Raw genomic sequence first — 57,671 nt, 5'->3', positions numbered from 1 at the left:
GCACCCTGGCCATTAATCATAAAACTGATTTCTTTATAGCCGCCAAGGCCTGTTGGGCTGGCATCAATCAAGTCTGTTTTCCAGCCCTGTGCTTCCGCATATCGGCTGTACATCCGATAAAGTGTTCCTGCAAACAATGCCGCCTCTTCTCCGCCAGCTGCACCGCGGATTTCAAAGATAACGTTTTTATCATCGTTTGGATCCTTTGGAACAAGGAGAATCTTCATTTTGGCTTCAAGCTCTTCAATTTGGGCCTCAAGCTCATGAACTTCTTCCTTCACCATTTCACGCATTTCAGCATCAAGCTTCTCTTCAAGCATAGCCTTTGCATCCTGAAGCTGCTCACGAGCCTCTTTATATTGGCGATAGGTTTGTACAGTTTCTTGTATATCACTTTGTTCTTTTGAATATTCGCGAAGTTTCTTTGAGTCATTAATAATTTCTGGGTCGCTTAAAAGTTCGTTCAACTTTTCGTAGCGATCTTCCACGGATTGAAGACGATCAAACACAGTTCATTCACCTCGAGTTTTAGTCCATAACATTCTAATTATAGTATAGGTGAAAACCCCCGTCAAAACCAAATTGAGGGAGAAATATTTTATTTGAGACCAAGCCCGTTTTTTCGAAACAAAAAACATGCCCTAAAATCAGAGCATGTTACCTGCGGTCCTCCTGGACGCGGACTTCAATATTATAACGCGGGAGTGCTTTTACCAGTTGCCGGTGAAGGCGCGCTTCCGCTTTATTTCTTGCTTGATCAGACAGCATCCCTTTTTTATAAACGGTTACCCACATCCGGTCGCCGTTTATCCAGACAGAATCCGTTCTAAATTCATTCGTATGGGCTATGACTTGTTTTGCTTTGTTAATATCATTGCCGTGATTGGTCGCACCTGCTTCTCCGCCGCTGCCTGTCCGTTTTAAATCAAGAAAGTTCGGGTTTTGGTTGGTGATATCATCTTCGACCATATGCTGCTTGTTCTTACGGCGATCACTGATACTATCAGGTCCACCATTGTTTCGCATAGACATGTTATTGTGTTGTGGAGTATTGTTGCGAAGGTCATTGGCTGAACGATCATTTTGTCCTTGACAGCCGCTGACGATTAGCAAAAACATGATCCCCACGAGAGACATCCACTTTTTCAACATTACTACACCTCCCATTACTATCATGCCCTGACCTGAGTCGTAATGAGCGAGTGAAATCTTTCCAAGACTTGTCTAAGGGGAGTGATAGTGATGAATATATGTAATGCCGTGGATTTCTAGTTTATTTCAGCGTATTTTATCGATATTTCCGCGTAAAAGGACCAAAATTCCGTACAAAAGCCCGTTAATCCTGTGAACTATTCCATTTTTCCCGCCAACTCCTCAAAATTAAAACATCCTCTAAACAAACCCACAAAAAAAACTGCCTGAGAACCAACTCCCAGACAGTGTTAACGGTGACAGGCACCATTTATTATATTTGTACATTGCTAACCACGTTTTCGGTGACAAGCACCATCATCTGGCACCATCCTCATCACCCCCTACACGTTCAACTTAGCGGGAGGTGACAGTTGTTGTTTTTGGGACTTCGTGGTGGTGACGGCAGCGCGGTTCGTATGCTTCCGAAGCACCGACTAGTATAACCGGGTCATGATAAGAGGCTGGACGGCCGTCAATCAGCCGCTGCGTTCTGCTGGATGGTGAACCGCACACAGTACAAACAGCCTGCAGCTTTGTCACTGACTCCGCTACCGCCATTAATGCCGGCATTTGGCCGAATGGCTCGCCGCGGAAATCCATATCAAGTCCAGCACAGATCACACGGTGCCCGCTGTCCGCCAGCTGCTGAACAACCCGAACAATCCCTTCATCAAAAAACTGAACTTCATCTATTGCAATAATATCGATATCCGCTTCTACATGATGCAAAATCTCGATAGAATGGGAAATTGGCGTCGCATGAAAAGAAGAGCCATTATGGGATACGACTGACTGTTCACTGTAGCGATTGTCAATTTTCGGCTTAAACACAGCTATATTTTGTTTTGCAAACTGAGCCCGCCGAACCCGACGAATCAATTCCTCTGATTTCCCGGAAAACATACTGCCACAGATAACCTCAACCCATCCGCTTTGTTTCATTAAATACATAAACGGCGTCTCCTTCCTATAACGAACCCTATAACAATCTTTATTATATTTTAAGCTGAATTCTCAACTATATTTAAGTATTTTTCCTGCTTATCTATGTCAATCCACTAAATTTTTTCAATAAAAAACAGGCAAGTCAGAATTTCTCTTGCCTGTTCTTGAGCAATCATTATTGTTGCTTAAGGCCGTATTTTTTGTTGAAACGGTCAACACGTCCGCCAGCTTCAGCGAATTTTTGACGACCAGTATAGAATGGATGACATTCTGAACAAGTTTCAACACGGATCTCATTTTTAACAGAACCTGTTTCAAACGTATTACCGCATGCACAAGTCACCGTTACCATTTTATAATTAGGATGAATTCCTGCTTTCATTTCTTTTCAGCTCCTTCCGCCCTGAATCATTCGAAACAGAGTTATATAAATGCCTGCCTTTACAAACAAGCATCAATTACATAAAAGACACTGCACCCATTATAACAAGGGTATCCTATTTTTGCAAGCTGGGATTTGTTGGTTTCTTTTTAAAAAAGGAACGAAAATTGCACCCTCAACAAATCCAGTCCAAAGCACAATCTTCTACTACCGTCTAGCCTTCAACTCTTCCCCTAATTGGGCGAAAAATTCTTCGTTCGACTTCGTTTGGCGGAGTTTTTTCAAGAAGCGCTCAGCAAAGTCTGGTGAATCTGACATCGATTTGCGAATTGCCCATAGCTTATCCAAATGGTCCTTCGGAATAAGTAATTCTTCTTTACGAGTACCGGAACGGCGGATGTCAAGCGCAGGGAAAATACGGCGCTCTGCCAATTGACGGTCAAGATGCAGCTCCATATTACCTGTCCCTTTAAATTCCTCATAAATAACATCATCCATACGTGAACCCGTATCAACAAGGGCCGTAGCGAGGATGGTTAAGCTGCCGCCCTCTTCAATATTCCGGGCCGCACCAAAGAATCGCTTTGGACGATGGAACGCTGCCGGGTCAATACCACCCGAAAGTGTCCGGCCGCTTGGCGGGATGACTAAGTTATAGGCACGCGCTAAACGGGTAATACTGTCCATCAAAATCACGACATCCCGCTTGTGTTCAACCAAACGCATTGCCCGGTCAAGAACAAGCTCAGCTACTTTAATATGGTTCTCAGGAACCTCATCGAACGTCGAACTGACCACATCTCCGGCAACAGAACGTTCAATATCGGTTACCTCTTCCGGACGTTCATCGATTAACAACACGATTAACTCGACATCTGGATGGTTGGTCGTAATGCTGTTGGCAATTTCTTTTATCAGCATCGTTTTTCCAGCCTTTGGAGGGGCTACGATCAGACCACGCTGACCAAAACCGACCGGTGCCACAACATCCATAATCCTCGTCGACACATGCTTCGGCGTCGTCTCTAGCTTCATTTGTCTGTTTGGATACAGTGGAGTTAACGCTGGGAAGTAGACACGTTCCTTTGCAGATTCCGGATCTTCTCCGTTAACTGCTTCTACGTGAAGCAAGCCATAATAGCGTTCATTTTCTTTTGGAGGCCGAACCTTACCGGACACCTTGTCCCCATTGCGAAGATCAAAACGGCGGATTTGCGATGCGGAAATATAAATATCCTCTGAGCTTGGCGAATAATTGATTGGCCGTAAAAATCCAAAACCCTCTGATTGAATAATCTCGAGAACACCTTCCATGAAGAAAAAGCCCTGTTGTTCGGCACGAGATTTTAAGATTGCAAAAATTAGTTCTTTTTTCGTTAATTTGCTGTAGTAGGTTACTTTATATTCGCGAGCAAGCTCATAAAGTTCCTTCAGCTTCATATTCTCTAAACTTGAAATTGTTAAGTCCATTTGTACACCACTCTTTAAAATTTTTCCAGCAAATCCGCTAGTTAAAAGCGGGAGATTGTCCAGTTAGATAATAATTAGAAATTAGAGGAATTGAAATAGAAGTAGAGAAAAGAAATGAATAGGATTGCAGAATATATGCATAATAAAAACAATTACTATTTTACCCTCTGTACAAAAAATTAATCAACTAAAAAATAATAATTCCATTATTGGTAATTATTCCTTATCCTTGTGAATTAAATGAAGAGACTAGATGCATGAATCTAGCCTCTTCTGTATGGTGCCTGACACCTTTTGTACTGTCTACGTCTACTTTATTTAATTACTAGAATTCTCGGCAAAGATCGCGCCGTCTGTTATGTGTTCTTAAGATGTTCGAGCTCGTCCTTTGTTAGTGCTTCCCGCCAAATAGTGGCACCGAGTCCGTTTAGTTTTTCAACTAAATTACTATAACCACGGTCAATATGCTCAAGACCGGTCACTTCTGTAATTCCTTCAGCTAGCAGCCCTGCAACCACAAGGGCTGCTCCGGCACGCAGATCGCTTGCCTTCACCTTTGCACCTTGGAGCTGGATCGGACCGTTAATAATGGCCGATCGGCCTTCCACCTTAATATTTGCATTCATTCTTCTAAGTTCATCAATATGTTTAAAACGGGCACCATAAATGGTATCGGTCACCACGGCTGATCCTGATGCTTTTGTTAAGAGCGTCGTAAATGGCTGCTGCAGGTCAGTTGGAAACCCTGGATATACGAGCGTTTTGATATCAACCGCTTTCATGTTGACAGAACCATCAACAAATACTTGGTCATCACTCGTCTCAATCCGCACACCCATCTCACGAAGTTTAGCAATCAATGATTCCAAATGCTGAGGGATCACGTTATCGACTAAAATTCCTTCACCGACAGCGGCTCCTATAATCATATAGGTTCCTGCTTCAATCCGGTCTGGAATAATCGTATGCCGGCAGCCGTGAAGAGTATCGACACCATCAATCCGAATCACGTCGGTTCCCGCTCCTTTTATTTTCGCGCCCATATTGGTTAACAATGTGGCAACATCAATAATTTCTGGCTCTTTCGCAGCGTTCTCAATGATCGTCCGGCCTTTAGCGCGTACGGCAGCCAGCATAATATTAATGGTTGCTCCGACACTGACTACATCCAAGTAAATTCGGGCACCGCGCAATTCGTCAGCACGTAAATAAATCGCACCTTGTTCGTTGGTAATTTGGGCACCCAATGCTTCAAAACCTTTAATATGCTGGTCAATTGGTCTTGGGCCGAGATGGCAGCCGCCAGGCAAACCAATTACAGCCTTCTTAAACCGCCCTAGCATCGCCCCCATTAAATAATAAGAGGCACGCAGCTTTTTTACCTTACCGTTTGGCAGCGGCATTGAAATCATCGTTGAAGGGTCAACCGTCATTTCCTCATCCGTCATGGCGACTTTCCCGCCAATCTCTTCGAGCAAATCCTTTAAGATTTCCACATCAGAGATATTCGGCAATCCCTCGATCGTTACGGGTGATTCTGCTAAAATAGTTGCTGGTATGAGGGCTACAGCACTATTTTTAGCTCCACTGATGCGAACTGTTCCTTTTAACGGATAACCGCCCGCAATTTTTAGCTTTTCCATTAATTGACTCCCTTCTAAGCCCACGAAAGGTTACGAATGATTGTCAGCACGAGACTTTTGTTTTATGCACAAGCACCATTAAGAGTGTTTCTGCTCTATTTAAAAAGACCACTGGTACCAAGCGAGGCTATAGGTATATTTTTCCAACACAAAAAGTCAAATTCCGACAGCTTGTCTATCATTAGTTTACACGAAAATTCCAATTTCATGTATTCATAATAAAAAAATTTATCCCAATTTGTAAAGCAGTCGTGAGTGTTTGTTTTCGTTGTGAAAAATGGAGGGGGTTTCCCAATGAAAAATAGGCGTTTCTGCGGTTGTTCCGGACTTATAAGGAGCCTTTAATCCTATCAGTTTCGACTAAATTTTCAGACTCTTAATTACAGACATAAACCGCCCTTAAAAAAGGACGGTTTTCAGTTTTTATAAAGGTTCCGGTTATTTCTGAAACCAAAAGATGTTATTAAGCTCTGCCTGCAGAACCGAATTCGCGAATTTTGCCGATTACAGTTTCTTTGATCGCGTCACGAGCTGGGCCTAAGTATTTACGTGGATCGTATTCTTCTGGCTTTGCAGCTAATACTTCACGAACCGTTCTTGCAGAAGCAATTTGGTTTTCAGTGTTTACGTTGATTTTTGCAGTTCCAAGGGAAACAGAACGCTGGATGTCCTTTGTTGGGATACCAGTACCACCGTGTAATACTAATGGCATTCCAGTAAGGTTGCCGATTTCTTCCATTTCTTTGAAACCAAGATTTGGTTCACCTTTGTAAGGGCCGTGTACAGATCCTAATGCAGGAGCTAAACAGTCGATACCTGTGCGTTTTACAAGCTCAACACATTCTTGAGCGTCAGCATAGATAATGCTTCCAGAAACGTCATCTTCTTGTCCGCCAACTGTTCCTAACTCAGCTTCTACAGAAACACCTTTTGAATGAGCGTAGTCTACTACTTTTTTAGTAATTTCAATATTCTCTTCAAATGGGTGATGTGAAGCGTCAATCATAACAGATGTAAAGCCTGCATCGATGGCTTCTTTACATTTTTCAAAGCTTGAACCGTGGTCAAGGTGAATTGCCACTGGTACAGTAATTTTATAATCTTCCATTAAGCCTTCTACCATTTTTACAACGGTTTTGAAGCCTGCCATATAACGAGCAGCACCTTCGGATACACCAAGGATAACTGGTGAATTCTCTTCTTGTGCAGCTAGAAGGATTGCTTGTGTAAATTCTAAATTATTTAAATTGAATTGACCTACAGCGTAGCCTTCCGCTTTCGCTTTGTTAAGCATGTCTTTCATTGATACTAAAGGCATTTTCTCTTCCTCCTTAAGTTAGCTTGGTACCATTTTAAACAGGGTCTTCCATAAAAGGATTTCCCTCTGATTTGTCGATTATGTATAAATCAAATGATATCCAGCCTGTTAAAAGTTCATATGTATCATATCAAAAGAAATGAGGAAATGCCATTATTCGAGTGCTTTTTTTGAAACTGTCACAATGAAAGCGTACCCATTGAAAGTTGTCTATTTTGGGGCTTTACTTTTTAAATAAATACCATTATTTAGTTTGTTTTTTGCGGAATATGTTTGCGGACAGCCGCACGGATATCATCAATATCGAATGGCTTTGCAAAATGGGTTAGAGCACCAAGGTCTTTGGCTTCTTGAATCATATCCAATTCGCCATAGGCGGTCATGATGATGACGCGAATCTCTGGATCGATAACTTTCATTCGTTTTAAGATTTCAATACCGTCCATACCGGGAATTTTCATGTCCAAGAGAACAAGATCCGGATGATGATTTGTCACGATCTCAAGTGCCTGGACTCCATTTGCAGCTTGAAATGTTTGGTATCCTTCTTTTTGAAACACTTCATTTAGCAAGATGCGAATGCCAAATTGATCGTCGACAATTAAAATTTTCTCTTTCATAAACGCCACCTCTTTCTTAGCTTTCTCTTTTACTTGTTATATTTCTACCTTGAGAAATAAATATCCTGCTTAAAGTTTTGTTATTTTACAATTGTTTTTGGGTTACGCCCAAAAAAAGTTTATAATGGATGGCGTAAAAGGAGGGTTAACATGTTAAAAATGTTTACTACCCAATTAACGGGTGTTTTTAAAAAATTAGCAGAAAAAGAGGAATTTTCATTTGAGGATGGCGCCCGCCTGCTCGCCCAGGCCCCTGCAGGTGACGGTTCCATCTATCTCTATGGCACGAAGGAAATGAAGGCAGTGGAATTTGAAGCAGTAGAAGGAGCCGAGCCGTTACAGGCGGCCAAGGTGTTAACCGAAACTGAGATGGACGGGCTAAGTGACGCTGACCGTGTCCTGCTGTTTTCCAGGTTTTCTACTGATGAGCAGGCACTTGAACTCGCCCAGCTGCTCCGCAAAAAGATGATCCCTTTTGTGGCAGTTTCTACAGTGATTGAGCCCTCTGATCAGGATTTATCCCAATTAGCCGATGTCCATATCGATTTGCGATTAACAAAAGGACTGCTTCCCGATGAGATCGGAAATCGTTTTGGTTATCCATCCGCAATGGCGGCATTGTTTATCTATCACGGCTTAAAATTTACGATTGATGAGATTTTAGCAGAATATGAGGAGTAAAATAGGGCCTTGGCGGGCCCTATTTTTTTGATTGGCTGAGATTTGGGGATGAATGGCTCACTTTTAGAGGTGATTGGCCATTTTTTCAGCAGCATTGGCTGGCTTAAGCGAACCATTAGTTCTTTTTTCAGCAATATTGGCTGTTTTTCCTTTTTATAGAAAAATAAAGACCAGTCCGCAAACACGGAACTGGCCAGTAAAACAAATTATTTTTGAATAGAAGCCTTAATAAAGTCACGGAATAACGGCTGTGGACGAGTAGGTCTTGATACGAATTCCGGATGGAATTGTGATGCGACAAACCATGGGTGGTCTTTCAACTCGATGATCTCCACTAAACGGCCGTCAGGGCTAGTCCCTGAGAACACAAATCCTTTTGCTTCCATCTCTTGACGATAGAAATTGTTAAACTCATAACGGTGACGATGACGCTCATATACCACTTCATCCTCATATGCTTCAAACGCCTTTGTACCTTCCGCAAGACGGCATGGATATAGACCTAAACGCAATGTGCCGCCTAAATCCTCTACATCCTTCTGCTCAGGAAGAAGGTCGATAATTGGATGCTTTGTTTCCGGCACAAATTCTGCAGAATGTGCATCACCATAACCCAATACATTGCGGGCAAATTCAATCGTAGCCAGCTGCATACCTAAGCAAATACCAAGGAATGGCTTTTTCTGCTCACGGGCATAACGGGTCGCTTCAATCTTCCCTTCAATGCCCCGGTCGCCAAATCCGCCAGGCACAAGCACGCCATCGACATCTTTAAGGAGTTCAGCAACATTTTCACGGGTAACATCTTCGGAATTAATCCACTTGATTTCTACATCTGTATCAAATGCATAACCGGCATGTTTCATCGCTTCGACAACTGAAATGTAGGCATCCTGAAGTTCTACATACTTACCAACAAGACCAATACGGACTTTACCGGATAGGTTTAGAACACGGTCAACAAGTGCAGTCCACTCGGTCATTTCTGCTGGCTGCGTACCTAATTCTAAGTGATCACAAACGATTTGATCCATGTTTTGCTCTTGCAGGGCAAGCGGAATGGAATAAAGGGTATCCGCATCACGGCACTCGATCACCGCTTTGGCATCAATATCACAGAACAAGGCCAGTTTATCCTTCATATCTTGAGAAACTGGATATTCTGTTCTGACGACAATAATATTTGGCTGTATTCCTAGGCTGCGCAGTTCCTTTACGCTATGCTGGGTGGGTTTCGTCTTCATTTCACCAGCCGCTTTTATGTAAGGAATCAGCGTACAGTGAATGTACATTACATTTTTGCTGCCAATATCACTTTTAATTTGGCGAATCGCTTCAAGGAATGGCAGTGATTCGATATCTCCAACAGTACCGCCAATTTCGGTAATAACAACATCAGCATTTGTTTCTTTTCCTGCCCGGAAGCAGCGCTCTTTGATTTCATTCGTGATGTGAGGAATAACCTGTACGGTTGCCCCTAAGTAGTCCCCGCGGCGCTCTTTTCTTAAAACCGTTGAATAGATTTTTCCTGTTGTTACGTTTGAGTACTTGTTTAGATTAATGTCAATAAAACGCTCATAGTGGCCAAGGTCCAAATCGGTTTCCGCACCATCATCGGTAACGAATACTTCACCATGCTGGTAAGGACTCATGGTCCCTGGGTCCACGTTAATGTACGGATCGAATTTCTGGATTGTTACATTTAAACCTCGATTTTTCAATAAACGCCCTAGCGAAGCAGCGGTAATCCCTTTTCCAAGTGATGATACTACACCACCCGTAACAAAAATATACTTTGTCATAAATAGTCCTCCTCTATTACAGTTTGTACATTATTCAGGTTGTTTAAGGATATTTTTTTAAAATTATTTCCCTATTGCTCCAAAAACGAAAAAACCCCTAATCTGGGAGTTTTTTTAGAAAAGCAAAGGTGCCATGGCACTCTCCAGCTTCGCTTAAAAATAAAAAGCGCTCCACTCGCAGCATTGCGAGGGGAGCGCATATTCGTTATATTCATTCGTCCTTTTAAAAGGAGCCCAAAAAAGATAATACAGGGGCTAGAATAAAAAGTCAAGCTGTTTCATTCATTCCCAATAAGAGATAAACGGCAGAATTCAATGTCAAACTTACAGGTCTTCGTCTTCTTCCACTTCGTCAAACTCTTCATCTTCTTCATCAAGTTCTTCATCGAGAACTTCGTCTTCATCAAGCTCAAATTCATCTTCATCATCTTCATCAAGGACATCGTCGTCATCATCAAATTCATCGACGTCATCCAGATCATCATCCAAATCGTCGTCATCATCAAGAAGATCGTCATCATCATCGGCAAAGTCATCCAGATCATCATAATCTTCTTCATCAATTTCATCGAAGTCCTCAAGCTCTTCTTCGTCGACAACCTTCTTCGCCTTTTTCTTCTTCGGTTTAACGGCTGTGATTACCTCTTCTTCAGCCGTATCGACTGGATACCAGAAGCGTAATCCCCAGCGGTTTTCTCCTAAGGAGAGGAAACGGCCGTCGATGTTGATGTCCGTATAAAATTGTGCCAGGCGTGTCCGAATTTCTTCGTCCGATATTCCAGCTGCGGCTTTAATCTCGCTCACTAAATCGTGAAAAGAGATGGGCTGCTTGCTATTTTTTAAATATTCATAAGCCATTTCCATGAGGGAAAACTCTTGCAATTCCTCTTTTGAGTATTGTGCTAAACTCACTATTGGCACTTCCTTTCTCTATTTAACACTCATAACTTTCCGAGTGGTCCGGGACAGTTAGGATTCTATGTATGAAAAATGAATTGAATTTTGATAACTGTCTAGCTTCCGTGCGGGTGATACACTTTCCACACTTCTAATTTTTGCATATTCTTCATTATAAACAAATTCTTGGTGTTTATGCTAGTGTAAGTAGATAGTTTGTCTTGAATTTTTGCAGGGATTAATTATTCCCCCTTCTGAGATTTTTCCCTTTTAAGCTTTTTCATCTCTTTAATGGAAACATATAGAAAGAGGATGGCCAAAAGCAGGAACGAAACTGCACCCAGCTGCCGTTGATATAAATAGTCTAATGGCCAGGCGAAAATGATTAAAATAATGATTATGTGACGACCCTTCATCTGGACACCTACCTGTAAACACATAGAAGTGAAATGCTAAGATTGATTATATAAGATACTTGATTAATTTGATATCGATAACAACAAAATATTTTACCACAAAAATAGACAATCCGCGAAAAGCACCATGTGAAACCTTCACATGGTGCCTGTCACCGTTAATACTGTTTAAGTGTTACATATTCCGTCTATACTGTCCTCCAACCTCATACAAGGCTTTCGTGATCTGCCCGAGGCTGGCGACTTTGACGGTTTCCATCAATTCGGCGAAGATGTTGCCATTGTTGACTGCCGCAGCCTTCAAGCGAGTTAAGGCAGCTGCTGTTTCGCTCGAATGGGCTTCCTGGAAGTCCCGCAAATTTTGAATCTGCAATTCCTTCTCCTCTTTCGTAGCACGGGCCAATTCCATATTATTGACCTCTTCCTCAGATGGCGGATTCGGATTTACATACGTATTGACGCCAATAATCGGCAATTCTCCGGTATGCTTCTTCATTTCATAATACATCGATTCGTCCTGAATCTTGCCACGCTGATACTGGGTCTCCATTGAACCGAGCACCCCGCCGCGGTCATTCAAACGGTCAAACTCCTGAAGTACCGCCTCTTCCACTAAATCGGTCAGCTCTTCGACAATAAACGAACCTTGAAGGGGGTTCTCATTCTTTGTTAACCCATGCTCCTTCGTAATAATCATCTGAATCGCCATCGCCCGCCGCACCGATTCTTCGGTCGGCGTTGTGATAGCCTCATCATAGGCATTGGTATGAAGGGAATTACAGTTATCCTGGAGCGCCATTAACGCTTGCAGGGTCGTGCGGATATCATTAAAGTCGATTTCCTGGGCATGCAGCGACCGCCCTGAGGTCTGGACATGATACTTCAGCTTTTGACTGCGCTCATTCGCCCCATATTTATCACGCATCACCGTCGCCCAAATCCTCCGCGCCACCCGGCCGATTACCGTATACTCTGGATCCAGGCCATTCGAGAAAAAGAACGACAGGTTCGGCGCAAAATCATCAATCTTCATGCCGCGGCTCAGATAATATTCCACATACGTAAAGCCATTCGAGAGCGTAAACGCGAGCTGGGAAATCGGATTGGCACCGGCTTCGGCAATGTGATAACCGCTAATCGACACAGAATAATAATTGCGAACTTGGTGGTCAATGAAATACTGCTGAATATCGCCCATCATCCGCAAGGCAAACTCTGTTGAAAAAATACACGTATTCTGTCCTTGGTCTTCTTTTAAAATATCAGCTTGAACAGTCCCGCGTACAGTACGCAGTGTGTAGGCACGAACTCCAGCAAACTCTTCCACCGTCAGCGTCCGGCCAAGCTCTGCTTCCTTCGCCTGCACCTGCTGATCAATGGCCGTATTCATAAACATAGCTAAAATAATCGGAGCCGGTCCATTAATCGTCATCGAGACCGATGTTGACGGGTGACATAAATCAAAACCGGCATACAGCTTTTTCATATCATCCAACGTACAAACACTGACCCCGCTTTCGCCAACTTTCCCGAAAATATCGGGACGATAATCCGGGTCTTCTCCGTACAACGTAACTGAATCAAAGGCGGTACTTAAACGCTTTGCCGCATCATCCTTTGATAAGTAGTGAAAACGGCGGTTCGTCCGGTCCGGTGTTCCTTCACCAGCGAACTGGCGCTTCGGATCCTCACCCTCGCGTTTAAAAGGAAACACTCCAGCCGTATAAGGGAAGGAACCTGGAACATTTTCGCGGTACACCCAGCGCAAAATCTCACCATAATCTTTATATTTAGGCAGAACCACCTTTGGAATATCAAGGCCTGATAAACTTTTCGATTTTAAAACGGTGATAATCTCTTTATCCCTTATGCGCGTAACAAATTTTTCACCGGCATATGCTGACTTTGTCTGTTCCCATGACGCCAAGATTTTTCGCGATTCCGCTGTCAGCTGCGCCTCTGTTTCCTGCTTCACTGCCTCTAAAACCGCCGCCACTTCCGGCTGATCCTGAACTGCCTCAATGGCACCTTCAAGCTGAAATAATTTCCGGGCAATATTGGCCTGGGCTCCGGCCTTGCGATGATATCCGCGCACCGTCTCGGTTATCTCACGTAAATAATAGCGCCGGTCTGTCGGAATAATCACATTTTGCTTTTCAACGACCGCACCCTTACTAAACGACGTCATCCACTCGGTGCCTGCCTTTTCATTAATCACCTCGATTAACGCCGCAAACAACGCATTTGTCCCCTGGTCATTAAACTGGCTGGCGATCGTACCGTATACCGGCATTTCGTCCAGATCTTTTTCGAACAGCATATGGTTGCGCTGGTACTGCTTTTGCACCTGGCGTTTTGCATCCTCTGAGCCCTTGCGTTCAAATTTATTAATGACAATCAAATCGGCAAAGTCGAGCATATCAATCTTTTCCAGCTGTGATGGTGCTCCAAATTCGCTCGTCATCACATACACCGACACATCACAGATCTCGGTAATTTCCGCATCACCCTGACCAATGCCGCTCGTTTCCACAATTACTAGGTCAAAGCCTGCCGCCTTGGTAACAGTCACAGCATCTTTTATTGCCAGCGATAATTCATTTTTGGAAGATCGTGTCGCGAGACTGCGCATGTACACATTCGGAGAGAAAATAGCATTCATCCGGATCCGGTCGCCAAGCAGCGCTCCGCCTGTTTTTTGTTTGGTTGGGTCGACAGAAAGAATTGCGACCTTTTTATCCGGGAATTCATTGATAAAGCGACGAATTAACTCATCGGTTAACGAACTTTTTCCAGCTCCCCCCGTTCCGGTTATCCCGACAACAGGAATCCCCTTTTCAAGTGACTTCACCTGTTCGAGCACCTGTTCAGCTGCAGCCGCAGCCTCGTTCTTTTTATCAACATGAAGCTCTGCTATCGTAATCAACTTGGCAATCGCATTCACATCACCTGCCGGCAGCTTAGCAATCTGCTCGTTAACCTCGGAAGTGACTGTTGAAAAATCACATTCCTCGATCATCCGATCAATCATCCCCTGCAGACCAAGCGTGCGCCCGTCCTCCGGTGAAAACAGCCGGGCAATTCCATAAGCGTGCAGCTCATCCATTTCACGCGGGATAATTACCCCGCCGCCGCCGCCATAAATTCGGATATGCGGGGCGCCTTTTTCTTTTAACAAGTCATACATATATTTAAAATATTCAACGTGCCCGCCTTGGTACGACGATATCGCTATTCCTTGGACATCCTCCTGGATTGCGGCGTTCACAACCTCCTCGACCGAGCGGTTGTGGCCAAGGTGGATGACCTCCGCCCCACTCGCCTGCAGAATCCGTCTCATAATATTAATGGAGGCATCATGACCGTCAAACAGGCTTGACGCCGTCACAAAGCGGATATGATGCCGTGGCTGATATTTCCCCATCGTGCTCCCCCTTTTGGAAAAATGACCTAATCGTGTAATTACCCCTTCTCCGGAACTGTAACTGCCCCCGAGACCCCGCCTTGAATGCCCGATAATAAGACCTCTGTCTGCATCGCAATATATTCCTCGAGCGTAAACAGCTTTCTTAAGGCCCAGCGGCGAAATCCCCACATTTGTCCCTGCACAAAAATATTGTGGGCAACAAGTTCGATTTGTTTTTTCGATAACCGAAGTTCTCCGTTTTCAACACAACGGGTCAACAGCTCCTCAAACATCGCGACCATTTCCATTTCCTTTTTCAGGACATATGGCAGGGCATCCTTGGAAAGTGATTTCACTTCCTGGTACATGACTAGCACCTCGGCCTGCATTTCATCCATGACCTGGAAAAAGTCAGCAATTCCGTGCTTCAAGCTTTCCAATGTCCCTTTTTCCACAGCCAAATCCTGTTGAAGCCGTTCACTTACGTGGTCATAAATGCTGTCACAGACCAGGTATAGGACGTCCTCTTTTGTGCGAATGTATTCGTACAATGTGCCGATGCTGAAGCCAGCTGCTTTGGCGATTTCCCTTGTCGTTGTCCGGTGAAACCCCTTTTGTTTAAAAAGTGATACAGCCCCTTTGATCATTTGATCACGCCTTTTTTGGACAAGGCGCTCATCCTTTACAGAGGCTTGAACTTCTCTTTTTTTCATCCTAGGTACCGCCTTTTTCTAGCACCAACGCCAAGGGGGCTCGAACCCCTGTTGGCATGGCTGTTTATTTTGTGATCATTCTCGAAATCACGAGACGTTGAATTTCTTGTGTTCCTTCATAAATCTGTGTGATTTTCGCATCGCGCATAAACCGTTCAACCGGATAATCTTTTGTATAGCCATACCCGCCAAAAACTTGAACGGCTTCCGTTGTCACCTTCATCGCCGTGTCTCCTGCAAACAGTTTGGACATTGCCGATTCTTTACCGTACGGTAAGCCATTGGACTCGAGCCATGCTGCTTGATAGGTTAGTAGTCTTGCGGCTTCAATATTGGTAGCCATATCCGCCAGCTTAAAGGAGATACCTTGATTGGCGACAATCGGCTTGCCAAATTGATGGCGTTCGCGTGCATAGTCGACGGCTGCATCAAGGGCGCCTTGGGCAATGCCGACTGCCTGGGCAGCGATGCCGTTCCGGCCGCCATCGAGCGTCATCATCGCGATTTTAAAGCCATCACCTTCTTCACCAAGCCGGTTTTTTACTGGAACCTTGCAATCTTCAAAAATAATTTCGGTTGTGGGCGAGGAACGAATACCAAGTTTCTTTTCTTTTTTGCCAACCGAGAAGCCCAGGAAATCGCTTTCGACAATAAACGCTGTCGTTCCTTTTTGTTTACTTGTTGGGTCGGTTAAGGCGAAGACCACATAAATGTCGGCCTCACCGCCATTGGTAATAAAGATTTTTGAGCCATTTAAGATATAATGGTCCCCTTCTAAACGGGCGGTCGTTCTCATCCCGCCCGCATCCGAACCGCTGCCAGGCTCTGTTAACCCATAAGCACCGATTTTACTTCCTTCTGCCATTGGGCGCAGGTAGGTTTGTTTTTGCTCTTCATTTCCGAATTTGTAAATCGGCCAGCCGGCCAGCGAGGTGTGGGCAGACAAGAGGACGCCTGTTGAAGCATCCACGCGGGAAAGCTCTTCAACCGCGATACAATAAGCAAGAAAGTCGCTGCCAATGCCGCCGTACTCTTCCGGCCAGGGAATTCCCGTTAACCCCAGTTCCGCCATTTTGTCAAAAATTTCACGATCAAAGCGTTCTTCCTCATCACGTTCTGCCGCTGTCGGCGCGACCTCGTTGCGGGCAAAATCCCGAACCATTTTTCGAATCATTTCATGCTCTTCCGATAATTTAAATTGCATTTTGAGTGCCTCCTCTGCCCATCCGGGGCCCATTCTTTGGATTTATTAACAAAAATTATTGAGATATAACAAAAAGTGCGGACATATAGACAAATTTATAAATTTAATAACATTTCATAACCAAATCATAGATGCTTACTAATCACAATCCTTTGAATCTCGCTCGTGCCCTCATAAATCTCCGTCACCTTGGCATCACGGAAAAAACGCTCAACCGGATAATCCTCCGTATAACCGTAGCCGCCTAATACCTGAATCGCTTCTGTTGCCACTTCCACTGCTGTCCTAGTGGTAAACAGTTTTGCCATCGACGCCTCCAACGTGCACTTCAATCCTTTACTCCGCAATTCAGCAGCCCGATAGACTAATAGTTTCGCCGCCTCGACACTTGTCGCCATATCGGCCAGTTTAAAGGCAATCCCCTGCTGTGCCGCAATTGGTTTGCCAAATTGATGGCGCGTTTTCGCGTAGGCTGTTGCTGCTTCAAAAGCCGCTTCTGCTATTCCCAGTGCCTGGGTCGCGATGCCAATTCGGCCGACATCGAGGTTTGCCATTGCGATTCGAAAGCCTTCGCCTTCTTGGCCAAGCATGTTTGCCACGGGAACATGCAAATCCTCAAAGGTTAGCTGCACCGTTCTTGAGCCGTGCAGCCCCATTTTTTTCTCATCCTTGCCGACGATAAAACCAGGGGTATTTTTTTCAACAATAAAAGCGGCAATCCCTTTTGTTCCAAGGGCTGGGTCCGTAGTTGCAAACACTATATACACATCAGCCTCGCCGCCGTTCGTGATAAACACCTTGGAGCCATTCAATACGTAATGGTCTCCTTTTTTCACCGCCCGCGTTTTTAAACTGGCCGCATCTGATCCTGAACTTGGTTCGGTTAAGCAAAAGGCCCCTAGGTACTCGCCCGATGCCAGCTTGGGTATATACTTTTGCTTTTGTTCCTCCGTTCCAAAGTACAAAATTGGGTTCGTACAGACGGAGGTGTGGACAGACAGGATTACGCCAACTGTCGCGCTTACTTTTGACAGCTCATGAATCGCAATAATATACGAGGTAAAGTCCATCTCCGCCCCGCCATACTTCTCTGGAACGGGAATCCCCATCAGACCGAGCTCCCCCATTTTGCGAAGAATGTCCCGGGGAAATTCCCCTTTTTCCATTTTTTCAATAAAGGGTGTGATTTCCTTCTGAGCAAAATCACGAACCATTTTCCGCATCATTTCTTGCTCTTCTGTAAATGTCAGGTTCATCATATGTCTCCCCTTTCTGAGGATGAATAGTTCTGATGCTGTGTGCCAGGGGAATCTTCGGTTATGTAATGACGGCGTAATCCACCTGGTTTATTTAATTGTCCGGCTTCAGCGCCTGTTCGAGGCGCTTCCGCTTTTCTATTTTCTAGCTCCAGCTCCTAGGGGCTCGGGGTCTTAAGCCAATCCATCAAGAAGGCTAAAAAACAGCCTTCCTCGCTGGCTCGTCTTAAGCCTGTCGCCCCTGTTAAGGCGCTTCCGCTTTTCTATCTTATTCGTAGTTGTAAAAACCGCGCCCTGATTTCTTACCGAGCCAGCCGGCTTTCACATATTTACGCAAAAGCGGACACGGACGATACTTATCATCGCCAAAACCTTCATGGAGAGTTTCCATAATGTATAAGCATGTATCCAAGCCAATAAAATCCGCCAGCGTGAGAGGTCCCATTGGATGATTCATGCCAAGCTTCATCACTTCATCAATGGCTTCTTTGGTGGCAACGCCCTCGTAAAGCGTATAAATAGCTTCATTAATCATTGGCATCAGGATGCGATTCGAGACAAAGCCAGGAAAATCGTTTACCTCAACTGGTACTTTGCCCAATGTTTTCGTCATATCTTCAATCACTTGATAGACTTCATCGGCTGTTGCAAGCCCACGGATTATTTCGACGAGTTTCATTACGGGAACTGGATTCATAAAGTGCATGCCGATTACCTTTTCTGGACGATTGGTGGCAGCGGCAATTTCTGTGATAGGCAATGATGAGGTATTACTAGCTAGGATGGTATGGGCTGGAGCGATTTTGTCTAGCTGCGAAAAGATGTTTGTTTTGATTTCCATATTTTCAACTGCGGCTTCAATGACTAGATCGATGCTACTGGCATCATTGAGATCGGTTGATGAGGTTAGTCTGGTGACTACTTCTTGCTTTTGTTCCTCGGTGATTCGACCTTTATCGACGTTGCGGGTGAGATTTTTCTGGATGATTCCTAACCCCCGCTCCACGAATTCAGGTTTTAAGTCGTTCAGTACCACTTCGTATCCGGCTTGGGCACAGACCTGGGCAATTCCGGAGCCCATTTGACCCGCGCCGATTACCATAATCTTTGAAACGTTCATGTTTTTCCCTCCAACTCTCTTTTTAAAAAGTTCTCTGTAAAAGCGGCGGGGTCCGCCTACTTGCATGTTGAAAGGCGGTATCCGCAAATGGCTTCCGGCTATCCGCAAGTCAGCTTCCCTTGTGCAAGTTAAACCTGCTTATTCGCAAGCAAAAGCAGGTATCCGCAAATGATTTCTGGCTATTCGCAAGTCAGCTTCCCTTGCGCGAATTAAACCTGCTTATCCGCAAGTCAAAAGCAGGTATCCGCAAATGATTTCTGGCTATTCGCAAGTCAGCTTCCCTTGCGCGAATTAAACCTGCTTATCCGCAAGTAAGAGGCCGGTATCGGCCAATAAAACAACCTTATCCGCAAATAACGGCCTCCCAACCGCAAATTAGATTCGCCGCGCCGCCTCAATCCAACAACCTACGCTTTTGGTACCTCAATCATCACCGCATCGCCCTGGCCGCCGCCTGAGCAAATGGCAGCAATCCCGACACCTCCGCCGCGGCGCTTTAATTCATGCATCAAGGTAATAATAATCCGGGCCCCACTTGCACCAATCGGATGACCAAGCGCCACCGCGCCGCCATTAACATTGACCCTTTCCATATCAAGACCAGCAATTTTTCCGCTTGCTAAAGCAACCGCTGCAAAAGCCTCATTTATCTCAAATAAATCAATCTCATCCAAGCTACGGCCAGTTTTTCTTAACAGTTCATTAATCACCAAACCCGGGGTCTGCGGAAAATCTTTTGCTTCGACCGCAATCGCTGCATGGCCAAGAATGACAGCCCTCACCTGGCGGCCCTCACGCTCAGCCCGCTCTTCACTCATTAACACAAGCGCAGCTGCGCCATCATTCACGCCCGGCGCGTTCCCGGCTGTAATTGTGCCGGTTGAATTAAACACCGGGGCTAATTTGGACAAGCGCTCCAACGACGTATCCTTACGAGGCCCCTCATCAGCAGAAACCACCACCGGTTCCCCTTTACGCTGCGGTACCTCAACCGATACAATCTCCTCTGCCAATTTTCCGCTCTCGATCGCAGCAATTGCTTTAACATGGCTTCGAAGCGCCCATTCGTCCTGAGCTTCACGTGACAGATCCATCTCCGCAGCAGTACTATTCCCATAAGTGCCCATATGGACCCCAGTAAAGCTGCAGGTCAAGCCGTCATGGATCATTAAGTCCTTAACCGTTGAGTCGCCCATGCGGAAGCCCCATCTTGCCTTTGGTAAAACATATGGCGCGTTGCTCATCGATTCCATTCCGCCAGCGACAATAACCTCTTCATCGCCTGCACGGATGATTTGGTCTGCCAACGTCACACTGCGCATTCCTGAAGCACAAACCTTGTTAATCGTCTCCGTCTTGACTTCCCATGGCAGTCCAGCGTGAACAGCTGCCTGCCGCGATGGAATTTGCCCCTGCCCGCCTTGTAAAACCGTTCCAAGAATGACCTCCCCTACTTCCTCCGGCTTCACCCCTGAACGAATCAACGCTTCCTTCACGGCAATCCCGCCTAGCTGTGACGCAGTAAAGCTGCTTAAATTTCCCCCTAACTTTCCAAAAGGTGTGCGGACACCGCTTAAAATCACCGTTCTACCCATACTAATCTCTCCCTTTTTTCATTTTTCTACTGTTCTCCCTTTGCCTGCGGCGACTGAACGCTCGCTCGAAATGAATCAAAAAATATAACGCAAGTACGGAAACAAGGATCCCAGCTCATGCGTAATGTAAGCGTTTTATTGTATATCTCTATTTTACATAAAAAAGAGCAAGAGTTGAAATGTTTTACACAAAATTTTTAAAATTTTGATTTGTAAAAATTCAAGCTCTTGCTCTGTGATTTATGAAGCGGCTGCTTGCTCATTACCACAAATTGTTTTTTCAAGCAGCTCGGCCACATCATAGGTTGCGACCTTTTCTTCCACTTCTTTAGCCTTCGTTCCATCGGAAAGCATCGTTAAGCAGTACGGGCATCCCGAGCTGATTACGGATGGATTGACGGCTAGCGCCTGCTCAGTCCGGCTGACGTTTATGCGGTGGCCGGTTTCTTCCTCCATCCACATCAAACCGCCGCCTGCTCCGCAGCACATACCTTTTTCACGGTTGCGTTCCATTTCGACCAGCTGCACTCCAGGAATCGATTTTAAAATCTCCCGCGGCGGATCGTAGACGTCATTGTAGCGTCCGAGGTAACAGGAATCATGGAACGTAATCTTTTCATTAACCGCATGCTTTGGAACAAGCCTGCCGTCTCGGACCAGCTGATAAAGGACTTCCGTATGGTGGAATACTTCTGCTTCTAATCCGAAATCAGGATATTCATTTTTAAAAATATTATAGGCATGCGGGTCAATCGTAACGATTTTCTTGACCTCTGCCTTCTCAAACTCCTCAATGTTCTTGGCCGCAAGCTCTTGGAATAAGAACTCATTTCCTAAACGGCGCGGTGTATCACCAGAGTTCTTTTCCTTATTGCCAAGGATGGCAAACTTCACGCCTGCTTCGTTCAAGAGCTTGGCAAACGATAAGGCAATTTTTTGACTGCGGTTATCATATGAGCCCATTGAGCCGACCCAGAATAGGTATTCAAATTCCTCGCCGGCCTTATTCATTTCCTTCACAGTTGGAATATGGACGTCCTCGCGTGCCTCACGCCAGTTCTCCCGCTCTTTACGGTTTAAGCCCCACGGGTTGCCTTGACGTTCAATATTGGTCATCGCGCGCTGGGCATCTGCATCCATCTTTCCTTCTGTCAAAACTAAGTAACGGCGCAGGTCGATAATTTTATCAACATGTTCATTCATAACTGGACATTGGTCCTCACAGTTGCGGCAGGTTGTACACGCCCAAATCTCCTCTTCGGTAATCACATCACCAATCAAACTTGGGCTGTAAAGAGCGGCAGCCGCCGTTTCCTGTGCACCCTGCCCCTGTGCCGCAAGTGCAATCTGATTTCCTTTTGAATTGGCAAACGCAAACGTCGGCACCCATGGCTGCTTAGAGGTCACAGACGCACCATGAAAGGTAAGGTGGTCGCGCATTTTGACGATTAAATCCATTGGTGACAGCATTTTTCCCGTTCCAGTGGCCGGACACATATTGGTACAGCGGCCGCATTCGACGCAGGCATAAAAATCGATCATTTGGTGCTGGGTAAAGTCTTCAATTTTTCCAACGCCGAACGACTCTTGTGATTCATCTTCAAAATCAACTTTTTTCAATTTACCCGGTTTATCCAAACGGTTAAAGTAGACGTTGGCCGGACCGGCAATTAAGTGGGCATGCTTGGACTGCGGCACGTATACTAAGAAGGTTAACAAGAATAATAAATGAGCCCACCATGCTATGTAAAAAACTACAATGGAGGCGGTTTCATTAATTCCTGAAAAAATAACAGAAATAACTGAAGCAATCGGCTCTGTCCATGATGGATCTTCCCCATGCCAGATAAGGCCCATACCATTCCCCAGTAAAACAGATACCATTAATCCGCCAATGAATAACAGAACCAGACCTGATTTGAAATTGCGCTTTAAGCGGACTAATTTTTCAACATAGCGGCGATGAAAAGCCCACACTACCGCAACGAGAATCATTAATGTGACAATCTCTTGGAAAAAGGTAAATCCTGCATACAATGGACCCAGCGGCAGATGTGAGCCAGGTACAAGCCCTTTCCAAATAAAATCAATGGCGCCAAATTGGACTAAAATAAAGCCATAAAAGAACATGACGTGAATGGCACCACTTTTTTTATCTTTTAAGAGTTTCTTTTGGCCAAACACATTGACCCAAATTTTTTGCAGCCGTTCTTTGACATTGTTATCAAACTCAACTTTCTTCCCCAGTTTGATAAATTCAATCCTTGTTCTGACCACATAAACAAACAGACTGATTGCGTAAGCGGTTACAGCGAGAAACGCAATGAGATTGACCCATAAAAGACCATTCAAGTAAAACGCCCCTTTCTTTGATTCTCCCCGATTGTTCATAGAAAATAGTAAATTTTCTGAATTGTATCTATCTCTATTATAAAAATGAATGAGCATTCAGTCAAATTATTTTTATAAAATTGCCCAACTTATAGAAAAGTACGTACTTGGGGAAACTAACTGAACCGAATGGGGGAAGGATTTCCAATGAAATTTGTAGTCATTTTGTGTGGACTGCTTGTTCTTTTCATTATATGGCTTGTCTTAGATTTTAGCTTAGGCCGAAAGAAGCATCTTCTGATTGCAAATAAAGTGGAGACCGGCATCCTCCACAGCGAGTTTGAGATTTTTACACATGGCAAGGATTTTTTCCGGAGTTATTTTTCTGAGATTCAAAAGGCCCAAAAACATCTCCATATTTTGTATTATATTATAAAGAATGACAGCTTGGGACAGGAATTTTTCACGATTTTAAAAGAAAAAGCGCAAGAAGGTGTCGAGGTCCGCTTGCTTATTGACCGGCTTGGCAGTTTAACGATTAAGAAAAAAGAGGTGAAGGACCTTAAGGCCGCCGGCATCGAGGTCGCGTTTAGCAATCGGGTCAAACTCCCTTTCCTTTTTTACTCAGCCCAAGTTCGAAACCACCGGAAAATATCGATTATTGACGGAAAGGTCGGCTATATGGGGGGCTTTAATATTGGCAAAGAATATATTGATGAAGATCCAAAGCTCAGCCCTTGGCGGGATTACCAGTTAAAGCTAACAGGTGAGGGTGTTCATTTTTTGCAGAGTGCGTTTTTGCTGGATTGGAACGAGTATGCGGGTGAAAAGGTTCACCACGATCCACGGCTTTTCCCTCCAGTGTCCAAAGGCAGCATCCGGCATCAATTAAACCCCACCGAAGCGGGGATTTTGGAGGGAATTTTTATTGACCTGATCAAGAAGGCCGATCAATCGATTATCATTGGAACCCCCTATTTTATTCCAAGCACGGCCATTTTCAAGGAATTACTCGCAGCGCGGCGGCGCGGCGTCCATATTACGCTCATTGTCCCCTATACCTCTGATCATATCCTTGTCCAAGAGGCATCTTACCGTTTTTTACGAAGGCTTTTAAAGGCAGGTGCCCAGGTTTATCAATACCAAAATGGTTTTTATCATGCAAAAACAATCCTGATTGATGATAAAATTTGTGATATTGGAACTGCTAATTTCGATCGGCGCAGTTTATTTTTAAATAAAGAAATAAATTGCTATATCTATGATCCAGCCTTTATCAAGCGATTGAAAAGGGTTATCGATCAGGACATCCTTGATTCTAAAAAGCTGTCGCTAACTGTCCTAAATAAACCAAATCTATGGCGGTCGGTAAAAGAAACGGTAGCTGGGGCTGTTTGCTACTTTTTATAAGGGGAAGTGTTGATGATTAAAATTCGGTTTGGCTATGTTTCACATGCAATCAGTTTATGGGATGCCTCCCCGGCGAAGGCACTGACATTTACCCGCTATCAGCAGCTTAGCGCCTCGGAGCGCAAGGAAAAGCTGCTCGAGGTGACGAGGTTAAATCTCAATCATACCTTAAGGATGCTTTACTACAATCTGGCGCACGAAATCGAATTGTACCGTTTCTCGAGTTCGATTGTCCCCTTGGCGACACATCCGGAGGTGCGCTGGGATTTTACTACTCCTTTTTTAAAAGAATGGCAGGAAATTGGCGACTTAGTAAAACGGCATCATTTGCGAGTCAGCTTTCATCCGAATCAATTTACCTTGTTTACTTCTCCAAAAAAGACGATTACCGAAAATGCTGTCGTCGATATGACTTATCATTATCAGATGTTTGAAGCAATGGGGATTGCTGATAAAGGGCTGATTAATATCCATATTGGCGGGGCCTATGGAGATAAGACCGCCGCACTGTCGCGGTTTTATGAAAACCTGACCAGTTTGCCTAGTCACATTAAAAAGGTCATGACCTTAGAAAACGATGATAAGACTTATACGGCTGAAGAAACCCTAAAGGTGTGTGAGCAAGAAGAGATACGGTTAGTGTTTGATTATCATCATCATATGGCCAATCTTAGTGAAACCCCACTAGAGGAGCTGCTGCCGCAAATTTTTGCGACCTGGTCTAAGGGTGAAGTGGTGCCGAAAGTTCATATTTCTTCTCCAAAAAATGAAAAGGAATTCCGCTCCCATGCTGATTTGGTCGACCCGGAATTTATTATCCCGTTTGTTAATTTACTGCGTGAACTCGGGCAGGATGTCGATTTTATGATTGAGGCCAAAGCAAAGGATCAGGCGGCCTTAAAATTGGTCGAGGATTTAAGTAAATTGCGGGGATTTAAGCGGATAAGCGGGGCCAGTATTGAAATAAAATGAAAGAGTCTCCGTTTACGCTGGAGACTCTTTTCTATTCCTCGATTAGATTGAGAACGGGAACATCCTGTTCATTCTCCGGATCCTTCCGGGTATAGATCCGCGCCATTTTGGTGGTTTCGTCAACATGTTGAATGATTACGGGGGTGCCATCATAGGTCACATTTATCATATCCGCTGATTCAAGTATTTCTTTTGCTCTTCCAATATTCATTTGTACGGTTCACTCCTACTCAATTTCTATCTTTACTATCTGCATTTTTTTGGAACATATTCATTTAAAAAATAAAAATTCCCCATAAATAAAAGCCTCACGGATTCTTTTTCAAACCGTGAGGCTTTCATTTAAATTTTACATTTTTTCTGGAGCTGAAACGCCAATTAAAGCGAGTGCATTTTTAAGTGTGATTTGCACGGATTTTACCAAGGCAAGGCGTGCTTTCGTGCGGTCTAGATTATCGCTATCAAGCACCTTGTCCGCATTATAAAAACTATGGAACGCTGAGGCTAATTCCAAGATATAATTTGTGATGCGGTGCGGCACACGCTTCTGTGCAGCCTCACCAACAGCCGCCGGAAACTCGCCAATTTTCTTTAATAGGTCAATTTCTTTTTCAGAGCCGAGGAACGAAAAATCAGCATCTGCATCAACGTGAATACCCTGATCTTCGCCTGAACGGAGGATACTAGAAATTCGGGCATGAGCATATTGTGCATAGTAAACTGGGTTTTCATTGGATTCCGAGACGGCTAAATCCAAGTCAAAATCCATATGAGTGTCTGAACTGCGCATCGCAAAGAAATAACGCGTCGCATCGAGGCCGACCTCATCAACCAAATCCCGCATCGTTACGGCTTTTCCGGTCCGCTTACTCATCTTCATCTTTTCACCGTTTTTATAAAGGTGCACTAACTGAATGATTTCAACCTCGAGCGCCTCGCGGTCATATCCGAGGGCCTGAATGGCTGCCTTCATCCGTGGAATATAACCATGGTGGTCAGCACCCCAAATATTGATTAGCTTTTCAAATCCACGCTCTAGCTTGTCCTTGTGGTAAGCAATATCTGGTGTTAAATACGTATAAGAGCCGTCCTGTTTAATAAGAACGCGGTCCTTATCATCGCCAAAATCAGTTGAACGCAGCCAGGTTGCCCCGTCCTGCTCAAAGATATAGCCTGTTTTACGAAGTGCGGCAAGCGCCTCATCGATTTTGCCATTTTTATAAAGGGACGTTTCTGAGTACCACACATCAAAGCCAACGCGGAAATCTTCAAGGTCTTTCTTCAGCTTGGCCATTTCATAATTCAACCCATACTCACGGAAAAATTCAAAACGCTCTTCATCCGTAACATTCACATACTTATCGCCGAACTCTTCTGCTAAGGTTTTACCGATTCCGATAATATCAGCGCCATGATAGCCATCCTCCGGCATATCTTTCTCAAGGCCAAGTGCTTGGAAATAGCGTGCTTCTACCGATAAAGCTAGATTATTAATCTGGTTGCCGGCATCATTAATATAGTATTCACGGGAAACATCATAGCCTGCTTTGGCAAGGATATTGGAAAGCGAGTCGCCAACGGCCGCACCGCGTGCATGCCCAAGGTGCAGGTCCCCGGTTGGGTTCGCTGAAACAAACTCAACTTGGATTTTTTGACGGTTGCCTGTTGTCGTTTCGCCGTAGTGATCCCCAGCTTGTAGAACGGTCGGAATTAAGTCTGTTAAATAAGCATTGTTCATGTAAAAGTTAATAAAGCCTGGACCCGCCAGTTCAATTTTTTCGATTGAGGCCTTTGTGCGGTCAAAATTGGCAACCAAGGCTTCCGCAATCATCCGCGGTGCCTTTTTTGCGACGCGCGCAAGCTGCATCGCCATGTTGGTTGAATAATCACCGTGAGCCTTTTCCTTTGGAGTCTCGAGAATGACATCGGGAATCTGCTCTTCTGAAGCTAGGCCTGCCTTCAGCACGGCTGCTTTGATTTCTTCTTTTAGTTTTGTTTGTACCTGTTCTACTATATTCATCTTTCTTCCTCCTGAAAGGTTATCTCCATATGGTATGTACCGGCAGGTGAGCCCTGCATCGTGAAATCATAAAGAATATCAATCAGACCCTTTGAGTGTTCGAGCCTTCTTGTCATTGTCATTGTTTCAAATACCCCAAACGGCATCTCATAGCTGCCTCTTAATTTCTTATGTAACTTGAATGGCAGGCGCATCTTCACGGCCCCGCCTCGGAGGATCAGCGCCTCATCTGGCGTAACCTTTACAATCGTCCGGACCGTACCTTCTTCAAGAACTTCCTCGTATTTAAGAAACGAAGCCCCGTCTTTTTCAAAATAGCGGCCAAATACCTGCAGCTCAATGGTCTCTGAGCCTTCTTGCTGATGAATGGTCGTTTTCACATTAATCTTCATGGGAGTCTCTGTAGTAGACAAACTTGCCAAATGTAACACTTCCTCTATTTAAAAGGAATTTATCATCCTCTTTAGATCGTTCACTAGTATCATAATTGACCTAAGTGCATTAAAGCATACTTTTTCTATTATAAACTTAGATCACCAACAAATCAAAAAATGCCTGCCCCGCACCGGGACAGGCACCCATTTCTTTCATGGTGTCATCATGGTGACAGGCACCATTACCTTATAAAACACTGTGCCAATACAACAATCGGTGACAGGCACCGTTACGTAACGAAGCACTGTGGCTATACTACTAATGGTGACAGGCACTGTTTATTTTACCCAGCCTAGGATCATTTCGCGGATTAGTTTGCTGGCGGTGTTGGCTGTTTGTTCTGATGGGTCATAGATTGGCGCCACTTCAACAAGGTCACCGCCGACTACGTTAACTTCGGAACGGGCAATTGCATGGATAGAGGCGAGCAGCTCTTTTGATGTGATGCCGCCTGCATCAACCGTTCCTGTACCAGGTGCATGTGCAGGATCAAGTACATCAATATCGATAGTGACATATACTGGACGTCCTGCTAGAGTTGGCAGGATTTCTTTTAATGGCTCCAGCACTTCAAATTTAGATATATGCATGCCGTTCTCTTTTGCCCACTGTAACTCTTCCTTCATGCCGGAACGGATTCCAAATGAGTAAACATTTTTTGGTCCGATGTGTTCGGCAATTTTACGGATTGGGGTGGAGTGTGATAATGGCTCACCCTCGTATTCCTCGCGCAAGTCCGTGTGGGCATCAAAATGGATAATTGCTAAATCCGGATACTTTTTATACATAGCCTTCATAACCGGCCATGAAACAAGGTGCTCACCGCCCATGCCAAGCGGGAACTTGCCAGCTTCTAAAATCTGGTCAACAAATTCTTCAATCATATCAAGGCTGCGCTGTGCATTTCCAAATGGAAGTGGAATGTCACCAGCATCAAAATATTTTACTTCTTCCAGCTCACGGTCAAGGTAAAAGCTATACTCTTCAAGACCAATCGATACCTCACGAATACGGGCTGGGCCGAAACGTGACCCTGGGCGATAGCTCACTGTCCAATCCATTGGCATTCCATATAATACAACCTGACTATCTTCAAAATTCGGGTGGCTCTTAATAAAAACATTACCCGAGTAGGCCTCATCAAAACGCATTTTATTATCCCTCTCTTTTATGTATTACCAGCCACAAACATTTTTGTGACTGTTTTGTTTGTATTATGAACCCAAAAGGGCGCAATTTTTCTTTTTTGTGACCGTCACTTCACTTTTCATACCCTCAAGGGGCAGAAAAAGTCACTTTTTTGACCGCACAGCCCCGGGGGTTTGGGCACAATCCTGCTACTTCAATAAATCGCCAACAAACTTTGGCAAAACAAATGCGGCTTTATGCAGTTCTTTTGTATAATATTTGGTCTCAATCTCATGGAAGCGCTCTTCGCTAACCTCCAGCGGATCATATTTTTTCGAACCAATTGTAAACGCCCATAAGCCGCTTGGGTATGTTGGAATATTGGCCACATACAGACGTGTAATCGGGAAAATTTCTCTAACATCGCGTTGAACATCTCGTATTAACTCCGCTTTAAACCAGGGGTTGTCCGACTGCGCCACGAAGATGCCATCTTCTTTTAATGCTTTAGAAATCCCCGCATAAAAACCTTTTGTAAACAAGTTCACCGCAGGACCCACTGGTTCGGTTGAATCTACCATTATCACGTCATACTCATTGTCACTTTTGGCAATATGCATAAACCCGTCGTCGACACGGACATCGACACGCGGATCATCAAGCTTGCCGGCAATTTCAGGTAGAAATTTTTTAGAGTACTCGATTACCTTTCCATCAATATCCACCAAGGTAGCCTTCTTCACACTTGGGTGCTTTAGTACTTCACGAATCACACCACCGTCGCCGCCGCCTACCACTAGTACGTTTTCCGGGTTTGGATGGGTAAATAATGGTACGTGTGCCACCATTTCATGGTAAACAAATTCGTCACGGACCGATGTCATCACCATGTCGTCTAACAACAGCATGTTGCCCCACTCTTCCGTTTCAATCATATCTAGCTTTTGAAATTCGGTTTGCTCTGTATGTAAGGTTTGGTTGACTTTCATGGTAATCCCAAAGTTTTTAGTCTGCTTTTCTGTAAACCAAATTGACATGCCCAACTTCCTTCCATTTCGCATATAGTCAAGCGGCTGCACGAACTTAGAGCACGATCGTTTCCGCTCTTCTTTTTGTCCAGCTCCAGCGCCTAGGGGCTCTGGGTCATAAGCCAATCCGTCAAGAAGGCTCGCCTTATGCCTGTCGCCCCTGGTCAAGGCGCTTCCGCTTTTCTTTTATGCTACCCAACCTATTGAATTACAAACATAAGAAAAAGTCTAGTAAAATTTAAAGAATTTTTCCATGAATGTTTAAAATGACTCTATTTTTTCAATACTATTACTATCTAATTTTTGAAAGTGTCAATCTTAGGAAAATCGAGCTGCAATGCTTAGGGCTGACCAAAGCACTGCCGCTCTAATTAGAGAGGGTGAAAACAATGGAAATCATGACTGATCAGGGGTTTCGAAAGACAATCAAATACCTAAGGGCGTTTATCATCATCAGTTTGATCGGCGTGATTTGTATGCTCATCCTCTTTGCCGGTGTTCTTGGCTATGCAAAAATACTTGGGGCTCCCCCGCTGGCTGTCCCGCAATCGACGTTATTTTTTGCAGATAATGGAACTTTAATCGGGGAAAGCAACAGCGGCCAAAAACGCTACTGGGTCGGAATGAAGGATATATCGCCAGATCTAGTCAATGCGACCGTCTCCGTTGAGGATAAGAACTTCTACCATCATCACGGTTTTGATTTTAAACGAATTGCCGGTGCTGTCGTCGCCGACGTTCAAGCCTTTGCTAAAGTGCAGGGGGCAAGCACCATCACGCAGCAATATGCCCGAAATCTATTTCTTGAGCACGATAAAACCTGGAAGCGAAAATTGACTGAGGCGTTCTATACAATTCGCCTTGAGATGAACTATTCCAAAAAAGATATTCTCGAAGGCTATTTAAATACAATTTATTATGGCAACGGTGCCTATGGTGTGGAAGCGGCCAGTCAATATTATTTTGGAAAAAAAGCTTCTGAATTAACCCTTGCCGAGGCCAGCATGCTTGCAGGCATTCCGAAGGGCCCGGGTATCTACTCGCCGCTCGCCAATATAGGGAAAGCTAAAACCCGTCAGGCAATTATTTTAAAAACCATGGTGGAAAACGGCTATATTACCAAAAAGGCTGCGCAGGCAGCCGCGGCTGCCCCGCTTAGATTAGAAGGCGTCCACACCACCCATAAAGTGAAAGTGGCCCCTTATTTTCAGGATGCTGTCCGGAATGCACTCAAAAACCAGCTTCATTTAGATGACCGCACGATCGCCTTAGGCGGGTTAAAGGTCTATACAACCCTAAATTTAAAGCAGCAAGAAGCGGCTGAAACCCAAATCAAAAAATATGTGGCCAGCTCATCCGACATTCAAGTCGGTCTTGTCGCCATGGATCCGAAAACGGGCGATGTCAAAGCTATGGTCGGCGGCCGGGATTATGAAAAAAGTCCGTTTAACCGCGCTGTCCAAGCTATCCGGCAGCCAGGCTCAACGATTAAGCCACTGTTGTATTATGCCGCCCTTGAGCATGGCTTTACCCCATCATCAACGATGCGGAGTGAGTATACGACGTTTCATTTTGATGATGGCCAGCCAGATTATACTCCGCATAACTTCAATAATAAATATGCAAATGGAGAAATCACGCTTGCCCAAGCGATTGCTGTATCTGACAATATTTTTGCCGTCAAAACCCATTTATTTTTAGGCGAAGATACGTTAATTGAAGAAGCGAAAAAATTTGGTTTGTCTACAAAGATGACAGAGGTCCCGTCACTTGCCTTAGGAACCTCAGGAGTCCGCATGATTGATATGGCCAATGCTTATAGCATGTTTGCAAACGGAGGGCATCGCGTTCACCCAGAGCTAATTACACGAGTGGAAGACTATAATGGGAATGTCATTTTTGAAAAAGAAGATCATCATGAAAGAGTATTAAATGCCGCACGGGCGTACGTCATGACACAAATGTTAACAGGGGTATTCGATTCGAAGTTAAACGGCTATGCCAAGGTGACCGGAAGCACGGTTAGCAAAGATATCACTCGACCCTACGCCGGAAAGTCCGGTTCAACGGAAACGGACAGCTGGATGATTGGCTACTCACCGCAGCTGGTTACAGCGGTGTGGGCAGGTTATGATGTCGGAAAACCGATTGAAATGGTTGCGGAAAAAACGTACGCAAAAAAGATTTGGGCTCATTTTATGGAAGATGCCTTAAAAGGAAAACCAGTTAAGGCGTTTAAACCGCCAAAAGAGGGTGTAATTGGCCTATATGTTAATCCGGAAAACGGAAAACTAGCGACAAAGGATTGCCCTGTCCGCCGGTTCACTTACTTTGTCAAAGGCACTGAGCCAACGGAATATTGCACCGATCATTTAAAGAATGCTCATCCTGCTTCTAAAAAGAAAGTGGAGGAAAAACAGGTTCCTTGGTATAAGAAAATTATGCCATGGGATTAAAAGCCGTTTAGCGCCGAACTCAAGTTGCTCGTACTTGAGTCCCATTTCATATGCAGCCTAAATAAATCGAAAAGCTCCGGATTGCTCCGGAGCTTTTCTTGTCCTAGTTTTACAGTGTGTTCACACTGAATATAGTTTACCTCATTTTTCAAAAAAAGGACAAGAATTAAACTTGTTTATTTTTCTAAAAAATTATTCAGCTAACAGTCCTTTTTTCAGTTCTTCCGTAGAATTCTCCCATAACACCTCGTTGTGTGCACGTAGAAAATCAGCCAATACTTTTTTAGAAGAATCATCCATCACATCAACGATGATATGGCGCTTAAGTGATTTATCCATGCGGTTGACATGCTCCGGCAATGATTTGTAGCCGCGGCGGATCTCACGATCCACAGTCATATAGCAGGCCGTCACACCGGCATAATAAGGGCCTTCCTCATTGCGGTCGATCGTCACCCACACCAGCCAATACGGCTTTCCGTTTGGCACTTCTTCTTTATTTGGTAAAAATTTAATTCCTTTTTCCACGGCACTGCGGGCATGCATGGCGCCGATATCAATCTCGGCCTCGCCCGCCTCAATATCAATAAACACTGGTGATACATTATCAAGGCTCAAAGCCCCTTTTCCGAATCCTTTATGACCGGCCATCGGATCCGTCTTTTTAATAATATTAAAACCAAGTTTTTTCTTGTTTTCTTCCATTGAAAAATAAACCCCCTAGAAAAAAAGTGTATAGAAGAAATTGCTTAATCCTTCCCTTACCCCTGGGACGACGAAGCTAAAAATAGGCTGAATGGTAAATTGGTCGAGCGGGGTAATTACGAGAATTAAAAAAATCAGCATTCCATACTGTTCGTATTGTGTCATTTTTGCCCGAACATGATGTGGTGCAAGGTCCTCTAGTATTCTGTAGCCATCGAGCGGCGGAAGTGGAATCAGATTGAAAATGAACAGAACGATGTTTAAATTAATAAAAATCATTAGGAATTCATCAAAATGAGCAGAAGACGTTACATTAAAACGCATCAAGCCATATCCGACAATAAAACCGAGCGAGGCGAGAATAAGATTTGAAAGTGGGCCGGCTGCTGAAACCAGGATGCCGGCAAGACGCGGTTTCTTGAAATAAAAACGATTAACCGGTACTGGACGTGCCCAGCCAAATCCTGCTAGGAAAATAAGGATTGTTCCAATCGGATCTAGATGCTTCATCGGATTTAGGGTCAGACGTCCTTGTTTTTTGGCCGTATTATCGCCAAATTTATAGGCGATGTACGCATGGGCAAATTCATGGAATGTGAAGGCAAAAATTAGGGTAATCGCCACATAGGGAATTAACCGCAGTGGGTAGGCCAAGTGGAATCCATCCATTTCATTTCTCCTTCCTTTATTATAAACCGTTAAGAGGAATGGCTAAACCATGTTTCATTTGAACCATTACTTCTGTATTTCTTTAAGTATACCTGATACCGCTTGTAAAATAAAAATCAAATGTTCACTCTATATTGCACTTTTAGTTTGTTTGTGGAACACTACTAGTAGTTCAGTGAATAAGGAGGAAAGTAAAATGCCATATGTAACAGTTAAGATGCTTGAGGGCCGCAGCGAAGACCAGAAGCGCGCATTAGTCGAAAAAGTAACAGATGCCGTAAGCGAAACAACCGGCGCCCCAAAAGAAAACATCACCGTGTTCATCGAAGAAATGAGCAAAAACCACTACGCAGTAGCCGGCGTACGCGCAAGCGATAAATAATCAACGAGCGACACAAATAGTGACAGGCACCGTTCCTTACCCATTCATAGTAGAAATGGTGCCTGTCACCACTATATGTCACCACTAAAAAACCGCCTGGGATGGTTAGGATCGTCCGGGCGGTTTTTTGACCTTATTGGATTTTAGTTTTTAAGGTTTCGATGTATTGATAGGCTTCATCCACTTCAGCCATTGTATAGCGCTGGCTGCTTTTTAAAGTGAACACTTTGTCCGCTACTTCTTCTTTTGGGAGATTATCAAAATATAAAACCGTGGAAACTAGCTCGAGGAATCTAGCATTCTGCTCATTCATATCATTAAAGCAATCCTCTAAATACGGCATCTCAACTTGGTTCAGGCTTAAAAACTCTTTCCCCGAGTCTGTCAGCGTGTAGCGATATTGGTAGTATCCGCCCTTCTTCTCTTTTACTTCATCTAAAAATCCCATATTACAAAGCTCCTCTACCCTTGTCGTTAACTCCTCTGAATAGGGGCCGTAAAAATGAAACTGAAACCGCTCATGAAAAGGGAATTCTACCTTCTTCGCAATATAAATCATCTTCTGCAGCTTTTTTCTCCCAGTAATCTCACCAGAAACCATTATTGCCTGCATCAGCTTAGCATGATCTTTTAACAACATTCGTCATCTCCTACTCCATCTAAACAGATCTCGATTGGTGTCAGGCACCAATTCTCATATTTCAACAATGTTAAGATCTCTAATGGTGACAGGCACCATTTCTATTCCAAAAGGGCACGTATTTGTTTTTTTAGTTCACTGTGGCTAGAGTCAGACTCGTCTTCGAGGAAATCAGCCGGGTAGTAGAGTTTGTGGTCCGTTCTCCTCTTCCCTGAAATCGCATCAACGATTTCAGATTCACGGGAAAGTTCCCGTAATTCCCCATTCTTCATTAACAAATGAATCGGCAGCCGTTCTTCTTCCTCGCCAGGCCGGTAAAAGTCATACGGCAAATCCGACGACGAATCCACCACCAAATAATAGTCCGGGTCAATCCCTGCCTTAGCAAAAAGAGCCGTCAATTGTGCAAGTTTTTTATATTCCTTAGCAGGATCAAATTCAGCGTATTTAAACAGATTTCGATTAACGAAACGCCGGCAAAGGTCGCTTATAATCGGATCCTTCTCTTCCTGCCAAATCTGAAAATAATAAAAACATACAGACTCATCCAATTTTAAATAGTCTTCTAATGTCACTTCCTCTTTGAAAAGAGAGGTGAAGTGGATCGGTTCAAGTTTAAATGAATAGTTATGTTCATATAAGTACTTGGCACGGTGAAGGATCTTCGTTAAAATCACTTCAGCACTGCGGGAGACAGGGTGAAAGTATACCTGCCAGTACATTTGATAGCGGCTCATAATATAATCCTCAACCGCATGCATGCCGCTTTTTTTAATGACAACCTGATCTTCCCTAGGCCGCATAACCCGTAAAATCCGTTCCATATCAAATTGACCGTAACTGACACCCGTAAAATAGGCATCCCGCTGCAAGTAATCCATCCGATCGGCATCAATCTGACTGGAAATCATGCTGACGACCAGCTTTTTGGCACTTGTTTTGGCGATTACCTCTGCAACCTGCGCGGGAAAATCAGCCCCTACCTTTAGAAGCACCTTGTTAACTTCTGTATTTCCTAAAATAATCGCCCTGGTTAGGTCTTCGTGGTCAAAATCAAATACCTTTTCAAAGGAGTGGGAAAATGGGCCATGCCCTAGGTCGTGGAGAAGCGCAGCACATAGTGTGAGCAGGCGTTCGTCATCGTTCCATTCCGGTCTGCCTGCAAAGACATCATCGATGATGCGGCGGACAATCTCATAAACTCCGAGAGAATGGTTAAATCTGCTGTGTTCTGCACCATGAAAGGTTAAAAAAGTAGTGCCGAGCTGTTTAATCCGGCGCAGCCGCTGAAACTCTTTTGTTCCAATTAGATCCCAAATCACTCGATCTCGGACATGAACATAGCGATGTACGGGGTCTTTAAACACTTTTTCTTCGGTTAACTTTTCAGCCGAATATCGCGATTGCATGGAATACCCTCTTCCTCTTAACATACCTTTTACTGCCAATCGGCCAGTATAATCATTATTCCTATTATATACCAAAAACCAACAAAATTCCGCAGGATTTTTCGACACCATGAGTGACAGGCACCATTTATATCACACTGAGATGAGAAACGGTGACAGGCACCGCGTACAACAAAAAGAAAAATCACCTGGGGTCTTGGGGACGTAGGTGATTGTCTTATAAGGTCTATTTTCAGCAGGAGCTTTACTTAATTTTTTTATTGACCTTCTCCATTAATTCCTCTTCTGTTAACGCTGCAACAGGGCGGTTATTAACGAAGGCAAAGGTCTTTTTCCGGCCGGGACCACAATAGGATTGGCAGCCAATTTTAATTTCCGCATCCGGATCCATTTCTTTCAAACGAGGGATCAATGTCTTTAAATTCACGGCCTGACAGTCATCGCAAACACGAAATTCATTGGACATTCCATCCACCCCTTTCTATCGACAATCTATTATCTACTCATTATTTTATCCAATTAACACCATAAGTAATTTACCAAATCCAATTATCTTACAACCGTCTAACTCCATAGGTCATTTTACAGGTTCTTTTTTTCCAATGCAAGTTGAAATCATTAGTAACTCTTGTCAATCCCCCTTAAATCTTTTAGTTAAAAAATCTACTATCCTTGTATTCATTTTGGTATAAACCTTAAAAAACTTGTCCATCCTAAGACTAGAACTTTAAAAACAAGTCAGTCAATGGAACTGACAAATTGGTAAATTAATTTAGGGAGTTGAATAATATGAAAGTTCGTCAAGATGCATGGACAGATGAAAATGACTTACTTTTAGCTGAAACCGTACTTCGTCATGTTAGAGAAGGCAGTACTCAGCTTAACGCGTTCGAGGAGGTAGGAGACAAGCTTAACCGCACGTCTGCCGCCTGTGGATTTAGATGGAATGCCGTCGTCCGCCACCGCTATGAAAAAGCGCTGCAATTAGCGAAAAAACAACGAAAACAAAGACAGCGAGTGTTGGGCAAGGACCAAGGCGGCAAGAAAAAGCTGCTCTACAATCCTCCGGTCCCAGCTACCGATGAATTAGATACACTAGCACCGCTTACTATTGAAATGCCAATGGAAACAATCGAAACATTTGAAACAATGGAAGAGATGCCGGATATGCAGACCGAAATCGCAGCCGAAACATATGTTAAACCATCAGCAGCTGTACAAACCTACCGATCCGCTGCACCTACTGGTGGACAACTTTCACTTGATTCAGTTATCTCCTATTTACAAAACTTTCATCATGCCAATCTGCAAAATGAAGCATTAAAAAGTGAGAATGAAAGATTGAAAAGAGAAATTGCTGAGTTAAGAAGGCAAAATGAGGAAATGGCAGCGAAAATAGAAGGGCTGGAGCAAAATACCGAAACGATTCAGGAAGATTATGAGACACTGATGAAAATCATGAATCGCGCCCGCAAACTTGTCTTATTTGAAGAAGAGGAAAGGCCCGCTACTAAATTCAAAATGGATCGAAACGGAAACCTTGAAAAAGTAGCCGAGTAAGCATCTTTTAAAAGCGTTTAAGGGAGAAGAGGCAAAGCGCAACAGCACTCAATATAGAAGAAGGTGTCCCAAAAGTATAACTTTTAGGATACCTTCTTTTTCACATAAACTAGTCTGTTGATTTCCGCTCCANNGGGCGTGCCGGGAAGCCTCTTTTTGTTATTGAAACACTGAACCACTGAACCACTGAACCCGACAGCTGCCTACTTAAGATTGATCATTTCAGCAATTTTTTCATTCCGGTCAACGACACGTTGATAGTACCCTGGAAACAAACCAAGCTCAAACTCATTCAACTGCCCCGCATACAAATGCTCGCTATTGGCTTTTAACTGTTTTAGTAAGCGGAGCATCACATCGGCAATCGTCATTTCAACACCCAACAATTCCGAAAGCGAGGCCATTACCTCAGGAACAACCTCTGGATAAACAAATTTTGTTTGCTCCGCTTTTTTGGCAAGCTCATAAAATCCCCTAACCATTTCAGCCCGCTTTGAACCGCTCCCATTGACGCACAAATAAATTTGCACTGCTACGCCCCGTTTTAATCGGCGCTGTGAGATTCCCGCAAACTTTTTACCGCCAATACTAAGATCATAACTTCCCGGACAATAAGAACCGACAATTTCCCGCGCTTCGATCATTTGAGGAAAATCGGCAAACATCTGTTGAATCAACTGCCACATCACATCATAGCCGCGATTAATATCAATCCCTTTTTCCACCTCCGGAAAAATTAACGAGATATTAAGGACTCCCTCATCAAGCACAACCGCTAACCCGCCGGAATTCCGGACAATAGGCTGGTAGCCCTGCTCGGTCAAATATTGAATGCCCTCCTGTAAAAATGGCAATCTCGTATCTTGGATTCCCAACACGACCGTATTGTGATGGACCCATGTCCGGGCGGTCGCAGGTGCCTCACCAGCCCCGACAGAGGCACATAATGTATCATCTGCTCCAAAAGATTGTAATGCTTGAAAATGTATTCCAACCGCCGACTGGTCGATGATCCGCCACTCGCGCTGGTGCAGTAAACCTTCCATTTTTGTAACTCCCTTAATGGTTTAATAGGCTTATTTTATCAAAAAGCAAGGAATTTAAACAGCGGCGCCAGGCCCACTCCTTTATGACCCAAGAAAAAAAGCCAGCCCCTACTCGGACCAGCCCATTCCTTATTATAATCCTTGTGCCGCAGTAATTAACGCAAGCTTGTACACATCTTCTTCGTTACAGCCGCGGGATAGATCGTTTACCGGTGCATTTAATCCTTGTAAAATCGGTCCTACCGCTTCAAATCCGCCTAAACGCTGAGCAATTTTATAACCGATGTTTCCTGCTTCAAGGCTTGGGAAAATAAATACATTTGCATCCCCTTGAATGACAGAACCAGGTGCCTTACTTTTTGCAACAGAAGGAACAAACGCTGCATCAAATTGAAATTCGCCATCTAAAACTAATGAAGCATCACGACGTTTAGCTTCAGCAACTGCCTCTGCAACACGCTCTGTTTCCGGTGATTTAGCTGATCCTTTTGTCGAAAAGCTTAACATCGCAATCCGCGGGTCAATATCAAACATTTCCGCTGTCTTCACACTTTCAATCGCAATTTCCGCTAAATCATTGCTGTCCGGTGCAATATTGATCGCACAATCGGCAAATACATATTTCTCATCTTCACGAACCATGATGAACACACCAGACGTTTTCTTGACGCCTGCTTTAGTTTTAATAATTTGCAGCGCAGGGCGAACCGTATCAGCCGTTGAATGGGCCGCACCGCTGACAAGACCGTGTGCTTTATTTAAATATACGAGCATCGTACCGAAATAATTTTCATCCAGCAAAATTTTGCGGGCATCTTCTTCTGTAGCCTTGCCTTTTCGACGGTCCACAAATGCTGCTACTAATTCCTCCATGCCGGCATATGAAGCAGGGTCATAAATTTCAGCAGATTCCAAAGAAACGCCAAACTCTTGAGCTTTTGCCTGCACTTGTTCGATGTTCCCTACCAAAATAGGTGTAATTAAATTTTCCTCTGCCAAACGGCTGGCTGCACGAATAATCCGCTCATCCAATCCTTCAGGAAATACAATTCGTAAATTACGTCCAGAAATCTTCTGTTTTAATCCTTCAAATAAATCGCTCACTACAATAATCCTCCCTTAAAAAAGCTACCTCTTCTAGCATACTTTACCAAGATAAAATTTCAAGCAATGTAAGTCACAGGCAGCGGTTTCACGAAAAAGTTTTTGTTTTCAAAAAATTACACACTCATTCTTACTATTACCCTTTTTTATTAAAATATCCACTTCTCTGAATATAGAGTTTTATTAAGGCGGCATTTGGTCAAACTATGATATAGTTAAGATTGGTAATAAGCAGAATGATTATTTAGGAGTGATTATAATGAGTGAAGCAGCACAGACGCTTGATGGCTGGTATTGCCTTCATGATTTCCGTACCGTTGATTGGACAACTTGGAAAATGCTTTCAAGTGATGAGCGCGAGGCAGCGATTCACGAGTTTTTAAGTCTTGTTGAAAAATGGAATGAGACACAGGCACGCAAAGAAGGCAGCCATGCTTTATATACAATTGTCGGTCAGAAAGCCGATTTTATGATGATGATTCTTCGTCCAACGATGGAGGAGTTAAACGAGATTGAGACCCAATTCAATAAAACAAAATTAGCGGAATTCACCCTTCCAGCTCATTCCTATGTATCCGTAGTTGAGCTCAGCAACTATCTGCCAGCAGGTGAAGATCCTTATCAAAATCCGCAAATCCTTGCGCGCCTTTACCCAACATTGCCAAAAGCAAAGCATGTCTGTTTCTATCCAATGGACAAGCGCCGTCAAGGCAATGATAACTGGTACATGCTGCCGATGGAAGAGCGCCGCAGTCTGATGCGCAGCCATGGCATGATTGGCCGTACATATGCAGGGAAGGTAAAACAAATCATCACTGGTTCGGTTGGCTTCGATGACTACGAATGGGGCGTTACCCTATTCGCAGAAGACGTGCTTCAGTTTAAAAAGCTCGTCTATGAAATGCGTTTTGATGAAGTCAGCGCCCGCTATGGTGAATTTGGTGCCTTCTTCGTCGGCAATTTGCTAGAAGAAGAAACTGTACCACGCTTCCTCCACGTTTAATTTTTTGACTAATTTAAAGGTTATTGTTGATTTTTAGCATGTTGATTGGAGCGGAAGGCGGCGAAGACTCCTGGAGCGGCAATCAACATGCTAGATTTACACAGCCAATTATTTAAAAAGTTCTCGAGCTCTGCTTCGAGAACTTTTTTTCTGTTTTATCCACCTGTTCATTCAGTCATATTTGATTCCTTCTCCTCATACTATTTTAACAGCGAGTCTAAAATGAAGCTCCGAAAGTCTCATCAAAAAGAGGTGAGAAAAGAGCCGAAAAAACTGTCACCATTTTAGGTTCAGTGAAGTATGAATACAAATGTTAGGTTATTCGTCTATTTGTACTTATTATTTATGAATTTTTTATAGGAGGGAAAAAGATGAGTCAATATTACAATCCTCAAGGATTTCAGCCTTATACAGGTGCAGCCGGCCAGCAAGGTGCACAACCAATCACAGGCGGGCAAGGTTTCATGCCTGGCCAGCAGGGTTTCCAACAACCCTTCCCACAGCCTGGAATGGGAGGCATGCCAACAACACCACCTGCTCAGGGAGCTGGAGCAGCTCCTGGGATGCTGCCAATCGAGCAGTCCTACATTGAAAATATTCTTCGCTTGAACAAAGGAAAATTAGTCAGCGTATTTGCAACCTTTGAAGGTAATAATCAGTGGAATGCCAAGGAATTTAAAGGAATTATTGAAGCAGCCGGCCGGGACCACGTTATCTTAAGTGACCCTCAGGTCGGCACTCGCTACCTCATTCCGATGGTTGCGGTTGACTATATTACCTTCTCTGAGGAAATTGAGTATGAATATCCATTTGGCAGCGGCCCATCATTAGGTACTTACCCACCAAGATAAATAATGGTGAACGAAAAGTGCAAGCGCCTTGGTCAGCCCCGACAAGCCTAAGACGAGCCGGCCGAAAGGTTGCTTTTTAACCTTTTGGACGGATTGGCTGTAGACCATCGAGGGGCTAGGCACTGGAGCTAGAAAAAAAGGCATCGGGACTCTCTCCCAATGCCTTTTTACTATTAAAAATTCTTTACTACTCCAACAATCATTAATACCCAGGCTGCCAAAAAGCAAACTCCGCCGATCGGTGTAATCGCGCCTAACACGCCAACCTTCGTTAAGCTCAGAAGATACAAACTGCCGCTGAAGAAAATGATCCCAACCAGCATTAGCCATCCGGACCAGTTAAAAAGAGAGCTCATTGGGACTTTACCAAGAAGCATCCCAATAATAAGAATTCCAGTCGCATGAAACATCTGATAGGTTACACCCGTTTTCCAAATCTCTAAATAGTGGGCATCGAGTCTGTCCTTAAGTCCATGTGCGCCAAACGCCCCCAGTGCCACTGCTAAAAAGGCGTTAATCGCCCCAACAATAATAAATACTTTCATGGCTAATTTCCTCCATCTTAAAAATCAAATAGTGAATCCCCATTTGCTTCATCTTCCGTATTGAGCTTTTTCGGTTGCTGAAACGACGAGCCTTGCTGAAATACTTGTTGATTCATTAATGGCTGTTGATAGACCTGCTGGTTGACAGCAGGCTGAATCGCTGTTGCAGCAGGCTTCACACTAGCTTGCTTTTCATCTAGGATGAGTTCGCATAATATTTTAATAGAGTAAATCTTTTCCCTTAGTGTTTCTTCCTTTGCACTCGTTTTAGCTAGTTTCAATTCATTCTCTATTTTGGCCATTAATTTCTCAACCGATATATTCATGTGGGACACCTCTGCATTCAATCTCTTATTTATTCTACATGATTATGGTCGATTTTACGAAAAAATAGACCTGTTTCGTTTTTCGACATGTTTCACGTGGAACATGTCGATTCGTAAGATGGCCGCTGCCTCAATGAGTTGGAGAGAAGAGTTTTTTCAATTGGGGAAGATCCCCCTTTCATAAACAAAAAAACCGAACCAATCATGGTCCGGAATCCCATTTAACCTAGTATGCGTTGATAGATTGACTTGGCGTGGGTCAAATCCTTCGTTCCATGAATGAGTGCGCGGCCATCTTGAAAAATAACCATCCTCTCCGGCCCCATTTCCACCGAGATCAAGTAAGGATTTCCTTTCACCTGGTAACCTAGCGAACTCAGTTGTCCCGCGAGCTTTTCTAGAGAAACATCGCCATAACTTGACGGACGGATCTGGACGGTATCGCGGCCGCACAGGACACTTGTCTTTGTCCTGTTTTCTTGGTCCAAATAAGGATAGGTCCGCTCTACACCACAAGACAAGCAGCCCGCAAACTTCGCTTTCGACATTTTTAAACTTGTGTATTGATTGCGCCATAAATCAAAGCTGACAAACGTTGTCCGGACTGCTTCCCAATCCTCAACCAGGATCTTCAAGGCTTCAGTTGTTTGATGGGCAATCACCATTTGCACAGCGGGTGAAATTATACCACCCGTGTCACAGGTCATCCCCTGGAGCGGAATGGTGCGGAGCAAACAATTTAAACAGGGGGTTTTCCCGGGAATAATTGAAAAACTCATCCCGAAGCTTCCGACACAAGCTCCATAAATCCAGGGAATTTGGTATTTCTGCGCCACATCATTCATCAACATTCGGGTTTCAAAATTATCCGTAGCATCCATCATTAAATCAACATCCACAATCAATTCTTCCAGCATTTCAGGAGTAGCATCACCGATGATCCCCCGTATCTCTACATCTGAATTAATAGCGTGGAGCCGTTTTTCCGCAGCAGCCGCTTTGGGCAGTTTTTCAGCCACATCTTCTTCTGTATAGAGCTGTTGGCGCTGTAGATTGCTCGCCTCCACGTAATCTCTATCAACAATGGTTATTTTCCCAACTCCGGCTCGAGTCAGGACCTCAGCACTCCCTGAGCCTAACGCTCCGGCCCCAATGATAAGGACATGCTTCCTGCCAATCCTTGCTTGTCCTTCCCGGCCGATGCCTGAAAAAAGGACTTGCCTTGAATAGCGTTCATCCATACCTATTCCCCCCATCGATAGAAAAGCGCAAGCGCCCGTTTAGCGATGTCCACTTGTCGCCGGGCACTTGCGCTGGACAATTTTCAAAACAATGATTTACTTACTTGTCTCTTAAGAAAAACTCGCCACACTTGGCGAGCTTATACTAAATCAATCTGTCTAAATCAACCGCCGCTCACCGGTGGAATGAAGGCAATTTCATCCCCTTCTTGGATTACCTCATCATTGGAAGCAAACTCTTCATTGATGGCAGTCATGACCGTATCCATCTTCGGTAAATCATATTTAGCAGCCAATTCTGTCTTCAATTCAGCAACGGTTTTACCGGCAGCCTTAAGTGACAAGAACTCCTCACCGACCGCATCACGCAAGTGCGCAAAGAACAAGACCTTATTCATCTAAATCACCTGCCTCAGGTTTACCGCTAGGATAAGCAACCGTTTCAAGCTGGTTTCCCATCCAGGCTTCGCCATCCTCCCAATGTTCCTTCTTCCATATCGGGACTATTTCTTTAATTCGTTCAATGGCATAGCGATTTGCTTCATAGGCATCTGCGCGGTGCGGCGTCGAAACAGCAATGACGACTGCCACATCGGTAATATCTAAACGGCCGACGCGGTGTGTAATCGCCGCCTTTGACCCTTCCCAGCGCTCTTCAATTTCCCGGCCAATCTGCTCCAGTTTTTTTACGGCCATCGCTTCATAGGCATCATAGATTAAAAACAAGGTTTTCTTGCCCTTTGTCAGTTCCCGGACAGTTCCAATAAAGGTGGTAATGGCACCAGCTTCCCGTTGGACTACCTTATCAATTACCGCTTGTATATCAATTGGCTCCTTGGAGATTTCATACATCTTCATTCTTCCACCTCTTCTGTCAACCGCTTTGGCACGGCGTTCTCGACCACTTGATAGCCGCCAATTTTTTCAACCTGCTCTCTAAAGGCAGGTGATTGGATGATGTCAATTAGCTGCCGGCCGCTGTCACTTTCATAAAACTCGCGCTTCATGACTAGATCATACTCTTCATCGGCGACCGGAATAAAATCTAGCCCCATTGCCTTTGCCGCCGGATAAATTCCCAGCCCTGCACCACGCTCGTCACCTTTCACTTCTGCCGCTACCGCTAGATGAGAGAACATCTCGCGGTCATATCCGGTAATCTCTTCCGCGCTAAGGCCTGCTTCCTCTAATAGTAAATCAAACAAGATGCGGGTGCCAGCTCCTTTTTGCCGGTTCACAAAGTTTGCTCCAGCGCGGACTAGGTCTGTAACAGATTTGATTTCAAGGGGATTGCCTTGTGGCAAAATCCAGCCCTGCATTCTTTTTAAAAAAGGATATAAAACAACATCTTGACCTGCTAAAAGTTTATTTATGTACGATCTATTGTACTGTTTTGTACTAGGGTCTAGCAAATGAATGCCCGCTACGTGGGCCTCGCCTTTTCGAATCGCCATTATGCCGGCCATGCTGCCGACATGAGAAGAGACGATTTTCAGCTCTGTGCGTGCTCGTTTCAGCTGGGATGATAACAGATCAATGGTTAGGTCGTGGCTGCCGCTAAAGACGATGGCATTTTTGATTTCTTCCAGCGGCCGTAATAGTTCAACTTCAGCCATATCGCCTTGTTCATAACCGCTGATGTTAGGAGGGATGATTAACATGGCATCTGCCCTAACATAGGACATTGTTACCCCTGCTGCCCGGGTAAGCGGGTTGGCCACAAATTGTCCATTCACATAGCCAATATTCATTCGGATAAAATCCTCTGCTCCCATCGAAGAGACGATGCGGCGGCCAAGCTTAACCTTGATGGTATGCCGTTTCGGAACAGGAATCCCTAAATACTTACAGATTAAGGGCTGAACAAACCATTCCAGTGCCAGGTATGCAGACACGGGATAGCCAGGAACACCGACGACAATTTTGCCGTTTATTTTTCCTAATATAACAGGCTTACCCGGCCGTGCGGCGACCCCATGGGTAAACACCTCGCCAATTTCGGAAATGATGTGGACAGTAAAGTCCTTACGGCCTGCGGAAGAGCCGGCATTGATCACAATCATATCGGAGTTTTCCGCTGCCTCTAAAAGCACTTCTTTAATTTTCTCCGGTTCGTCCTTTACGATGCGGTGAAGGCGCGGCTCGCCGCCCCAATCACTAATAAATCCGGAAAAGACTGTGCCGTTAAACTCAATTATTTTTCCAGGTGATAAATCAGCATGGGCTTCCACTAATTCATTGCCCGTTGGAATAATAGTAACCACAGGTTTCTTTACAACAGGTACTGTTAGCTGCTGTGCCGCCAACAGCACGCCTAAATCTGCAGGTCTGAGCGTATGTCCCTGTGGGAACAACATCTCTTCTTGAACAATATCCTCACCAATCGGACGGATATGCTGCCAAGGAGTGGCCGGTTCAATAATTTCAATTGTTTCATCGTCAACGATATGGACATGCTCAATCATTATCACGGCATTAAAGGAAGCGGGAATGGCATTTCCGGTATCAACAAAGCAAAATTGTTCACCTATCTTAAGTAATAGCGGATTTTGTTCGTGTGCCTGGTACGTACTTTCGGCAATAACGGCTATTCCATCCATTGCAGAGGCATGGTAATGCGGCATGGAGACATGGGCAAAGATTGGCTCAGCGGTCACTCGGCCTAAGGCATCTGACACATTCATCCAGTCTATTTCAGCGGTCTGCTGGAAGGCCTTAAGAATTTCTTCTCTTGCTTCCGCACGGGGTTTATCTTCTAAATAAATTTTTCGTTTATATTGATTCTGTTCCATTGACTATGACCCCTTACCTTGATGGAATCACAGGAACCCATTCGCCCTGTGAAATCCCTTCTTTTTCTGAACTAATCTCGACAATGCCATCGCTTTTAACCAATGTCGTAATCAAGCCGGATTTACCAATAATGGGCTCAGCCCACCATTCGCCCTCTTTGTCTAACAGACGGACGCGGATATAATCAGCCCGGCCCATCGCGGAGGGAATATTTTTCGTTATTTTTGCATAAATGCGATCCGGTTTGCGTTCACTTGTTTCTCCCTTTAAATTGCGGAGAACACGCTCGCCGAATAGCTTAAAGATAATCATCGCGCTGGCAGGATGTCCAGGCAGACCAATGACGGGCTTTCCATTCGCTACGGCTAGAATTGTAGGTTTTCCTGGCTTGATGCTGATCCCGTGGACGAACACGCCCGGTTCTCCTAACGATTGGATAACATCGGTTGTATAGTCTTTTGCTCCAACTGAGCTGCCGCCTGACAAGATTAAACAATCAACTTCATCATAAAGGGCACGGGCACGCTCGCGAAATTCGGCAAAGTCATCACGGACAATTCCGCCATATACCACATCCACATTCCATTCCTGGGCAAGTCCGGCAATTGTTAAATAGTTGATATCACGAATCTGCCCTTCCTGTAATGTTTCTGTTTGGTATGGGACGATTTCATCCCCTGAAGATAGGTAACCGACCTTTATTTTCCTAAAAACCGTTACATGGGTGACCCCTAATGAAGCGAGTGCCCCTAATTCCTGGGGCCGAAGCTTTGTTCCGCTTGTAAGAAGAATTTCTCCCTGTTTAATATCTTCTCCGGCACGAATCACATTTTCTAACGGAGCAATCTGCTTGTAAGTATTGAGAAGTGAATCCACATCCTCGCAGTGTTCAATCATAATAACACTGTCACTTCCCTTGGGGAGCATACCGCCTGTCGGGACATAAACAGCATTGCCTTTAGTTACTTCTACCGTCGGAACTTCACCCATTTTCACCTCACCCGCAACGTTTAAAAAGCCGGGCATGGATTCAGAGGAACCATACGTATCTTTGGCACGGACGGCATATCCGTCGACAGTTGAGCGGTCAAAGCCTGGTACATTTTCCTTGGCAGCCACCGGGCTCGCTAAAATATAATGAAGGGCACGAGAGAGCTCTCTTACCTCGATTTCTCCAATTGCCGGGATTTTTTCATCAATCAAGGTAAATGTTTCTTCAACTGTTTTGACTTTGAAAAATTGCATGGTTCCCTTACTCCCCCTTAGATCTGTCTACATGTTTAAAAAATCAGATTCAGCCCTCTTTTTGGCCTCTTCATATTCTTCTGGGTGATTCATATTAAAAAAAACTTGATCTAACCCCATTTGACTATAGGTTTCTAGTTCTTTTTCAGTCAGGTAGAGCACGTTCAAGTGGTCGAGCAAATGTTTCATCCGCAGCTGTCCTGCCTCAATCTGTTTCTCTACAACAGCAGCGGTTTGCTTTTTAAAAACAGAAAATAGCGGATGTTGTTTGCCGTGGATGACAGGTATGACCGCATCATAGTGCAGGGCATTATTAACCAGGGCTTCAGCCAGCTCGCTGGACACAAACGGCATATCACAGGCCACAATCAAATTGATATCGTAGTCTGACGCCATAAGTCCTGCGTGCACTCCTGCAAGCGGCCCTTGGCCGGGATATTGGTCCGGAATCATCCGTACGCCCAAAAATTCATATTGTTCAGAATCATTTGTTACAAGAATTATATCATCAAAAAGAAGTTTTAGCTTATCTGCTATTCTTTCAATATTCGTTTTTTCATTGATTTTCAGCAGGGCTTTGTTTGTGCCCATCCGGCTGGATTGCCCGCCTGCTAAAATAATGGCTGCAGCTTTCATTTATAAAAGCACCTTCTTAATTTGTCTCTTTCTTTTCCCCAACGGAATTGTACCCATTTTCCTGAGCAACCATATCGAGATGAATGGAATTAAGGTCTAATAATGCCACCGACGGTTTTGTAATATATTGTCTGCTATCAATTATTTTAATATAGCCGTTACATTCCTCGCAAACTTGAATTTTCGAGGTTACATCGCCTTCAATTTCTAAAAAATAAATCGTGTGATGATCTTCATTGCCGCAGTGTGCGCACTCCAACCGTCTTGCAGGCCAATGAGCAAAACAGCGCGGGCAGTGGATGATCTTTTTTCCATCCTCATCAATGGCTGCTAATCTAACAGGTTCACCGCAAACAGGGCAGCCCGCACCTGGGACAGCATGGTCAATTGCAGGTTGAACCTTTTCTGCCATTAGCAGCAGGTATGGCCGCAAGGCGGTTTCGGCAAGGAAATGGGGGATCCATTCTTCAAGCTCATTCTCCTCTGCATAGGCCGTAAAATAGACATGATTGAAAGCAAAGGCTTCTTCAATCCAGCGAATAGCTGTTTCCTCAGTAAGCAAGGTACGGATACCAGAAAGCTTCGGCTCTAACTCAGGATTATTGCTTACAAGCAGAGAAGTAACTTCCTCTATCCACTGTAAAAATAGTGAAATTTCAAAATCAATAGCCGTTAAAGCGGCTGCAGGGACCCCTGCTTCCATGGATGCTTTGTCAAGGTTTGGTCTGATGGTTTCCGGGTCAAGCTGCAGCTTCCATTGTTCTTGAAGCATGGCAATCTCTTTTTGCAGTTCCTGGTATTCCTTTGAAACAACGGATTTAATCATCTTTAGCACACCTCTTATATTAAATAGGTTTTATGATAAGAAATGGCTGTCCTTTATTCGACAGCCATTCCTCTTTTTAACTTTTGTACTTAGGTTACTGTCTAGCTATAGTCCTAGATGCGCTTCCGCTTTTCTTAAGCACCCTTTTTACGTTTTGGATCATCCAAGTTAGGGAAGTTGCCTTTTTTCACTTCTTCGTCATACCAGTCCTCATAGTGGCCTTTTGCCCACCATGCTGGAACCTTGCCTGTTACCACACCTGAATAGCCTGGTCTAGAGTGCTTGTGCACAACAGAAAGATAAATATGGCCGACAATAACGGCAATTCCTAAGCCAAACCCAATATTATGAAGGACGTACCCCCACTGAACAAGTGCTCTTGGAAAATATTCAGGGAACCACATCATGAAGCCTGAAACAATAACCAAGATGGCACAAAAAATCTGAAGAATCGAGTTGATTTTTTCACCCGCGTTAAAGAATGTCTGTTTTACATGATCAAACCTTAAACCAAACAACTCTTTCACAAAATTACCGAAAAACTGGAGGTCCCGCTTTTTCCAGGTAATTAATTCTTTCGTCCACAGAAAAAGGAACTTAGGACTAAAGATCAGCAAAATGAATGTAGGTGTAATAAACACTACAGCAAAAATTCGGTGTAACAACCGGGCGTTTTCCGGTCCGCCAAAAACTGGATATAACCAATCAAAGAATTCGGTATACATTGGCAGGGCTGTGATGTAAAGGGCAAAGAAGGCTATTCCATTGATCGCATGTGCCCAAACAAAAGCCTTAGGAAAGCGGCGAATTTGTTCATTTGCCTTTGGATGCTTTTGATGATTACTCATGGCTATCCCCTCCATCTTCCTGACCTTGTGTTCTTTTACTGATAATGTTATTGGTAATAAATGCTCCGACAAGCGCCATCGTTGTGGCACCAAGCATCATTTTGCCGATTGGCTGTGCGTAATCTTTCCAAACGACTGCCGATGTTGGAACCTTAGGATTTTCCGGAAGTCCATAAACACTTGGCCGTTCAGCCAGCAGGTAGATGGTATGTGTACCGCCGACTCCTTCTGGATTATAGATGTTCGCATTAGGGAAACGGTTTTTAATCTCAGCTAAACGTTTTTGAGCTTTTGCCAGCATTTCATCTTTTTTTCCAAACTGCATCGCATCGGTATGGCAAGTGGTCACGCAGGCAGGCTGTAAGCCTTCTTCGAGACGGTCCGTACACATGGTACACTTTTGAGATTTTTTGTATTCCTTACCGTTCTTATCTTTGTAAGTCTTTAATGAAATCACTTCAAATGGACAGTTTTGTACGCAATAGCCGCAGCCTACGCACTTATCATGGTCAATCACAACAGATCCAAATTTCGAGTAGCTGATAGCATTCTCAGGACAAACCTTTTCACAGGCAGCCGTATCACAATGGAAGCAGGATGAGTGACGGAAAAGGTATTCTAAATCGCCTTTTCCATTTTCATGCTCTACATATTGGAGAACATTCCATGTATCGGCACTTGTTTTAGGATGTGATTGGGCACTTCCTTGGAATGCGGTTACTTCTGCCGGAAGGTCATTCCAGTTTTTACAGGCAACCATACAGGCTTTACAGCCGTCACATCTGGTAACGTCAACGTATTTTACGTATTCAGCCATCACTAAGCCCTCCTTATGTCACATAGGAATGCTTTATATTCCGGAATCATCGTGTTGGCATCCCCAATATGTGGAGTCAGGCGGTTTGCTGTTGCTCCTGTTGCGTACCCTTTGTATCCAAAATTCCAAGGCATTCCAATTTGATGCACTTTTTTGCCTTTAACTGTAAACGGTTTGTAGCGTTTTGTTACCATTGCGTAGGCTTCAATTTTGCCGCGGGCAGAGGTAACAATCACTTTGTCTTTATTATTGATTCCTTTTTCTTTCGCTAATTCTTCACTAATTTCTACATACATATATCTTGCAATCTCAGCAAGCCACTCTTGGTTACGCGTCATAGTACCAGACTGCCAGTGTGCTTCGACCCTGTAAGTAGTCGCCACAATTGGATAATCCACCTTGAAACCGCGTTTGTTAAAGTCGCCATCATTAATCACGATCGCAGGGTTATATTCCACCGATGAAAAAGCATTTGGTACAGGGCTCTCATATGGTTCGTAGTGTTCTGGGAACGGGCCGTCATTCATGGTTGGTGCAAATAATAAAGCGACTCCGTCTTTGTTCATCATAAAGGCACCTGTTCCGCCTGGATCGGTAGGCGCTATGACTGGTTTAAAGTCAGGGACATCGTTTCCGACCCATTTCTTCTGGGTAGCATCCCACCAAATCACTGCTTTTTCCTGGCTCCACGGCTTACCGCTAGGGTCTGCCGAAGCACGGTTGTATAGAATTCGGCGGTTTGCCGGCCAAGCAAAGGACCAATTTAAGAAATTTCCGCCGCCTGTATCTTTGTTATCACGGCGCTGCGATAGATTTTTTCCCTCTTCAGGATAGAAGCCGGAATAAATCCAGTTACCGCTTGAAGTTGTGCCATCATCTTTTAAATCGCCAAAGGTCTTTAATAATTTACCTGTTTTAAGGTCATAACCGTTAATTTCCTTGGCAATGGTGTCTAAATTTGGTGCTTCACCGGTGCCATAATTCCAATCAAGAGCTAAGAATGGCTGATCGGCTGTTTTTAAACTGTTTGCATATAGCTTTTTAAGCTTCATAGCCAGTTCATGGACGATATCAAGGTCCGGATGGGACTCACCCTTAGGCTCTATTGCTTTCCAGCGGTACTGCATCCAGCGTGAGCTGTTTGAAATACTTCCTTCTTTTTCATACGATGAACAGGCCGGAAGAAGGAATACTTCTGTTTTAATGCTGGCTGGGTCATTACCAGCTTCTTTCTGCCAGAAGGCTGACGTTTCTGTTTCCCAAAGGTCAACAGCAACAAGCCATTTTAAGTTGCCAAGCGCTTCTTTTTCTTTCCCTGCATTAGGTCCGCCGACGACTGGGTTTGTACCCCAAAGGAATGCACCCTCGAGCTCGTTGTTGAACATCGCTTTAAATAGATTAATATGTGAGTAGTTTTTGTTGCCTTTTGGTAAAAACTGATAGCCGAACTCGTTATCTTTGGTCGCATTTGCTCCATACCAGGATTTCAATAAGCTGACCACAAATTTAGGCTTGTTGCTCCAGTAACCAGTTGGTGGTGTTTCTTTTTTCAAGTATCCAGCTAATGTAGCATGTTCAGGAAAGGTTGCTTTTGGTGCGGCAAGGTATCCTGTTAAGTTATCCCATAGCAAGCCAAAGTCTGTTGAACCTTGAACATTGGATTCACCGCGCATCGCATTGATTCCTCCGCCTGGCAGACCAATATTACCTAATAGAAGCTGCAGGATCGCAAAAATCCGGACGTTTTGTGAGCCAACCGTATGCTGGGTTGTACCCATTGCATAAAGGATAGTACCTGATTTACCTACTTTTCCTGTTTCACAGAAAGCTTTACAAACCTTTAAGTAATCTTCTTTTGGTGTTCCAGTTACGGACGTTACCGTATCCACATCATAGCGGGAATAGTGTTTTTTCATTAATTGGAAGACCGAACGAGGATGTGCTAACGTTTCATCCTTTACTGGCTTTCCATCCGGAGTGGTTTCAATTCCCCACTTCGTTTTATCGTAAACTCGTTTTGCTTCGTCATATCCAGAGAAAAGACCATCTTTAAAATCGTAGCCTTCTTTCACGATAAAGGAAGCATTCGTATATTTCACAACATAGTCTTTGTGAATGAGATTATTTTCAATAGCATATTTAATCATACCGCCGACAAACGGAATATCCGTTCCAGAACGAAGCGGGGCATAGAGATCAGACACAGCAGATGTCCGTGTATAACGCGGATCGACACTGATAATTTTTCCGCCCTTTTCCTTCGCTTTTGTCAGCCATCTAAAACTGATTGGATGATTTTCAGCAGGGTTTGCTCCCATAATGAGGGCACAATCTGTCCACTGAAGGTCATTCCAGTGATTTGTCATTGCTCCACGACCAAATGTAGGTGCCAGACCGGCAACCGTAGAACTATGTCATATTCGTGCCTGGTGCTCTAAGTAAGTGACACCAAGCCCTCTCATTAATTTTGATACTAAGTAGGTTTCTTCATTATCAAGTGCCGCGCCGCCAAGGCTGGCAATCTTTTCTGTTTTATTCACGGTAATGCCTGCTTCTTTCTCAACGAATGAAGCATCACGAGTTTCCTTCGTACGCTTGGCAATGGTGTCAAGCATCCATTCCCAATCTTTTTCTTCCCACTTATTGCTGCCAGGAGCACGGTACAGTGGTTTTGTTAAACGCTTTTCAGATGTATAAATTTGTCGTAATGTTGTTCCTTTACTGCATAGTTTACCTTCGTTAATTGGGTTATCCGGATCCCCTTCCGTATAAACCACGGTATTATTTTTGGTGTGGACGAGTATCCCGCATCCTACACCACAAAAGCAGCAAATGGTTGGTGTTACAGTAGCTTTGGCAATCTTGAAATCTTTTGTTTTCGCATAAGCTTTTTTATCATTAAAGCCTAGTTCAACTACTGCAAGAGTTGCAGCCGTTGCACCTGATAGCTTTAAGAATTGCCGGCGATTTAAGTTCATTTCAACCATCACTATTCTCCTTCCCAAAAATGATTAGAACATCCCTCTAAAAGCAGCCGTGCCTTTCTTATTGGCTTTACGGAACATGCTTTTTTTCTCTCTATTTATTTACTTTGTTTTTAACTCTGTTTTTAATTCCCCCCTTCAATGTTTCTCTCAAAGTCTATTTTCTCTGAGATATCATTTTTGACTCTGCCTGTAGAGGTATAGACCGTAGCCATTTTCCCTCTTAAATAGCCGATTACCTCAATATTTAGGAATTTCGCCAGCTGAACAGCCTGTTTGGTGGCTGCCGTACGGGATCCAATAACAGGAAAGCCAAATTTCGCAGCTTTTGAGAGCATTTCATATGAAACCCTTCCGGTTGTCAGTAAAATTAACCGTTCAGGAGATAGACCCTTCCGCAGTGCGTGACCAATGATTTTATCAACCGCATTATGGCGGCCAATATCTTCCCGGATGGTGATGGTGCCGTCTTCTTCCACAATGCAGGCCCCATGCATTCCGCCCGTTTCCAGATAAAGGCTAGAGGCTCCAGCAAACTCACTTCTCTTTTTTAATAAATAACTTAATAGATACTTTTGGCCTGCGGCCACCTTGGCAAAGTTTTTAACATCGGTCATTGAGAAGAAGGTAACCCCTCTGCCACAACCGGCCGTATAATGTTTCTTTTTCAAAAAAAACTGTTCCCCATCAAACTGCGCATGAAGGGAAACATGGATCGCTCCCATCTCTTCATCTATGGTTATTGTTTCAATATCGTTAGCATCCTGAATGAATCCTTCAGAAAACAAATACCCATATGTCCAATCGTCTAGATTGTATTTTGTTAATTGAAAAACAGCTATCTCATAGCCGTTAAGATGTAAGGTTATTGGATATTCATCCGGACAACCTTTGCGGTTCATACCCATCCCCTCCTCCTCAGGAATTTTTCCCTTACTCTTCATTGTAAAAATAGGACCAATGTCACTCAGCGATTAATGTCACAGCCTTGGACAGAAAAGCCAAATCAAGGGAGGAGTTAAGGTCTTTAAAGTATTTAGACTCCCTTAAGAATGGCGGCATCATCACATTGGCCTTATTTGTGTCGGATTTTCAACAAAGTGTAAAAAATAACAATTTAACCAATGTTCCTATATTAATTACAGGTATAGGAAAACGGTTACATTTTACTTTTAGCTGTCTTTTGAGATTATCGTACTTCCAGCCCAATATTTTGAAAGTAATATTTATCACTATGTATCCTTGTTAATAGTACTAATGGTCCATTTGTCATTTTTTTGTAACTATTAATTAAATCGCAAACGACTGTATCCGTTTCCTGTTATATTTTTTATTTTGTTTTATAATAAGGAAGGAGTTATTTTCTAAAGGAGGCATACATAATGGCAATCAAAAAGGTATTAACCATAGCTGGTTCTGATTCAAGCGGGGGAGCGGGGCTTCAAGCCGACTTGAAAACATTTCAAGAGCTTGGCGTTTACGGGATGACTGGGATTACCTGTATCGTCACGATGGATCCAAAAGGATGGCATCATAATGTATTTCCAATTGATGTATCCATTCTCGAAAAACAACTGGATACCATTCTGTCAGTTGGAATTGACGGGATGAAAACAGGAATGCTTGGCACAGTTGAAATTATTGAGCTAGTCGCACGAAAAATCGATGAACATCAATTAAAGCATGTTGTCATTGACCCTGTGATGGTTTGTAAAGGAGAAGATGAAGTCCTAAATCCGGAAACGACGGAAGCGATGCGGGAATTGCTTCTGCCACGCGCTTATGTCGTGACACCAAACCTTTTTGAGGCTGGTCAGCTGGCAGGAATGAAGACACCAAAGACAATTGAAGAAATGCAGGAAGCAGCTGTAAAAATTCACGATCAGGGTGCTAAGTTCGTGTTAATTAAAGGCGGCAGCAAGCTCCAAACAGAAGAAAAATCAATTGACCTTCTTTATGATGGGAAGGAGTTTCAGATTTACGAATCAGAGAAAATTGAAACAAATTATACCCACGGTGCAGGCTGTACAAACTCAGCGGCTGTTGCTGCGGAAGTGGCAAAAGGAAACTCCGTCTATGATGCAGTTGATGTAGCAAAGAGATTTGTCTCTGCTGGAATCCAGCAAGGTTTCCCATTAAATGAATATGTAGGTCCCACTTGGCATGGTGCCTACCGCAGTGGAAAATCTGTAACAGAGTATTGTGAGGACTGTGAATAATAAAGATAAAGATGAAGAACCGAGCTTGTTCGGTTCTTTTTCGTTGGGTCAGGAAGTTAATAATTAACGTGGAGAATTGTCCAGCGTGAAGCGCCTAGGAAAAAATGAATTCCTTTTTCCCCTGGGCAAAGCGCTTGTGCTCTTTTATTAAGCACGGATTTCGCATTTTCTATTTGATTTTAGTATGATAATTACATTATGAAAAACAATACTCATTAGGTATAAATCCATCATTTTGGAAGGAGGCTGCACTTTGGAACTCATCGATGTTAAAAAAGTTCAGGACGCTATCAACCTTTTTGCTAATAAGGATGTTTATATTCATCTTGAAACAACCAATGGTGCCTATGCAACACATAATGACCAATCGTTCTTCTCTGCCGGAGCGTTTATCCGCAACGCCCTTGTCCGCTATGAAATCGGAAAAATTAAAGGACCCGGTCCGTATCGTGTGGGTTTAAAGATCAATCTCGGCTGGATTTATGCTGAGGGGGTCACCCATTTCGAAATTGATGAAGAAAATCATCTATTGTTAGCAGGTCATGACCATGATGGCAAGCTTGCTGTGGCATTAGAAATTAGTCTAAAGCCTTTTGAATAAGATGTCCTATTAGACCCGAAAGGAGAATGTTTTATGGAAAAAGAACGCCATTTATTGGTCGTTTTCCCTCATCCAGATGACGAGGCGTTTGGTGTATCCGGGACGATTGCAACACATGTTGAGAAAGGAACTCCTGTTACCTATGCTTGTTTAACCTTAGGGGAAATGGGGCGGAATATGGGAAATCCCCCGTTTACCGATCGGGAAAACTTACCTAAAATTAGAAAAGAAGAATTAAAAGCAGCTGCTGAGGCTATAGGGATCCAAGACCTTCGCATGCTTGGTTTCCGTGATAAAACCGTTGAATTTGAAGATGATGAAAAATTAGCAGACACCCTTACAGCCATCATTGATGAGGTAAACCCGTCCTTGATTATCACTTTTTATCCTGGTTATTCTGTTCACCCCGACCATGATGCCACCGGCGCGGCTGTCATCAGGGCGGTTGAAAGAATGCCTGCTGCCGCACGGCCAACCTTACACTGTGTTGCCTTCTCCAAAAATTGTATTGATGAGCTTGGTGAACCTGATATTATCAAGGATGTTTCACCTGTGATTCATAAGAAGCTGGCTGCCATTCAGGCACACCGGTCGCAAACAGAGCATTCATTTAAAGGCACTGTAGAAAAGTTGAAAAATCAAGAACCACAAATGATGGCTTGGATTAACAATGAACGGTTTTGGACCTATAAATTTTGATTAGAAAAGCCATTCAATAAGAGAGGGAACTGGAAAAGTTTCTTAAATGGAAGCTTTTCTATCTAAATTGGCTGTTGATT

Annotated in this window: 54 protein-coding genes (1 of these 54 running past the window's edge); 11 read left to right on the top strand and 43 right to left on the bottom strand. The window is 44.0% G+C overall.

The window, feature by feature from the left end; genetic code table 11:
- The 8 genes from prfA to V7077_RS14445 form a co-directional block, all read right to left on the bottom strand.
- Positions 1-509: the beginning of a peptide chain release factor 1 gene (gene prfA, locus V7077_RS14480; protein WP_335502857.1), read on the bottom strand. It extends 565 nt beyond the left edge of the window; 509 of the gene's 1,074 nt are visible here — the first part of the coding sequence; it begins with the start codon at positions 507-509; its stop codon lies beyond the left edge, outside the window.
- Positions 510-657: 148 nt separating this feature from the next.
- Positions 658-1,152, bottom strand: a complete 495-nt coding sequence (locus V7077_RS14475) for a hypothetical protein (protein ID WP_335502855.1) — start codon at positions 1,150-1,152, stop codon at positions 658-660.
- Between the two features lie 396 nt (positions 1,153-1,548).
- On the bottom strand, positions 1,549-2,145 hold the full coding sequence (locus V7077_RS14470; protein ID WP_335502851.1) for a thymidine kinase: 597 nt from the start codon (positions 2,143-2,145) through the stop codon (positions 1,549-1,551).
- Between the two features lie 169 nt (positions 2,146-2,314).
- Positions 2,315-2,521, bottom strand: a complete 207-nt coding sequence (rpmE, locus tag V7077_RS14465; protein ID WP_335502848.1) for a 50S ribosomal protein L31 — start codon at positions 2,519-2,521, stop codon at positions 2,315-2,317.
- A 207-nt stretch (positions 2,522-2,728) separates the two neighbouring features.
- Complete coding sequence (rho, locus tag V7077_RS14460; RefSeq protein WP_335502845.1) at positions 2,729-3,991, bottom strand: transcription termination factor Rho; 1,263 nt, start codon at positions 3,989-3,991, stop codon at positions 2,729-2,731.
- A gap of 356 nt (positions 3,992-4,347) precedes the next feature.
- Positions 4,348-5,634 carry a UDP-N-acetylglucosamine 1-carboxyvinyltransferase gene (locus V7077_RS14455; RefSeq protein WP_335502842.1) on the bottom strand — a complete coding sequence of 429 codons (1,287 nt, stop codon included), beginning with the start codon at positions 5,632-5,634 and terminating at the stop codon, positions 4,348-4,350.
- A gap of 463 nt (positions 5,635-6,097) precedes the next feature.
- Positions 6,098-6,952 (bottom strand): class II fructose-bisphosphate aldolase, encoded by an 855-nt coding sequence (locus V7077_RS14450; RefSeq protein ID WP_335502839.1) that lies wholly within the window; start codon positions 6,950-6,952, stop codon positions 6,098-6,100.
- Between the two features lie 248 nt (positions 6,953-7,200).
- Positions 7,201-7,572, bottom strand: coding sequence for a response regulator (locus V7077_RS14445; RefSeq protein ID WP_335502835.1), 372 nt, complete (start codon positions 7,570-7,572; stop codon positions 7,201-7,203).
- 150 nt (positions 7,573-7,722) lie between these two features.
- Here V7077_RS14445 and V7077_RS14440 point away from each other — a divergent pair, with 150 nt between their 5' ends.
- Complete coding sequence (locus tag V7077_RS14440) at positions 7,723-8,253, top strand: DUF2529 domain-containing protein (protein ID WP_335502832.1); 531 nt, start codon at positions 7,723-7,725, stop codon at positions 8,251-8,253.
- Between the two features lie 206 nt (positions 8,254-8,459).
- On the opposite strand, the gene V7077_RS14435 is transcribed toward V7077_RS14440, so the two are convergent.
- The 10 genes from V7077_RS14435 to V7077_RS14390 all read right to left on the bottom strand — a co-directional run bounded on the left by V7077_RS14435 (position 8,460) and on the right by V7077_RS14390 (position 23,014).
- On the bottom strand, positions 8,460-10,055 hold the full coding sequence (locus V7077_RS14435; RefSeq protein ID WP_335502829.1) for a CTP synthase: 1,596 nt from the start codon (positions 10,053-10,055) through the stop codon (positions 8,460-8,462).
- Positions 10,056-10,379: 324 nt separating this feature from the next.
- A complete protein-coding gene (rpoE, locus tag V7077_RS14430) occupies positions 10,380-10,967 on the bottom strand; it encodes a DNA-directed RNA polymerase subunit delta (RefSeq protein ID WP_335502826.1) in 588 nt (195 codons plus the stop codon).
- Between the two features lie 227 nt (positions 10,968-11,194).
- Positions 11,195-11,368 (bottom strand): hypothetical protein, encoded by a 174-nt coding sequence (locus V7077_RS14425; RefSeq protein ID WP_335502823.1) that lies wholly within the window; start codon positions 11,366-11,368, stop codon positions 11,195-11,197.
- Positions 11,369-11,543: 175 nt separating this feature from the next.
- Entirely contained in the window at positions 11,544-14,792 is a 3,249-nt protein-coding gene (gene icmF, locus V7077_RS14420; protein WP_335502820.1) for a fused isobutyryl-CoA mutase/GTPase IcmF, read from the bottom strand.
- Positions 14,793-14,830: 38 nt separating this feature from the next.
- Entirely contained in the window at positions 14,831-15,487 is a 657-nt protein-coding gene (locus tag V7077_RS14415; RefSeq protein WP_235741615.1) for a TetR/AcrR family transcriptional regulator, read from the bottom strand.
- Between the two features lie 64 nt (positions 15,488-15,551).
- The gene (locus tag V7077_RS14410) at positions 15,552-16,691 is read right to left on the bottom strand and encodes an acyl-CoA dehydrogenase (RefSeq protein WP_335503071.1); all 1,140 of its coding nucleotides are present in this window, start codon (positions 16,689-16,691) and stop codon (positions 15,552-15,554) included.
- A 125-nt stretch (positions 16,692-16,816) separates the two neighbouring features.
- A complete protein-coding gene (locus V7077_RS14405; protein ID WP_335503068.1) occupies positions 16,817-17,947 on the bottom strand; it encodes an acyl-CoA dehydrogenase in 1,131 nt (376 codons plus the stop codon).
- Between the two features lie 268 nt (positions 17,948-18,215).
- The gene (locus V7077_RS14400; RefSeq protein ID WP_335502815.1) at positions 18,216-19,067 is read right to left on the bottom strand and encodes a 3-hydroxybutyryl-CoA dehydrogenase; all 852 of its coding nucleotides are present in this window, start codon (positions 19,065-19,067) and stop codon (positions 18,216-18,218) included.
- A gap of 407 nt (positions 19,068-19,474) precedes the next feature.
- Complete coding sequence (locus V7077_RS14395; RefSeq protein WP_335502812.1) at positions 19,475-20,662, bottom strand: acetyl-CoA C-acetyltransferase; 1,188 nt, start codon at positions 20,660-20,662, stop codon at positions 19,475-19,477.
- Between the two features lie 240 nt (positions 20,663-20,902).
- A complete protein-coding gene (locus tag V7077_RS14390) occupies positions 20,903-23,014 on the bottom strand; it encodes a (Fe-S)-binding protein (RefSeq protein ID WP_335502809.1) in 2,112 nt (703 codons plus the stop codon).
- A gap of 186 nt (positions 23,015-23,200) precedes the next feature.
- Between V7077_RS14390 and cls the strand changes: the two genes are divergently transcribed.
- Together cls and uvsE are read left to right on the top strand one after the other, a co-directional pair.
- A complete protein-coding gene (gene cls / locus V7077_RS14385; RefSeq protein WP_335502805.1) occupies positions 23,201-24,403 on the top strand; it encodes a cardiolipin synthase in 1,203 nt (400 codons plus the stop codon).
- A gap of 15 nt (positions 24,404-24,418) precedes the next feature.
- Positions 24,419-25,375 carry a UV DNA damage repair endonuclease UvsE gene (gene uvsE, locus V7077_RS14380; protein ID WP_335503066.1) on the top strand — a complete coding sequence of 319 codons (957 nt, stop codon included), beginning with the start codon at positions 24,419-24,421 and terminating at the stop codon, positions 25,373-25,375.
- 31 nt (positions 25,376-25,406) lie between these two features.
- Here uvsE and V7077_RS14375 read toward each other — a convergent pair whose 3' ends face one another.
- The 5 genes from V7077_RS14375 to speE all read right to left on the bottom strand — a co-directional run bounded on the left by V7077_RS14375 (position 25,407) and on the right by speE (position 29,995).
- Positions 25,407-25,586, bottom strand: a complete 180-nt coding sequence (locus tag V7077_RS14375) for an H-type small acid-soluble spore protein (RefSeq protein WP_215045444.1) — start codon at positions 25,584-25,586, stop codon at positions 25,407-25,409.
- A 138-nt stretch (positions 25,587-25,724) separates the two neighbouring features.
- Positions 25,725-27,395, bottom strand: a complete 1,671-nt coding sequence (argS, locus tag V7077_RS14370; RefSeq protein ID WP_335502800.1) for an arginine--tRNA ligase — start codon at positions 27,393-27,395, stop codon at positions 25,725-25,727.
- Positions 27,392-27,826, bottom strand: a complete 435-nt coding sequence (locus tag V7077_RS14365) for a DUF1934 domain-containing protein (RefSeq protein WP_335502797.1) — start codon at positions 27,824-27,826, stop codon at positions 27,392-27,394. The genes argS and V7077_RS14365 overlap by 4 nt, the downstream gene beginning before the upstream one ends.
- A 282-nt stretch (positions 27,827-28,108) precedes the next feature.
- Complete coding sequence (speB, locus tag V7077_RS14360; protein WP_335502794.1) at positions 28,109-28,981, bottom strand: agmatinase; 873 nt, start codon at positions 28,979-28,981, stop codon at positions 28,109-28,111.
- A 186-nt stretch (positions 28,982-29,167) separates the two neighbouring features.
- The gene (gene speE, locus V7077_RS14355) at positions 29,168-29,995 is read right to left on the bottom strand and encodes a spermidine synthase (RefSeq protein WP_335502792.1); all 828 of its coding nucleotides are present in this window, start codon (positions 29,993-29,995) and stop codon (positions 29,168-29,170) included.
- A 380-nt stretch (positions 29,996-30,375) separates the two neighbouring features.
- Here speE and V7077_RS14350 point away from each other — a divergent pair, with 380 nt between their 5' ends.
- The gene (locus tag V7077_RS14350; protein ID WP_335502789.1) at positions 30,376-32,442 is read left to right on the top strand and encodes a transglycosylase domain-containing protein; all 2,067 of its coding nucleotides are present in this window, start codon (positions 30,376-30,378) and stop codon (positions 32,440-32,442) included.
- A 192-nt stretch (positions 32,443-32,634) separates the two neighbouring features.
- On the opposite strand, the gene V7077_RS14345 is transcribed toward V7077_RS14350, so the two are convergent.
- Together V7077_RS14345 and V7077_RS14340 are read right to left on the bottom strand one after the other, a co-directional pair.
- Positions 32,635-33,147 carry a YwhD family protein gene (locus V7077_RS14345; RefSeq protein WP_335502786.1) on the bottom strand — a complete coding sequence of 171 codons (513 nt, stop codon included), beginning with the start codon at positions 33,145-33,147 and terminating at the stop codon, positions 32,635-32,637.
- A 15-nt stretch (positions 33,148-33,162) separates the two neighbouring features.
- A complete protein-coding gene (locus tag V7077_RS14340; RefSeq protein ID WP_335502783.1) occupies positions 33,163-33,816 on the bottom strand; it encodes a site-2 protease family protein in 654 nt (217 codons plus the stop codon).
- Positions 33,817-34,012: 196 nt separating this feature from the next.
- On the opposite strand from V7077_RS14340, the gene V7077_RS14335 reads away from it, so the two are divergent.
- Positions 34,013-34,198 (top strand): 2-hydroxymuconate tautomerase, encoded by a 186-nt coding sequence (locus V7077_RS14335; protein WP_335503063.1) that lies wholly within the window; start codon positions 34,013-34,015, stop codon positions 34,196-34,198.
- Positions 34,199-34,331: 133 nt separating this feature from the next.
- Here the strand turns inward: V7077_RS14335 and V7077_RS14330 are convergent, their stop codons facing one another.
- The 3 genes from V7077_RS14330 to V7077_RS14320 all read right to left on the bottom strand — a co-directional run bounded on the left by V7077_RS14330 (position 34,332) and on the right by V7077_RS14320 (position 36,713).
- Positions 34,332-34,835 carry a YwgA family protein gene (locus V7077_RS14330; protein ID WP_335503060.1) on the bottom strand — a complete coding sequence of 168 codons (504 nt, stop codon included), beginning with the start codon at positions 34,833-34,835 and terminating at the stop codon, positions 34,332-34,334.
- 104 nt (positions 34,836-34,939) lie between these two features.
- Positions 34,940-36,247, bottom strand: a complete 1,308-nt coding sequence (locus V7077_RS14325; protein WP_335502780.1) for an HD domain-containing protein — start codon at positions 36,245-36,247, stop codon at positions 34,940-34,942.
- A gap of 244 nt (positions 36,248-36,491) precedes the next feature.
- Complete coding sequence (locus tag V7077_RS14320) at positions 36,492-36,713, bottom strand: DUF1450 domain-containing protein (RefSeq protein ID WP_160724467.1); 222 nt, start codon at positions 36,711-36,713, stop codon at positions 36,492-36,494.
- A 323-nt stretch (positions 36,714-37,036) separates the two neighbouring features.
- Between V7077_RS14320 and V7077_RS14315 the strand changes: the two genes are divergently transcribed.
- Positions 37,037-37,807, top strand: a complete 771-nt coding sequence (locus V7077_RS14315; protein ID WP_335502773.1) for an RsfA family transcriptional regulator — start codon at positions 37,037-37,039, stop codon at positions 37,805-37,807.
- Positions 37,808-38,010: 203 nt separating this feature from the next.
- Here the strand turns inward: V7077_RS14315 and V7077_RS14310 are convergent, their stop codons facing one another.
- Both V7077_RS14310 and pta read right to left on the bottom strand, forming a co-directional pair.
- Entirely contained in the window at positions 38,011-38,853 is an 843-nt protein-coding gene (locus tag V7077_RS14310) for a lipoate--protein ligase family protein (RefSeq protein ID WP_335502770.1), read from the bottom strand.
- Positions 38,854-38,985: 132 nt separating this feature from the next.
- Entirely contained in the window at positions 38,986-39,957 is a 972-nt protein-coding gene (pta, locus tag V7077_RS14305; protein ID WP_335502767.1) for a phosphate acetyltransferase, read from the bottom strand.
- Positions 39,958-40,216: 259 nt separating this feature from the next.
- On the opposite strand from pta, the gene hemQ reads away from it, so the two are divergent.
- Entirely contained in the window at positions 40,217-40,960 is a 744-nt protein-coding gene (hemQ, locus tag V7077_RS14300; protein ID WP_335502763.1) for a hydrogen peroxide-dependent heme synthase, read from the top strand.
- A 371-nt stretch (positions 40,961-41,331) separates the two neighbouring features.
- The gene (gene gerQ, locus V7077_RS14295) at positions 41,332-41,811 is read left to right on the top strand and encodes a spore coat protein GerQ (protein ID WP_335502759.1); all 480 of its coding nucleotides are present in this window, start codon (positions 41,332-41,334) and stop codon (positions 41,809-41,811) included.
- A 173-nt stretch (positions 41,812-41,984) separates the two neighbouring features.
- On the opposite strand, the gene V7077_RS14290 is transcribed toward gerQ, so the two are convergent.
- The 13 genes from V7077_RS14290 to fdhD all read right to left on the bottom strand — a co-directional run bounded on the left by V7077_RS14290 (position 41,985) and on the right by fdhD (position 54,974).
- On the bottom strand, positions 41,985-42,356 hold the full coding sequence (locus V7077_RS14290) for a DUF423 domain-containing protein (protein ID WP_335502756.1): 372 nt from the start codon (positions 42,354-42,356) through the stop codon (positions 41,985-41,987).
- A 17-nt stretch (positions 42,357-42,373) separates the two neighbouring features.
- Positions 42,374-42,682 carry a YwdI family protein gene (locus V7077_RS14285; RefSeq protein WP_335502752.1) on the bottom strand — a complete coding sequence of 103 codons (309 nt, stop codon included), beginning with the start codon at positions 42,680-42,682 and terminating at the stop codon, positions 42,374-42,376.
- Positions 42,683-42,903: 221 nt separating this feature from the next.
- The gene (locus tag V7077_RS14280; RefSeq protein ID WP_335503057.1) at positions 42,904-43,923 is read right to left on the bottom strand and encodes a thiazole biosynthesis adenylyltransferase ThiF; all 1,020 of its coding nucleotides are present in this window, start codon (positions 43,921-43,923) and stop codon (positions 42,904-42,906) included.
- A gap of 164 nt (positions 43,924-44,087) precedes the next feature.
- The gene (moaD, locus tag V7077_RS14275; RefSeq protein WP_335502749.1) at positions 44,088-44,321 is read right to left on the bottom strand and encodes a molybdopterin converting factor subunit 1; all 234 of its coding nucleotides are present in this window, start codon (positions 44,319-44,321) and stop codon (positions 44,088-44,090) included.
- Positions 44,314-44,781, bottom strand: a complete 468-nt coding sequence (locus tag V7077_RS14270; RefSeq protein WP_335502744.1) for a molybdenum cofactor biosynthesis protein MoaE — start codon at positions 44,779-44,781, stop codon at positions 44,314-44,316. The genes moaD and V7077_RS14270 overlap by 8 nt, the downstream gene beginning before the upstream one ends.
- Complete coding sequence (locus tag V7077_RS14265; RefSeq protein WP_335502742.1) at positions 44,778-46,715, bottom strand: molybdopterin biosynthesis protein; 1,938 nt, start codon at positions 46,713-46,715, stop codon at positions 44,778-44,780. Before V7077_RS14265 ends, V7077_RS14270 begins: the two co-directional genes overlap by 4 nt.
- 13 nt (positions 46,716-46,728) lie before the next feature.
- Positions 46,729-47,961, bottom strand: a complete 1,233-nt coding sequence (locus V7077_RS14260; RefSeq protein ID WP_335502739.1) for a molybdopterin molybdotransferase MoeA — start codon at positions 47,959-47,961, stop codon at positions 46,729-46,731.
- Positions 47,962-47,988: 27 nt separating this feature from the next.
- Positions 47,989-48,597, bottom strand: coding sequence for a molybdenum cofactor guanylyltransferase (gene mobA / locus V7077_RS14255; protein WP_335502737.1), 609 nt, complete (start codon positions 48,595-48,597; stop codon positions 47,989-47,991).
- A gap of 16 nt (positions 48,598-48,613) precedes the next feature.
- Positions 48,614-49,423 carry a formate dehydrogenase accessory protein FdhE gene (locus tag V7077_RS14250; protein WP_335502734.1) on the bottom strand — a complete coding sequence of 270 codons (810 nt, stop codon included), beginning with the start codon at positions 49,421-49,423 and terminating at the stop codon, positions 48,614-48,616.
- 134 nt (positions 49,424-49,557) lie between these two features.
- Entirely contained in the window at positions 49,558-50,271 is a 714-nt protein-coding gene (locus V7077_RS14245) for a formate dehydrogenase subunit gamma (RefSeq protein ID WP_335502731.1), read from the bottom strand.
- Positions 50,264-51,088, bottom strand: a complete 825-nt coding sequence (locus V7077_RS14240; RefSeq protein ID WP_335502728.1) for a 4Fe-4S dicluster domain-containing protein — start codon at positions 51,086-51,088, stop codon at positions 50,264-50,266. The genes V7077_RS14245 and V7077_RS14240 overlap by 8 nt, the downstream gene beginning before the upstream one ends.
- A gap of 2 nt (positions 51,089-51,090) precedes the next feature.
- Positions 51,091-54,066, bottom strand: a complete 2,976-nt coding sequence (fdnG, locus tag V7077_RS14235) for a formate dehydrogenase-N subunit alpha (RefSeq protein ID WP_335503054.1) — start codon at positions 54,064-54,066, stop codon at positions 51,091-51,093.
- Positions 54,067-54,197: 131 nt separating this feature from the next.
- Positions 54,198-54,974, bottom strand: a complete 777-nt coding sequence (fdhD, locus tag V7077_RS14230; RefSeq protein ID WP_335502726.1) for a formate dehydrogenase accessory sulfurtransferase FdhD — start codon at positions 54,972-54,974, stop codon at positions 54,198-54,200.
- A 480-nt stretch (positions 54,975-55,454) separates the two neighbouring features.
- On the opposite strand from fdhD, the gene pdxK reads away from it, so the two are divergent.
- The 3 genes from pdxK to bshB2 all read left to right on the top strand — a co-directional run bounded on the left by pdxK (position 55,455) and on the right by bshB2 (position 57,591).
- Entirely contained in the window at positions 55,455-56,291 is an 837-nt protein-coding gene (gene pdxK / locus V7077_RS14225; protein ID WP_335502722.1) for a pyridoxine/pyridoxal/pyridoxamine kinase, read from the top strand.
- 253 nt (positions 56,292-56,544) lie between these two features.
- Positions 56,545-56,892 carry a YojF family protein gene (locus tag V7077_RS14220; RefSeq protein ID WP_335502718.1) on the top strand — a complete coding sequence of 116 codons (348 nt, stop codon included), beginning with the start codon at positions 56,545-56,547 and terminating at the stop codon, positions 56,890-56,892.
- Between the two features lie 33 nt (positions 56,893-56,925).
- Positions 56,926-57,591 (top strand): bacillithiol biosynthesis deacetylase BshB2, encoded by a 666-nt coding sequence (gene bshB2 / locus V7077_RS14215; RefSeq protein ID WP_335502715.1) that lies wholly within the window; start codon positions 56,926-56,928, stop codon positions 57,589-57,591.
- Positions 57,592-57,671 lie beyond the last annotated feature (80 nt).

It is taken from the genome of Neobacillus vireti (assembly GCF_036962465.1).
Classification (GTDB): domain Bacteria; phylum Bacillota; class Bacilli; order Bacillales; family Cytobacillaceae; genus Neobacillus; species Neobacillus vireti_B.
The sequence above is the reverse complement of the archived record's forward strand: the minus strand, read 5'-3'. Positions and strand labels throughout refer to the sequence as shown.

Coding starts and splice junctions, on each gene's coding strand:
- V7077_RS14475 (WP_335502855.1), bottom strand. CDS start 1,152: ATGTTGAAAAAGTGGATGTCTCTCGTGGGGATCATGTTTTTGCTAATC.
- V7077_RS14470 (WP_335502851.1), bottom strand. CDS start 2,145: ATGTATTTAATGAAACAAAGCGGATGGGTTGAGGTTATCTGTGGCAGT.
- rpmE (WP_335502848.1), bottom strand. CDS start 2,521: ATGAAAGCAGGAATTCATCCTAATTATAAAATGGTAACGGTGACTTGT.
- rho (WP_335502845.1), bottom strand. CDS start 3,991: ATGGACTTAACAATTTCAAGTTTAGAGAATATGAAGCTGAAGGAACTT.
- V7077_RS14455 (WP_335502842.1), bottom strand. CDS start 5,634: ATGGAAAAGCTAAAAATTGCGGGCGGTTATCCGTTAAAAGGAACAGTT.
- V7077_RS14450 (WP_335502839.1), bottom strand. CDS start 6,952: ATGCCTTTAGTATCAATGAAAGACATGCTTAACAAAGCGAAAGCGGAA.
- V7077_RS14445 (WP_335502835.1), bottom strand. CDS start 7,572: ATGAAAGAGAAAATTTTAATTGTCGACGATCAATTTGGCATTCGCATC.
- V7077_RS14440 (WP_335502832.1), top strand. CDS start 7,723: ATGTTAAAAATGTTTACTACCCAATTAACGGGTGTTTTTAAAAAATTA.
- V7077_RS14435 (WP_335502829.1), bottom strand. CDS start 10,055: ATGACAAAGTATATTTTTGTTACGGGTGGTGTAGTATCATCACTTGGA.
- V7077_RS14425 (WP_335502823.1), bottom strand. CDS start 11,368: ATGAAGGGTCGTCACATAATCATTATTTTAATCATTTTCGCCTGGCCA.
- icmF (WP_335502820.1), bottom strand. CDS start 14,792: ATGGGGAAATATCAGCCACGGCATCATATCCGCTTTGTGACGGCGTCA.
- V7077_RS14415 (WP_235741615.1), bottom strand. CDS start 15,487: ATGAAAAAAAGAGAAGTTCAAGCCTCTGTAAAGGATGAGCGCCTTGTC.
- V7077_RS14410 (WP_335503071.1), bottom strand. CDS start 16,691: ATGCAATTTAAATTATCGGAAGAGCATGAAATGATTCGAAAAATGGTT.
- V7077_RS14405 (WP_335503068.1), bottom strand. CDS start 17,947: ATGAACCTGACATTTACAGAAGAGCAAGAAATGATGCGGAAAATGGTT.
- V7077_RS14400 (WP_335502815.1), bottom strand. CDS start 19,067: ATGAACGTTTCAAAGATTATGGTAATCGGCGCGGGTCAAATGGGCTCC.
- V7077_RS14395 (WP_335502812.1), bottom strand. CDS start 20,662: ATGGGTAGAACGGTGATTTTAAGCGGTGTCCGCACACCTTTTGGAAAG.
- cls (WP_335502805.1), top strand. CDS start 23,201: ATGAAATTTGTAGTCATTTTGTGTGGACTGCTTGTTCTTTTCATTATA.
- V7077_RS14375 (WP_215045444.1), bottom strand. CDS start 25,586: ATGAATATTGGAAGAGCAAAAGAAATACTTGAATCAGCGGATATGATA.
- argS (WP_335502800.1), bottom strand. CDS start 27,395: ATGAATATAGTAGAACAGGTACAAACAAAACTAAAAGAAGAAATCAAA.
- speB (WP_335502794.1), bottom strand. CDS start 28,981: ATGCGTTTTGATGAGGCCTACTCGGGTAATGTTTTTATTAAGAGCCAC.
- speE (WP_335502792.1), bottom strand. CDS start 29,995: ATGTCAATTTGGTTTACAGAAAAGCAGACTAAAAACTTTGGGATTACC.
- V7077_RS14350 (WP_335502789.1), top strand. CDS start 30,376: ATGGAAATCATGACTGATCAGGGGTTTCGAAAGACAATCAAATACCTA.
- V7077_RS14345 (WP_335502786.1), bottom strand. CDS start 33,147: ATGGAAGAAAACAAGAAAAAACTTGGTTTTAATATTATTAAAAAGACG.
- V7077_RS14340 (WP_335502783.1), bottom strand. CDS start 33,816: ATGGATGGATTCCACTTGGCCTACCCACTGCGGTTAATTCCCTATGTG.
- V7077_RS14335 (WP_335503063.1), top strand. CDS start 34,013: ATGCCATATGTAACAGTTAAGATGCTTGAGGGCCGCAGCGAAGACCAG.
- V7077_RS14325 (WP_335502780.1), bottom strand. CDS start 36,247: ATGCAATCGCGATATTCGGCTGAAAAGTTAACCGAAGAAAAAGTGTTT.
- V7077_RS14320 (WP_160724467.1), bottom strand. CDS start 36,713: ATGTCCAATGAATTTCGTGTTTGCGATGACTGTCAGGCCGTGAATTTA.
- V7077_RS14315 (WP_335502773.1), top strand. CDS start 37,037: ATGAAAGTTCGTCAAGATGCATGGACAGATGAAAATGACTTACTTTTA.
- V7077_RS14310 (WP_335502770.1), bottom strand. CDS start 38,853: ATGGAAGGTTTACTGCACCAGCGCGAGTGGCGGATCATCGACCAGTCG.
- hemQ (WP_335502763.1), top strand. CDS start 40,217: ATGAGTGAAGCAGCACAGACGCTTGATGGCTGGTATTGCCTTCATGAT.
- gerQ (WP_335502759.1), top strand. CDS start 41,332: ATGAGTCAATATTACAATCCTCAAGGATTTCAGCCTTATACAGGTGCA.
- V7077_RS14290 (WP_335502756.1), bottom strand. CDS start 42,356: ATGAAAGTATTTATTATTGTTGGGGCGATTAACGCCTTTTTAGCAGTG.
- V7077_RS14285 (WP_335502752.1), bottom strand. CDS start 42,682: ATGAATATATCGGTTGAGAAATTAATGGCCAAAATAGAGAATGAATTG.
- V7077_RS14280 (WP_335503057.1), bottom strand. CDS start 43,923: ATGGATGAACGCTATTCAAGGCAAGTCCTTTTTTCAGGCATCGGCCGG.
- moaD (WP_335502749.1), bottom strand. CDS start 44,321: ATGAATAAGGTCTTGTTCTTTGCGCACTTGCGTGATGCGGTCGGTGAG.
- V7077_RS14270 (WP_335502744.1), bottom strand. CDS start 44,781: ATGAAGATGTATGAAATCTCCAAGGAGCCAATTGATATACAAGCGGTA.
- V7077_RS14265 (WP_335502742.1), bottom strand. CDS start 46,715: ATGGAACAGAATCAATATAAACGAAAAATTTATTTAGAAGATAAACCC.
- V7077_RS14260 (WP_335502739.1), bottom strand. CDS start 47,961: ATGCAATTTTTCAAAGTCAAAACAGTTGAAGAAACATTTACCTTGATT.
- mobA (WP_335502737.1), bottom strand. CDS start 48,597: ATGAAAGCTGCAGCCATTATTTTAGCAGGCGGGCAATCCAGCCGGATG.
- V7077_RS14250 (WP_335502734.1), bottom strand. CDS start 49,423: ATGATTAAATCCGTTGTTTCAAAGGAATACCAGGAACTGCAAAAAGAG.
- V7077_RS14245 (WP_335502731.1), bottom strand. CDS start 50,271: ATGAGTAATCATCAAAAGCATCCAAAGGCAAATGAACAAATTCGCCGC.
- V7077_RS14240 (WP_335502728.1), bottom strand. CDS start 51,088: ATGGCTGAATACGTAAAATACGTTGACGTTACCAGATGTGACGGCTGT.
- fdhD (WP_335502726.1), bottom strand. CDS start 54,974: ATGAACCGCAAAGGTTGTCCGGATGAATATCCAATAACCTTACATCTT.
- pdxK (WP_335502722.1), top strand. CDS start 55,455: ATGGCAATCAAAAAGGTATTAACCATAGCTGGTTCTGATTCAAGCGGG.
- bshB2 (WP_335502715.1), top strand. CDS start 56,926: ATGGAAAAAGAACGCCATTTATTGGTCGTTTTCCCTCATCCAGATGAC.